Source organism: Actinoplanes sp. NPDC048988, from assembly GCF_043197815.1.
Taxonomy (GTDB): domain Bacteria; phylum Actinomycetota; class Actinomycetes; order Mycobacteriales; family Micromonosporaceae; genus Actinoplanes.
The window spans coordinates 801,779-857,833 of the sequence record NZ_JBICTW010000001.1 but is presented as its reverse complement, the minus strand read 5'-3'; the positions used below and the strand labels follow the sequence as shown (position 1 = coordinate 857,833).

The 56,055-nt window shown below is 71.1% G+C and carries 53 protein-coding genes and 1 tRNA gene (2 of these 54 only partly in view); 31 read left to right on the top strand and 23 right to left on the bottom strand.

Features of this window, described 5'->3' with window-relative positions; genetic code table 11:
- The 3 genes in view from ACGFJ7_RS03655 to ACGFJ7_RS03645 are tightly spaced (at most 40 nt apart) and all read right to left on the bottom strand, a layout consistent with a single transcriptional unit that may run on beyond the window.
- Window positions 1–545, bottom strand: the 5' portion of a protein-coding gene (locus ACGFJ7_RS03655) for an MDR family MFS transporter (protein ID WP_392640683.1). It extends 1,015 nt beyond the left edge of the window; the window shows 545 of its 1,560 coding nt (coding positions 1–545); the start codon lies at window positions 543–545; the stop codon falls past the left edge of the window.
- On the bottom strand, window positions 542–1,147 hold the full coding sequence (locus ACGFJ7_RS03650) for a TetR family transcriptional regulator (RefSeq protein WP_360242792.1): 606 nt from the start codon (window positions 1,145–1,147) through the stop codon (window positions 542–544). The genes ACGFJ7_RS03655 and ACGFJ7_RS03650 overlap by 4 nt, the downstream gene beginning before the upstream one ends.
- Before the next feature lie 40 nt (window positions 1,148–1,187).
- Window positions 1,188–1,790, bottom strand: coding sequence for a dienelactone hydrolase family protein (locus ACGFJ7_RS03645; RefSeq protein ID WP_392641286.1), 603 nt, complete (start codon window positions 1,788–1,790; stop codon window positions 1,188–1,190).
- Between the two features lie 431 nt (window positions 1,791–2,221).
- Between ACGFJ7_RS03645 and ACGFJ7_RS03640 the strand changes: the two genes are divergently transcribed.
- The gene (locus tag ACGFJ7_RS03640; protein WP_360242789.1) at window positions 2,222–3,127 is read left to right on the top strand and encodes a helix-turn-helix transcriptional regulator; all 906 of its coding nucleotides are present in this window, start codon (window positions 2,222–2,224) and stop codon (window positions 3,125–3,127) included.
- A 136-nt stretch (window positions 3,128–3,263) separates the two neighbouring features.
- A complete protein-coding gene (locus tag ACGFJ7_RS03635; RefSeq protein WP_360242786.1) occupies window positions 3,264–3,635 on the top strand; it encodes a hypothetical protein in 372 nt (123 codons plus the stop codon).
- Here the strand turns inward: ACGFJ7_RS03635 and ACGFJ7_RS03630 are convergent.
- The gene (locus ACGFJ7_RS03630) at window positions 3,577–3,864 is read right to left on the bottom strand and encodes a hypothetical protein (protein WP_360242783.1); all 288 of its coding nucleotides are present in this window, start codon (window positions 3,862–3,864) and stop codon (window positions 3,577–3,579) included. The genes ACGFJ7_RS03635 and ACGFJ7_RS03630 overlap by 59 nt on opposite strands.
- Before the next feature lie 251 nt (window positions 3,865–4,115).
- Here ACGFJ7_RS03630 and ACGFJ7_RS03625 point away from each other — a divergent pair, with 251 nt between their 5' ends.
- Window positions 4,116–4,316 carry a DUF397 domain-containing protein gene (locus ACGFJ7_RS03625; RefSeq protein ID WP_360242780.1) on the top strand — a complete coding sequence of 67 codons (201 nt, stop codon included), beginning with the start codon at window positions 4,116–4,118 and terminating at the stop codon, window positions 4,314–4,316.
- A gap of 62 nt (window positions 4,317–4,378) precedes the next feature.
- Window positions 4,379–5,494, top strand: a complete 1,116-nt coding sequence (locus ACGFJ7_RS03620) for a PLP-dependent aminotransferase family protein (RefSeq protein ID WP_392640678.1) — start codon at window positions 4,379–4,381, stop codon at window positions 5,492–5,494.
- Here the strand turns inward: ACGFJ7_RS03620 and ACGFJ7_RS03615 are convergent.
- Window positions 5,478–6,275, bottom strand: coding sequence for an alpha/beta hydrolase (locus ACGFJ7_RS03615; protein WP_392640675.1), 798 nt, complete (start codon window positions 6,273–6,275; stop codon window positions 5,478–5,480). The genes ACGFJ7_RS03620 and ACGFJ7_RS03615 overlap by 17 nt on opposite strands.
- Before the next feature lie 22 nt (window positions 6,276–6,297).
- On the opposite strand from ACGFJ7_RS03615, the gene ACGFJ7_RS03610 reads away from it, so the two are divergent.
- Window positions 6,298–6,657, top strand: a complete 360-nt coding sequence (locus ACGFJ7_RS03610) for a winged helix-turn-helix transcriptional regulator (RefSeq protein WP_392640672.1) — start codon at window positions 6,298–6,300, stop codon at window positions 6,655–6,657.
- On the opposite strand, the gene ACGFJ7_RS03605 is transcribed toward ACGFJ7_RS03610, so the two are convergent.
- The gene (locus ACGFJ7_RS03605) at window positions 6,647–7,108 is read right to left on the bottom strand and encodes a hypothetical protein (RefSeq protein WP_360242768.1); all 462 of its coding nucleotides are present in this window, start codon (window positions 7,106–7,108) and stop codon (window positions 6,647–6,649) included. The genes ACGFJ7_RS03610 and ACGFJ7_RS03605 overlap by 11 nt on opposite strands.
- A gap of 47 nt (window positions 7,109–7,155) precedes the next feature.
- On the opposite strand from ACGFJ7_RS03605, the gene ACGFJ7_RS03600 reads away from it, so the two are divergent.
- Together ACGFJ7_RS03600 and ACGFJ7_RS03595 are read left to right on the top strand one after the other, a co-directional pair.
- Window positions 7,156–8,301, top strand: a complete 1,146-nt coding sequence (locus ACGFJ7_RS03600; protein ID WP_360242765.1) for a serine hydrolase domain-containing protein — start codon at window positions 7,156–7,158, stop codon at window positions 8,299–8,301.
- Window positions 8,302–8,309: 8 nt separating this feature from the next.
- Window positions 8,310–8,669, top strand: coding sequence for a nuclear transport factor 2 family protein (locus ACGFJ7_RS03595; RefSeq protein ID WP_360242762.1), 360 nt, complete (start codon window positions 8,310–8,312; stop codon window positions 8,667–8,669).
- Here the strand turns inward: ACGFJ7_RS03595 and ACGFJ7_RS03590 are convergent.
- Entirely contained in the window at window positions 8,635–10,350 is a 1,716-nt protein-coding gene (locus ACGFJ7_RS03590; RefSeq protein ID WP_360242759.1) for a CocE/NonD family hydrolase, read from the bottom strand. The two genes, ACGFJ7_RS03595 and ACGFJ7_RS03590, sit on opposite strands and share 35 nt — an antisense overlap.
- A 110-nt stretch (window positions 10,351–10,460) precedes the next feature.
- Here ACGFJ7_RS03590 and ACGFJ7_RS03585 point away from each other — a divergent pair, with 110 nt between their 5' ends.
- Window positions 10,461–11,933, top strand: a complete 1,473-nt coding sequence (locus tag ACGFJ7_RS03585; RefSeq protein ID WP_360242756.1) for a protein kinase — start codon at window positions 10,461–10,463, stop codon at window positions 11,931–11,933.
- Here the strand turns inward: ACGFJ7_RS03585 and ACGFJ7_RS03580 are convergent.
- On the bottom strand, window positions 11,930–12,823 hold the full coding sequence (locus tag ACGFJ7_RS03580) for a helix-turn-helix domain-containing protein (protein WP_360243609.1): 894 nt from the start codon (window positions 12,821–12,823) through the stop codon (window positions 11,930–11,932). The two genes, ACGFJ7_RS03585 and ACGFJ7_RS03580, sit on opposite strands and share 4 nt — an antisense overlap.
- Before the next feature lie 74 nt (window positions 12,824–12,897).
- Between ACGFJ7_RS03580 and ACGFJ7_RS03575 the strand changes: the two genes are divergently transcribed.
- On the top strand, window positions 12,898–13,686 hold the full coding sequence (locus ACGFJ7_RS03575) for an isocitrate lyase/phosphoenolpyruvate mutase family protein (RefSeq protein ID WP_360242753.1): 789 nt from the start codon (window positions 12,898–12,900) through the stop codon (window positions 13,684–13,686).
- On the opposite strand, the gene ACGFJ7_RS03570 is transcribed toward ACGFJ7_RS03575, so the two are convergent.
- The 5 genes from ACGFJ7_RS03570 to ACGFJ7_RS03550 form a co-directional block, all read right to left on the bottom strand.
- A complete protein-coding gene (locus tag ACGFJ7_RS03570) occupies window positions 13,674–13,985 on the bottom strand; it encodes a hypothetical protein (RefSeq protein WP_392640665.1) in 312 nt (103 codons plus the stop codon). The genes ACGFJ7_RS03575 and ACGFJ7_RS03570 overlap by 13 nt on opposite strands.
- A gap of 78 nt (window positions 13,986–14,063) precedes the next feature.
- Complete coding sequence (locus ACGFJ7_RS03565; RefSeq protein ID WP_360242747.1) at window positions 14,064–15,320, bottom strand: acyltransferase; 1,257 nt, start codon at window positions 15,318–15,320, stop codon at window positions 14,064–14,066.
- A gap of 1,424 nt (window positions 15,321–16,744) precedes the next feature.
- A tRNA-Arg gene (locus tag ACGFJ7_RS03560) sits at window positions 16,745–16,816 on the bottom strand.
- Window positions 16,817–16,891: 75 nt separating this feature from the next.
- A complete protein-coding gene (locus ACGFJ7_RS03555) occupies window positions 16,892–17,557 on the bottom strand; it encodes a DUF305 domain-containing protein (RefSeq protein WP_392640662.1) in 666 nt (221 codons plus the stop codon).
- A complete protein-coding gene (locus ACGFJ7_RS03550) occupies window positions 17,557–18,363 on the bottom strand; it encodes a DUF3105 domain-containing protein (protein WP_360242741.1) in 807 nt (268 codons plus the stop codon). The genes ACGFJ7_RS03555 and ACGFJ7_RS03550 overlap by 1 nt, the downstream gene beginning before the upstream one ends.
- Window positions 18,364–18,464: 101 nt before the next feature.
- On the opposite strand from ACGFJ7_RS03550, the gene argS reads away from it, so the two are divergent.
- The 4 genes from argS (at window position 18,465) to thrC (ending at window position 23,950) form a co-directional block, all read left to right on the top strand.
- Window positions 18,465–20,129, top strand: coding sequence for an arginine--tRNA ligase (gene argS / locus ACGFJ7_RS03545; protein WP_392640659.1), 1,665 nt, complete (start codon window positions 18,465–18,467; stop codon window positions 20,127–20,129).
- 2 nt (window positions 20,130–20,131) lie between these two features.
- On the top strand, window positions 20,132–21,517 hold the full coding sequence (lysA, locus tag ACGFJ7_RS03540; RefSeq protein WP_392640657.1) for a diaminopimelate decarboxylase: 1,386 nt from the start codon (window positions 20,132–20,134) through the stop codon (window positions 21,515–21,517).
- Window positions 21,514–22,821: a homoserine dehydrogenase gene (locus tag ACGFJ7_RS03535; RefSeq protein ID WP_360242732.1), complete on the top strand. Its 1,308-nt coding sequence runs from the start codon at window positions 21,514–21,516 to the stop codon at window positions 22,819–22,821. Before lysA ends, ACGFJ7_RS03535 begins: the two co-directional genes overlap by 4 nt.
- 79 nt (window positions 22,822–22,900) lie before the next feature.
- Window positions 22,901–23,950 carry a threonine synthase gene (gene thrC / locus ACGFJ7_RS03530; RefSeq protein WP_360242729.1) on the top strand — a complete coding sequence of 350 codons (1,050 nt, stop codon included), beginning with the start codon at window positions 22,901–22,903 and terminating at the stop codon, window positions 23,948–23,950.
- Here thrC and ACGFJ7_RS03525 read toward each other — a convergent pair.
- Complete coding sequence (locus tag ACGFJ7_RS03525; protein WP_360242726.1) at window positions 23,936–24,394, bottom strand: MarR family transcriptional regulator; 459 nt, start codon at window positions 24,392–24,394, stop codon at window positions 23,936–23,938. The two genes, thrC and ACGFJ7_RS03525, sit on opposite strands and share 15 nt — an antisense overlap.
- 143 nt (window positions 24,395–24,537) lie before the next feature.
- Here ACGFJ7_RS03525 and ACGFJ7_RS03520 point away from each other — a divergent pair, with 143 nt between their 5' ends.
- On the top strand, window positions 24,538–27,720 hold the full coding sequence (locus ACGFJ7_RS03520; RefSeq protein WP_360242723.1) for an efflux RND transporter permease subunit: 3,183 nt from the start codon (window positions 24,538–24,540) through the stop codon (window positions 27,718–27,720).
- A 27-nt stretch (window positions 27,721–27,747) separates the two neighbouring features.
- Complete coding sequence (locus ACGFJ7_RS03515; protein WP_360242720.1) at window positions 27,748–28,971, top strand: MFS transporter; 1,224 nt, start codon at window positions 27,748–27,750, stop codon at window positions 28,969–28,971.
- Here the strand turns inward: ACGFJ7_RS03515 and ACGFJ7_RS03510 are convergent.
- Entirely contained in the window at window positions 28,954–29,301 is a 348-nt protein-coding gene (locus ACGFJ7_RS03510; protein WP_360242717.1) for a hypothetical protein, read from the bottom strand. The genes ACGFJ7_RS03515 and ACGFJ7_RS03510 overlap by 18 nt on opposite strands.
- A gap of 62 nt (window positions 29,302–29,363) precedes the next feature.
- Between ACGFJ7_RS03510 and thrB the strand changes: the two genes are divergently transcribed.
- The 3 genes from thrB (at window position 29,364) to ACGFJ7_RS03495 (ending at window position 34,081) form a co-directional block, all read left to right on the top strand.
- Entirely contained in the window at window positions 29,364–30,275 is a 912-nt protein-coding gene (gene thrB / locus ACGFJ7_RS03505) for a homoserine kinase (protein ID WP_360242714.1), read from the top strand.
- A 327-nt stretch (window positions 30,276–30,602) separates the two neighbouring features.
- The gene (gene rho, locus ACGFJ7_RS03500) at window positions 30,603–32,789 is read left to right on the top strand and encodes a transcription termination factor Rho (RefSeq protein ID WP_392640651.1); all 2,187 of its coding nucleotides are present in this window, start codon (window positions 30,603–30,605) and stop codon (window positions 32,787–32,789) included.
- Between the two features lie 125 nt (window positions 32,790–32,914).
- Window positions 32,915–34,081 carry a nitric oxide synthase oxygenase gene (locus ACGFJ7_RS03495; protein ID WP_360242708.1) on the top strand — a complete coding sequence of 389 codons (1,167 nt, stop codon included), beginning with the start codon at window positions 32,915–32,917 and terminating at the stop codon, window positions 34,079–34,081.
- Here ACGFJ7_RS03495 and ACGFJ7_RS03490 read toward each other — a convergent pair.
- Window positions 34,043–34,864: a helix-turn-helix transcriptional regulator gene (locus tag ACGFJ7_RS03490; protein WP_392640648.1), complete on the bottom strand. Its 822-nt coding sequence runs from the start codon at window positions 34,862–34,864 to the stop codon at window positions 34,043–34,045. The genes ACGFJ7_RS03495 and ACGFJ7_RS03490 overlap by 39 nt on opposite strands.
- A gap of 101 nt (window positions 34,865–34,965) precedes the next feature.
- Between ACGFJ7_RS03490 and ACGFJ7_RS03485 the strand changes: the two genes are divergently transcribed.
- Complete coding sequence (locus ACGFJ7_RS03485) at window positions 34,966–36,036, top strand: NAD(P)/FAD-dependent oxidoreductase (RefSeq protein ID WP_392640646.1); 1,071 nt, start codon at window positions 34,966–34,968, stop codon at window positions 36,034–36,036.
- On the opposite strand, the gene ACGFJ7_RS03480 is transcribed toward ACGFJ7_RS03485, so the two are convergent.
- Window positions 36,033–36,650 (bottom strand): RNA ligase family protein, encoded by a 618-nt coding sequence (locus ACGFJ7_RS03480; protein ID WP_360242699.1) that lies wholly within the window; start codon window positions 36,648–36,650, stop codon window positions 36,033–36,035. The genes ACGFJ7_RS03485 and ACGFJ7_RS03480 overlap by 4 nt on opposite strands.
- Window positions 36,650–37,546, bottom strand: a complete 897-nt coding sequence (locus ACGFJ7_RS03475) for an AAA family ATPase (protein WP_360242696.1) — start codon at window positions 37,544–37,546, stop codon at window positions 36,650–36,652. Before ACGFJ7_RS03475 ends, ACGFJ7_RS03480 begins: the two co-directional genes overlap by 1 nt.
- A gap of 250 nt (window positions 37,547–37,796) precedes the next feature.
- Between ACGFJ7_RS03475 and rpmE the strand changes: the two genes are divergently transcribed.
- A complete protein-coding gene (rpmE, locus tag ACGFJ7_RS03470) occupies window positions 37,797–38,018 on the top strand; it encodes a 50S ribosomal protein L31 (protein ID WP_097318153.1) in 222 nt (73 codons plus the stop codon).
- Window positions 38,019–38,103: 85 nt separating this feature from the next.
- Window positions 38,104–39,195 (top strand): peptide chain release factor 1, encoded by a 1,092-nt coding sequence (gene prfA, locus ACGFJ7_RS03465; protein ID WP_360242693.1) that lies wholly within the window; start codon window positions 38,104–38,106, stop codon window positions 39,193–39,195.
- Here prfA and ACGFJ7_RS03460 read toward each other — a convergent pair.
- Together ACGFJ7_RS03460 and ACGFJ7_RS03455 are read right to left on the bottom strand one after the other, a co-directional pair.
- Window positions 39,179–40,453, bottom strand: coding sequence for a PQQ-binding-like beta-propeller repeat protein (locus tag ACGFJ7_RS03460; RefSeq protein WP_360242690.1), 1,275 nt, complete (start codon window positions 40,451–40,453; stop codon window positions 39,179–39,181). The genes prfA and ACGFJ7_RS03460 overlap by 17 nt on opposite strands.
- A 21-nt stretch (window positions 40,454–40,474) precedes the next feature.
- Window positions 40,475–41,980 (bottom strand): GGDEF domain-containing protein, encoded by a 1,506-nt coding sequence (locus tag ACGFJ7_RS03455; protein ID WP_360242687.1) that lies wholly within the window; start codon window positions 41,978–41,980, stop codon window positions 40,475–40,477.
- A 140-nt stretch (window positions 41,981–42,120) separates the two neighbouring features.
- On the opposite strand from ACGFJ7_RS03455, the gene prmC reads away from it, so the two are divergent.
- From prmC to ACGFJ7_RS03435, 4 genes are read left to right on the top strand one after another with little or no spacing between them, the layout of a single operon-like run.
- A complete protein-coding gene (gene prmC / locus ACGFJ7_RS03450; protein WP_392641284.1) occupies window positions 42,121–42,936 on the top strand; it encodes a peptide chain release factor N(5)-glutamine methyltransferase in 816 nt (271 codons plus the stop codon).
- A gap of 37 nt (window positions 42,937–42,973) precedes the next feature.
- The gene (locus ACGFJ7_RS03445) at window positions 42,974–43,618 is read left to right on the top strand and encodes an L-threonylcarbamoyladenylate synthase (protein WP_360243603.1); all 645 of its coding nucleotides are present in this window, start codon (window positions 42,974–42,976) and stop codon (window positions 43,616–43,618) included.
- Between the two features lies 1 nt (window position 43,619).
- The gene (locus tag ACGFJ7_RS03440) at window positions 43,620–44,213 is read left to right on the top strand and encodes a phosphotyrosine protein phosphatase (protein WP_360242684.1); all 594 of its coding nucleotides are present in this window, start codon (window positions 43,620–43,622) and stop codon (window positions 44,211–44,213) included.
- The gene (locus ACGFJ7_RS03435; RefSeq protein WP_392640640.1) at window positions 44,210–45,175 is read left to right on the top strand and encodes an L-threonylcarbamoyladenylate synthase; all 966 of its coding nucleotides are present in this window, start codon (window positions 44,210–44,212) and stop codon (window positions 45,173–45,175) included. The genes ACGFJ7_RS03440 and ACGFJ7_RS03435 overlap by 4 nt, the downstream gene beginning before the upstream one ends.
- On the opposite strand, the gene ACGFJ7_RS03430 is transcribed toward ACGFJ7_RS03435, so the two are convergent.
- Entirely contained in the window at window positions 45,153–46,634 is a 1,482-nt protein-coding gene (locus ACGFJ7_RS03430; protein WP_392640637.1) for an SDR family oxidoreductase, read from the bottom strand. The two genes, ACGFJ7_RS03435 and ACGFJ7_RS03430, sit on opposite strands and share 23 nt — an antisense overlap.
- An 80-nt stretch (window positions 46,635–46,714) precedes the next feature.
- On the opposite strand from ACGFJ7_RS03430, the gene glyA reads away from it, so the two are divergent.
- The gene (glyA, locus tag ACGFJ7_RS03425; RefSeq protein ID WP_392640634.1) at window positions 46,715–48,043 is read left to right on the top strand and encodes a serine hydroxymethyltransferase; all 1,329 of its coding nucleotides are present in this window, start codon (window positions 46,715–46,717) and stop codon (window positions 48,041–48,043) included.
- Here glyA and ACGFJ7_RS03420 read toward each other — a convergent pair.
- Complete coding sequence (locus tag ACGFJ7_RS03420; RefSeq protein WP_360242672.1) at window positions 48,015–50,747, bottom strand: LuxR C-terminal-related transcriptional regulator; 2,733 nt, start codon at window positions 50,745–50,747, stop codon at window positions 48,015–48,017. The two genes, glyA and ACGFJ7_RS03420, sit on opposite strands and share 29 nt — an antisense overlap.
- Before the next feature lie 498 nt (window positions 50,748–51,245).
- Here ACGFJ7_RS03420 and ACGFJ7_RS03415 point away from each other — a divergent pair, with 498 nt between their 5' ends.
- From ACGFJ7_RS03415 to ACGFJ7_RS03405, 3 genes are read left to right on the top strand one after another with little or no spacing between them, the layout of a single operon-like run.
- A complete protein-coding gene (locus ACGFJ7_RS03415) occupies window positions 51,246–51,545 on the top strand; it encodes a hypothetical protein (RefSeq protein WP_360242669.1) in 300 nt (99 codons plus the stop codon).
- Between the two features lie 20 nt (window positions 51,546–51,565).
- Complete coding sequence (locus tag ACGFJ7_RS03410) at window positions 51,566–52,351, top strand: alpha/beta fold hydrolase (protein ID WP_360242666.1); 786 nt, start codon at window positions 51,566–51,568, stop codon at window positions 52,349–52,351.
- Window positions 52,348–53,787, top strand: coding sequence for an FAD-dependent monooxygenase (locus ACGFJ7_RS03405; RefSeq protein WP_392640630.1), 1,440 nt, complete (start codon window positions 52,348–52,350; stop codon window positions 53,785–53,787). Before ACGFJ7_RS03410 ends, ACGFJ7_RS03405 begins: the two co-directional genes overlap by 4 nt.
- Before the next feature lie 110 nt (window positions 53,788–53,897).
- Here ACGFJ7_RS03405 and ACGFJ7_RS03400 read toward each other — a convergent pair whose 3' ends face one another.
- A complete protein-coding gene (locus ACGFJ7_RS03400; protein ID WP_392640627.1) occupies window positions 53,898–54,713 on the bottom strand; it encodes an SAM-dependent methyltransferase in 816 nt (271 codons plus the stop codon).
- 212 nt (window positions 54,714–54,925) lie between these two features.
- Here ACGFJ7_RS03400 and ACGFJ7_RS03395 point away from each other — a divergent pair, with 212 nt between their 5' ends.
- Together ACGFJ7_RS03395 and ACGFJ7_RS03390 are read left to right on the top strand one after the other, a co-directional pair.
- Window positions 54,926–55,351 (top strand): VOC family protein, encoded by a 426-nt coding sequence (locus ACGFJ7_RS03395; RefSeq protein WP_392640625.1) that lies wholly within the window; start codon window positions 54,926–54,928, stop codon window positions 55,349–55,351.
- Window positions 55,352–55,409: 58 nt separating this feature from the next.
- Window positions 55,410–56,055 carry the beginning of an SDR family NAD(P)-dependent oxidoreductase gene (locus ACGFJ7_RS03390; protein WP_392640622.1) on the top strand. 8,408 nt of this gene lie beyond the right edge of the window, so the window shows 646 of its 9,054 coding nt (coding positions 1–646); its start codon is at window positions 55,410–55,412; its stop codon lies beyond the right edge, outside the window.

Genomic DNA, 56,055 nt, shown 5'->3' with positions numbered 1-56,055 from the left:
ACGCCGATGAAGAAGCACCAGCGCCAGCCCAGCCACGACGTGTCCACCATGACGCCGCCGATCAGCGGGCCGGCGATGGTGGCGACGCCGAAGACCGCGCCGAAGATGCCCGAGTACCGGCCCAGCTCCCGCGGCGGGATGATCGAGGCCATCACGATGGTGGCGAGCGCGGTCATGCCGCCCGCGCCGATGCCCTGCACGGCCCGGCTGACGATCAGGACACCGACGTCCGGGGTGAAGCCGGCAATCAGTGAGCCGGCTACGAAAAGCAGCAACGAGAGCTGGACCAGCAGTTTCTTGCTGTAGAGGTCGGCGAGCTTGCCCCAGAGCGGGACGGTGGCGGTCATCGCCAGCAGCTCGGTGGTGACGATCCAGGTGTACACGGACTGGCTGCCGCCGAGGTCGGCGATGATCCGGGGGAGCGCGTTGGAGACGACGGTCGAGGCGAGGATCGCCACGAACATGCCCAGCATCAGCCCGGAGAGCGCCTGCACGACCTCGCCGCGCGACATCCGCCCACCGGTCACCTCCTGGGTGGCTGTCATCGGTTGCCTTTCTTCTTCTCAAAGTTGAGGCCCTCGGCCAGGACGCCGAAGGCCTCGCGGACGATTTCGAGGAGGTCGCCGGCGCCGTCGGTGTCGGCCCAGCGCATCATCGCGGCGCGGACGGCGGTGCCGGTCAGCGTGGCCGCGAGCAGGGGGAAGAAGTCGTCGGCGGGCAGGTCCAGCCGGGTGGCGATCGCCTCGGCCGACTCCTGCTCGGCGACGGCACCACGGGCGACGAGGATCGGCAGCAGAGCCGGGTTGTTCTTGATGACGCGCATCCGCAGCAGCCACAACTCCCGGTCGGCCTGAAACTGCTCGATCTCGGGGGTGAGCGCGGTCAGCACGGCCGGGATCAGCGGCACCTCGGCCGGCAGGGCGAGCAGCCGGTCGCAGACCGAGGGCCCATCGGCGATCTGCTCCCCGATGATGGCGTCGTCCTTGGTCGCGAAGTAGTTGAAGAACGTCCGTGGCGACACGTCGGCCGCCTCGCTGATCTCCTCCACTGTCACGTGGTCGAGCCCGCGTTCGTCGGCCAGCCGCAGGGCCGCGCTCATCAGCGCCGACCGCGTCTGCTGCTTCTTGCGATCCCGTCGACTGAGCACGGTCGAAGGCTAAGCGCTAACTTGCAGTGCCTGCAAACTTTTATTGACTGCAAGTGACCTGAGTCTCTCCGGAGAGCCGCAGGAACTCCTCGCACCGCTCCCAGAAGCGCCCCGCCGCCGGACAGTCGTAGTCCGGTAGGTCCTCGTCGACCCAGAGATGCCCGACCCCCGGATAGCGGTACACCTCGAAGGCCGCGCCACCCCGCGTCATGCTCTCGGTCCACTTGGCCACGGCGGCCGGCGGCACGAACTCGGCATCCGGATCAGCCGCGTGCAGTTGGGCCCGCAATCCCGGCCGTACGGGATCAATCGCTCTCGCACCCGCCACCATGACCACCCCGGCCGTCCGCGGCCGCTCGGGCAGCAGCGCCTCGATCACACCGACGCCCATCGAGAAACCCACCAAAACCGCCTCCGGCGGCAGTTTCCGTACGGCGTCCCGACCGCGCTCGACGATCCCGGCCCACCCCACCTTGTCCGCCAGCGCGAACCCCTCCGCCAGGTCCCCGGTCGCGGGAAACCCGTAAAGATCGGGTGCCACGACGTCATGCCCGGCGTCCCGAAGGCGTTCCGCCGCCCGCAGAACCGACGCCCGAAGCCCGTAAACCGAATGAAAAAGCGCAACCGATCCCACCCGGCCCATGCTGCCCGATCTCACCGGTTGCGGGGCCGGCTCACCGGTCAGGCGCCATTGTGCGCCCGTCCCGAGCCCCATCGCATCATTCGAAAGAACGCCCTTTTCGGGGTAGACACCCGGCCTGAGCTGATCATTTCCGAATACCACAACTCCGGCGTTCGGCTTTTTGTCGTCCTGCCATTCCCGCAGCCTGGGAGGGTGTACGTTGCAGTCTGCCCAGTGACTGCCTGCTGCTTCCAGACTGCTAGCCAGCAGATCAGAGCACAGCAGTCTGACGTCACCGACGCCTAGAGATGAGCCTGACATGCCTCAACGGCGATGCTTGCCAGCTTGTAGAGCGGTAGCAGACAGATACACTTCAGATTGCACCTCACAATCTGCTAGCCAGCAGATGGAAGTTTGCGAGGGCGGGGAGATGATCGGTAATGGCTGAGTCAGTGGACCCCTCGGTCCAGCGACTGGCCTTGCGCTTGCAGCTTCGCCAGCTCCGGCTGGACGCGGGGCTGAAGCAGAAGGACGTTGCCGGCACCCTGGAATGGTCGCCATCGAAGATTTTGAGGATCGAGAGCGGTGAGAACGGCGTCAGCAACACCGATCTCCAAGCTCTTCTCCAGATCTACAAGGTCACCGATCCGCGCAAGAAGGAAGAGCTGTCCACCCTGGCCCGGGAGGGCCGGCGACAGGTCTCGAGTGCGTACGACGACGTGCTGAGCAAGGAAATTCAGCTCCTGCGTCGGTACGAGAAGTCGGCGTCGATCATTCGCCAGTTCGAGCCGGTCGTGATCGCAGGTCTGCTCCAGACCAGGGAATATGCGGAGACCATGCTTCGGCTTTACGCCTCGCCGGACGACTCCGAAAGGGTCATCCAGCGTCGTGTCGAAGCCCGGCTCGAACGGCAGGAGCTCCTCGAAAGCGAGGACCCGCCGGAAATGTTCTTCATCCTGGACGAGGCGGCGGTCCGCCGGCGCATCGGTTACGAGGCCGGCCCCACGGGACATTCGGTCATGCGCCAGCAGATCGAGCATCTCAAGAAGATCAACGAGCACCCGCGGGTCAGCATTCAGATCATGCCGTTCGCCATCGGGGGCTATCAGGGCATGCGCGGACCGTTCACCTTGCTCGAGTTCGCCGAGGCCGCGCTGAGTGACCTGCTCTACCTGGAGAGCGTCAATGGCGAGTACATCAAGCGGGAGGAGCCGTCCGAGACGCGGCCCTACCTGGAGCAGTTCTGGGACATGGAAAACCGCGCAACGCCCAAGGATCAGCTGAACGACTTCCTTGACGGGGTGCTGAGCAGCATGGAAAGCGACCGGGCCGCGATGGGTGACTCCGCCACGACCTAGCAAACCGCAGTGAACGGCCCTGATCGACCCTTCGGGGGGTGCCAAGTGGACGTGCTCATTCTCATCGCCGAGATCGCCATGGTCCATGCGCCGACGAATCGATCGGGGCTGTTCGCCTTCGCGCCGGTGATCGGTCATGCCTAGATCCCGGCGGCCCGGAGGGCCGCCGCCGAGGCCGCGCGAGGAGCTGCCGCAAAATGTGCCGCAGCTCGCCGCCTACGTCATGCGCCTGGTCGTCCAGAATGTGCTGGGCGACTGGGACAAGACGTTGCAGCTCTTGATGCTCGGATTGCTGCCGATCCTCTCGGTCTGTGTCGGCGTGGTGCTGGTCCTCGGGCTCGTGCCGCTGAACTGGGGACTCATCTTCTGCAGCTTCCTGGCCACCGGTCTCGGTGTCTCACCCACGCGGCGGGTGGTCAGGCACATGCGGACGCGCCGTCAGCGGCGTCTCACCGGTGGCGCCACGCGCTCGACAGGCGACGAAACGCCGAGGAGAGAAGAAGGATGATCGCCGGCCCGGCCACGAAGGCGATCAGTAGGGTCAACACCGCGCGTGCCGGGCCGAGGCCGCTCTCGTCGCCGTGCCAGACGACCGGGCCCAGCGCGTAGCCGGCGCCGAAAGCCAAGATGCCGGCGGCGGCCAACGACACGAGGGCGAACAGGGCCGCGGCCGGGGAGCCGTCCCACAGCTCGGCGTTGGCTTCCTCGGCCGGCCTCGGAACACTTGGTGGTGGCATGGCACCTCCTCTGCTCGCGCCGGTCCGAGACACACCATCAGACCGGCCGGACGCGTCGGGCGTGGGCCAATTCTGCCCTATTACCCGGCGGTAGGGCTTCCTCTGATGAGCCGGTACTAGGGCGGACGCGATCGTCCCCAATGGTCTTGATCTATGTCTGTCCCTACACTGGCGGTGCCTGCCCAAGCACTGTGTGAAGTGTCCGCGTGGGCGCGTATCGCCGATCGGCCGGGTCGCAGCGAGGAGGGCGTGTGGCTGAACTCGAGAAAGGCCCTAGCGGCTGGAAGAAGAGCTCAAGGAGCGCACAGGGGAATTGTGTCGAGGTCAACCTGGGTGACGAAATCAAGATCAGGGACACCAAGGATCGTGCGGGTGCCGTGCTGTCGGTGTCGCCGGAGGCTTGGACCGAATTCCTCGATGGCGTACGGCGCGGTGAGTTCGACGTGCGCTGACCGGGTCGGCTATCCGACAGGCCTTCGGGCCGGTGATCTCGATGGGCGGTACGGTCCGGGGTGTGGACCGGCTGCTGCAGTTCGTGCATCGGGACGGCATTCTCGATCTTGGATGGGGTCATCCGCGGCCTGAGCTGTTGCCTGTGGAGGCGTGGGCGGAGGCTGGGGCTGCGGCGGCGCGGGAGTTCGGGTGGCGGGGGCTTGCCTACGGGCGAGATGTGGGGCCGGGGCCGCTGATCGACTGGCTGGCGGGGCGGGAGGATGCGGGGGCGGCTGCGGAGACCTTTGTGACGGCGGGGGCCTCTCAAGGGCTGGCGCTCGTCGCTGAGGTGCTGACCGAGCCGGGGGATGTGGCGCTCGTCGAAGCGCCCACCTATCACCTGGCCCTGCGCGTGCTGGCCGACCGGGGGCTTGAGCTGGTGCCGGCGCCCGGTGACGACGACGGGGTTCTCCCGGACGCGGTGGCCGGGCAGCTTCGCGAGCTGCGGGCGAGTGGGCGGCGGGTGCCTGTTCTCTACCTGGTTCCCACCTTCGCCAATCCGACCGGGCGCAGTCTGCCTGAACAGCGACGGCGGGCCCTGGTCGAGCTCGCGCGGCGCGAAAGTCTCACGGTTGTCGAGGATGACACCTATCGGGAGCTTTCGTACGCGGGCGCGGCGCCGCCCTCGCTGTGGCGGCTCGCCGAGGGGGCCGGTGTGGTGCGGCTCGGATCGTTCGCCAAGGCGGTGGCGCCGGGGCTGCGGCTCGGGTGGATCAATGCGGCGCCGGCGATCGTCGGGCGGCTGGCCGATCTGGGGTTTGTGGACAGTGGTGGCGGCGTGAACCACTCGGTGGCGCTGACCATGGCCGTGTTCGGTGCCAGTGGGGCGTACGACAGGCACCTCGCCATGATCCGGGAACGGTATGCGGCTCAGCGGGACGCCCTGGTCGAGGGCCTGAGCCGGGTGGCGGCACCGGACGGTGGCTGGTTCCTGTGGGTGCCGACGCCGGACGGTGTGCACGCCGACGATCTGCTCGCGGCGGCCGAGCGGCACGGGACGTCGTTCGTGCCGGGGAGCCGGTTCCATGTCGGTGGGCAGGGCGGCGCGGGATACGTACGGCTGAGCTTCTCGCATCTTCCGCCGCCGGATCTGGCCGAGGCGGCCCGGCGGCTGACGCGGGCTATGACAGGAAGCTGACGGTCTCCTCGATCGCGCGGGTGACGTGGGGTTCGCCGTCGTAGAGGTCGACGTGCCGGTCCGTGTCCAGCCAGACGGTCTGGTCGGCGGCCATGGCGGTGGCCAGGTCGGGCGAGCAGTAGTCGTCCTTGCGGCCGTGGATGATGAGGCTGGGTGGGAGCAGGGGGCGTACGCCCAGAACGTCCAAAGTCATCAGGCTGTGCAGCGAGCCTCGGGTCACGCGGTTCGTCCAGTTGGCGGTGTGGGTGGAGTAGTAGGACCAGGGTTCCTCGCCGGGCATCGCGGCCTCGCCGGTGGCGAAGACCGCGGGCAGGAACTCGTCGTAGCGGGCGATCATGTCGTCGAGGGCCGCGCGGTAGGAGGGCAGGCCCATGCGGGAGGCGAACCAGGCGGGGCTGTTGTACGCGCCGGCGATGCCGACCACGGCGGTGACCCGAGGGTCCGTCGCGGCCGCCCTCATGGCGTATCCGCCGCCCAGGCAGATGCCGACCAGGGCGACTCGATAGTCGGAGGCCAGCAGGGAGACGGCCGCGCGCAGGTCGGCCAGTTTGCCCTGGCTGTCCTCGTGCTGGGGGCGGCCCTCGCTCTGGCCGAAGCCGCGGTGGTCGAAGGCCAGGGTGGTGAAGCCGGCGGCGGCCAGCCGCTCGGCGTACAGGCCGGTCACCTGCTCCTTCACGCCGGTGAAGGGTCCGGTCAGGACGATCGCGCGGTCGGAGTCGGCGCGGCGCAGGACGCCGGCCAGGGCCAGGCCCTCGCTACTGATGGTCACTCGTTCGGTCACGTCGTGACACTAGGCTGCGGGCGTGGCAGATCGACAGAAGGCACTTCCGGGTGCCCATCAGGCTGTGGTGCCGGACGTGCTCGAGGAGAGCTGCGTGACCCGGCAGGCACTGGAACGGCTGGCCGCGAAGTGGCGGGTCCTGCTGATCTACTCGCTGCTGGCCGGGCCGCGGCGGCCGGCCGAGTTACGCCGGCGGGTGCCGGGGATCACCCAGAAGATGCTGACCGAGACGCTGCGCGGGATGGAGGCGGACGGGCTGGTCGAGCGCCGGGTGCTCAAGGAGGCCGCGCCCCAGCATGTCGAGTACGAGCTCACGGCGCTCGGGCTCACCCTGCAGGAGCCGCTGGCCGCGATCTGCGAGTGGGCCTCGGTCAATCATTGAGCTGGGCCCGCTCGATCTCGGCCAGGGCCGCGGTGAACACGGCCCGGACCTCCCGGCCGTGCAGCAACTCGGCCAGCAGCAGAGCCGCGTGGCGGGCCAGGACGTCCGGTTTCGGGGGCGGGGTGTCGTCTTCCTCCAGTACGCCGAGAGCGCCCGCCAGCAGGAGCAGGATGACGTGGGGGTCGACGTCGGGCTGCCAGGCGGCGGCCGACCGGACGGAACGCTCCAGCACGTCGCGCACGGCGTCGCCGTCCAGGCCGTCGGGGTGGGCCTCCTCGAGCAGCAGGCGGGTCGCCGTGCCGAGGACCAGGCCGTGGTCGAGGGCGGCCAGGTCGCCGACGGCCGCGTCGAACGCGCCGGCGTCGTGGGCCCGGGCCGCGGTGACCGCCTCGGTGGCCGCGGCGGCGATGGGCCGGGCGGGAGCCGGCAGATGCCGCCAGTTCTGTTCCATGACGAGGACCATAACGACTACCTCCGACAAAAAAGGAAGATGACGGCATGGCATCTCAGCTTCAGCAAGCGATGGCCGCGCGGGTCGCGCGCGGCGAGTTCCCGGGCCTGGTCGCGCTGGTCGCGCGGGGCGACGACGTATTGGTCGAGGCGGTCGGAGTGACCGCGTTCGGCGGGGACGTGCCGATGCGGCGGGACACGCCGTTCCGGATCGCCTCGATGACCAAACCGGTGATGGCCGTGGCCACCCTGATGCTCGCCGAGGACGACGTCCTGGACCTCGAGGAGCCGGTCGCGAAATTCCTGCCCGAGCTCGCCGGACAGCGGGTGCTGGCCCGGCCCGACGGCCCGCTCGGCGAGACCGTCGCGGCCGAGCGGCCGGTCACCGTCGAGGACCTGCTGACCTTCACGTTGGGCTTCGGCGCGATCATCGACGGTGATCAGGTCGACCCGCCATGGCCGATCGTCCGGGCCTGGCAGGAGCTCGACCTGCACATGCTCGGAATGTTCCCGCGCATCCCGCACGACCCGGACGAGTGGATCAAGCGGTTCGGGTCGCTGCCGCTGATCACCCAGCCGGGCCGGCGATGGAACTACAACGCGGGCACGCTCGTGCTGAGCGTGCTGCTGGCCCGGGCCGCCGGCCGGCCGCTCGGCGACCTGCTGCGCGAGCGGATCTTCGAGCCGCTCGGCATGCGGCACACCGGCTTCTCGCTGCCGCTGCCGCTCGCCGCCGAGATCCCCACGCAGTACGAGCACGGTGAGGTCCAGGAGATGGGCGACTGGAGCCGGCCGCCGGCGTTCCCGTCCGGGTCGGGCGGTCTGATCTCCACCGCCGACGACTATCTGGCCTTCGCCCGGCTGCTGCTCGGCAAGGGGGTACACGGGGGGACGCGCCTGCTCTCGGAGAAGTCCGTCGAGGCGATGACCACCAACCATCTGACTCCGGAGCAGATCGAGTCGGGTTCCTTCTTCCTCGATGGCAGCGGATGGGGCTACGGTCTGGCCGTCACCGTCAAGGCGGACGAGGTGTCCGGGCCGGGGCGGTACGGCTGGTCCGGCGGGTGCGGCACGACGTGGTTCAACGACCCTCGTGAGGGCGTCACGTTGATCGTGCTGAGCCAGGTCTCGGACCTGCTGTGGAACGGGACGCTCGGCGAGTTCGGCAAACTGGCGTACACCATCCGTCCTTAGGAGGCGCGATGACCAGTCTCGACGCGGTGACGGCGTGGGTCGGCAACTATCGGAAGGCCTGGGAAACGAACGATCCGAGGCACATCGGCGATCTGTTCGCCGAGGACGCGGCGTACTTCACCGAGCCGTACGCCAAGCCCTGGCTGGGCCGCGACACGATCGTCGAGAAGTGGCTCGAGATCAAGGACGAGCCCGGCTCCACCACCTTCGAGTGGCATCCGGTCCTGGTCACCGAGGAGCTGGCGATCATCGAGGCCACGACCGTCTATCCCAACGACGTCTACAGCAATCTGTGGGTGCTGCGCCTGGACCACCTGGGCCAGGCGCGCCAGTTCACCGAGTGGTGGATGAAGCACCCCCGGACGTAGCCACCGGGAGCAGCAGGCGCGACCCGGCACAGTGGATGGTGTGCACCGACGGAACCAGGGTGCGCGACGCGGCGGGGGTGCCGGGCAGGCCGGGGTTGCGGGCGAACCGCGGGAACGAGCCACCGGAGATCTGGAGCCGGAGGCGGTGACCGGCGCGCAGGCGGTGGAAGCACGAGTCCATGGTCAGCGAGAGATGGTGCACGTCGCCGGCGGGTACGGACGGGTCGAGCCGATGCAGCTGGTCGGAGAAGTTGCGAGAGCGGCCGTGCCCGTCGACGTCGCAGAGGCGCACGAAGACGTCGGCGTGCGCCGGGTCGACCGCGAGGGCCAGCTCCAGCGTCGGTGAGCCGATCACGTCGACGGCGGTCGGCAGCGGGTCGGTGGTGAAGGTGACCACGTCGGGCCGCGACTCGAGCGCGCGGTTGTCCTTGACGCCCATCGAGCCGGTCAGGGTGCGGCCGCCGACGGTCGGCGTGGGCCGCCGCGGGTCGTACCGGAAACTCACGGTCCCCTCCTCGGGCCCGACCCGGACGACGCCCGGAACCGCGGGTGTCGAATCCGGGGCGGCCGGTGGGGTGGCCGCGGGGGAGGCGGAGAGCGTGAGCCGGCGCGAGGCGTGCAGCTGAAAGACCGCGGGGGTGGCCGCCGGTGGCCAGGCGGGCAGCTCGTGCCAGCGGCGTTCACCGGTCCGGTAGACGCGGACCGGTGAACGGCGGGCCGGTGGACCGTCCGCCAGATGCTCCTCGAGCCAGGCCAGGCCCTCGCGGGCCACGACGCCGGCTCCCCGCAGGCCGAGTTGCAGGTGGGTCCACGGCCCGACGGTCAAGGCGACATCGACGCCACGGGCGCGCAGGGACTCGTACTGGAAAAGGGTCTGAGTCAAGAAAAGATCTTGCCAGCCACCGATCAAAAGGGTCGGTGTGGAAACGGCGGAGAGGGCGTCGCCGGCGCGATACGGCTGCCACCACGGATCGTCGCCGTCGGGGTGTGAAAGCCATTCGCGATACCAGGGCGCGCGGCCGCGCAGAACCGGATCGGCCGCGTCCGGCATCGGCAGGCCCGTCAATGCGGGACGGAGCCGGCGCGGCGCGGAGGCGCCGTTGCGTACCCGGGAAAGCAGTCCGCCGTCCTCCTGATGGGCGATCATGTCGCTCCAGCCGAGGAAATCTCCGAGGGTGAAAGCGCCGGTGCCGAAGACCGCCTCGCGGAAATCATGCGGGCCGACCAGGACGATGGCGGCGCGCAGTTCGGGCGGTGGATCTCGCATCAGTGCCCATTGCGCCCAGCCCAGATAGGACGCGCCCATGGTGGCCAGCCGGCCGTCGAACCAGGGCTGTTCGCGCAGCCAGGCGACCGTGTCCTGACCGTCCTCGGCCTCCTGCGCCATCGGGCGGAACGAGCCGCCCGAGCCGAAAGTGCCGCGCACGCTCTGGATGACGACGTGGTAGCCGCGCGCGGCGTAAAGCCGTCCTTCCAGGGCCGAACTCGGGAAGCCGCGGCCGTACGGGGTGCGGATCAGCACCGTGCCTTTCGGCCGGGAAACGCGCGGCGCGAAGTGGTCGGCGGCCAGGGTGACGCCGTCGCGCAGCGGAACGCGCACGGCGGCGACGGAGTAGCCGTTGGTCGCCGAGGCGACCCGTAACAATCGGCCGAGAGCCGCGTCCGCGAAACGAAAAGCCATGATCAATTCCTTCCCGGGGCCATCGAAACAATAAGCCAAATGCGAATGTGAAGGCCATTCGAGTGGGTCTCGGATGTGCGATTTCCCGGCGGGACGGGCACACTGCCACGGTGGAGGTTCGGGAAACACTCGGCGGCCGATACAAATTGCTCGGTGAACTCGGCAGCGGCGGCATGGCGGTGGTGTGGCGCGCCCGCGACGAGGTGCTCGGGCGCCGGGTCGCGGTGAAGGTTCTGGCCGCCCGTTTCGCGGGCGACCCGCAGTCGCGCGCCCGCATCCGCGACGAGGCCCGCGCCGCCGCGACCCTCTCGCACCCCAACATCGCCCAGGTCTACGACTTCGGCGAGGCCTCGGAGACCGGCACACCATTGCCGTACGTCGTGATGGAGCTCATCAACGGCCCCACACTTCAACAGCGGGTGGCGTCCGGCCCGCTGCCGCCGCGCAAGGTCTTCCGCATCTGCGGCGAGGTGGCGGCGGCCCTGGCCGCGGCGCACGCGGACGGCCTGGTCCACCGCGACATCAAGATGGCGAACATCATGGTCACCCCGGCCGGCGCCAAGGTCGTCGACTTCGGCATCGCGGCCGCGGTCGGCCTCGAGCCCGAGGAGATGCTGGTCGGCACCCCGGCCTACCTCGCCCCCGAACGGCTGGCGGGCGCGGCGGTCGAGCCCGCCTCCGATGTGTACGCCCTCGGTGTGCTCCTCTACCGCCTGCTCGCGCACGAGTCGCCGTGGAGCGTCGAGAGCACCACGCAGATGTTGCAGGCCCACGTCTACGTCGAGCCGGCGCCCCTGCCCGACCTGCCCGGGGTGCCCCCGGCGGTCGCCGACCTCATCGCCCGCTGTCTTCGCAAGGACCCCGCGGAGCGTCCCACCGCGAGCGAGGTCTCGGTGACCCTGGCCGACGCGGCCGAGGCCGCGGCCATGCCAAGTCCCACCGTGCTGGTGGAGGAGGTTCCGCAGCCCCCGGTCCGCCGCCGCAAGTGGCTCGTCGCGGGCGGTGCGGCGGCGGTGGCCCTGACCGTCGGCGGGCTGGCGCTCTGGGGCCTGACCGGCGACGAGCAGGCCGAGCGGCGGCCGCAGGCGGTCGCCGCGCCCACCTCGCCCGGGCCCGCGGCGAGCCGTGGACTGGGCGCACCGACGGTCCGCGCCACTCGCGGCGCCCCCGCGCCGGTCGTCACCGCCTCATCGGGGCCGCCGGCCACCGTCGCCAGTGGACCTCCGCCGTCGGTGGACGCGCCGCTGCTGCCGCTCGTGCCGACCGGCAGCGTGACCCCCACCCCCAGCGACTCGGCCGAGGCGCCCCCGCCCGCGTCGGCCGCGCCACCCGAGGGCCGGCGGATCGGCTCGGCCGGCGGATCGGTCTACGCCGTCTGCGAGCGGGGGAAGGCCCGGCTGACCGGCTGGGAGCCCGCGGCCGGCTACACCGCCAAGGAGATCGAGGCCGGTCCGGCGTTCACCGCGCGGATCCTCTTCGCCACGGCCGACACCGAGGTCGAGGCCGGCCAGCCGGCCAAGAAGTACCGCATCACCGTGACCTGCGTCGCCGGCCGCCCGACGCCGGTGGTCCTGCCCCTCTAACCGGCGGCGGACAGCAGGGCGTCGGCCACCGGGGTCCGGCTGTTGAGCAGGGCCCGGCCCTGCCGATGGGTGGTGACCAGCCCGGCGGCCCGCAGCGTGCCCAGATGCTGTGACACGCCACCCGCGGTGAGGCCCGTCCGGCGGGCCAGCTCGGTCGTCGACAGCGGCGTGGACAACTCCGTCAGGACCCGGGCGCGTCCCCGGCCCAGCACCGCCGTCAACGCGTCCGACGGCCGGGTGGACCGCTCCCACAACCGGGCCACGCCGCGGGCCGGGTACGCGATCTGGGGGACCTCACCGGCCGACACGGTCAAAACCGTGGGCCAGACGAACACGGACGGAATCAGCACCAGGCCGCTGCCGGCGGGCACGTCCGGCGCCAGGCAGTGCGGCTGATCGACCCGAAGGATCCCGTCCGCCCAGCTGACACTGGGGTGCAGATCGTTCAGGACCACGTCGGCGCCCCGCGACGCGAGCCGCCGGGCCTGACGCTGCACCTCGGCGTCGAGCACGCCCCGCATCCGCGGCCAGTCCGGCCGGACGGCAACGGCCCAGTACTCCGCGACCTCCTCGGCCAGCCGGGTCAGGCCGGTGACCGGATCGTCGTGGAGCGCGCGTACGGGCGACGCCATCAGCGCCACCTGGGCCCGTACGACCTCGGGGGAAGTCGCCAGCAGACCGGCCAGCTCGAGGTCGAGGTCGGGCGCGAGCCCGGCCGGGGCCGGCGTCAGGAAGTCCGGCGTGTAACCACCGGTCGGCGCCACCAGCTGGGCCAGCAGACCGCCGGGGGCGGCGTTCCTCTTCCCGCGTACGGCGGCGAGCACCTCCCAGAGGCACGACACGGCGAAGCGGACGCGCGTGGCGGAGGTCGCGGACAGGGCGATGGCCACCAATTCCGACTCCGTGGTTTTAGCTGGAGCTCAAACCTTACGGTCCCGGCAGCCCATCGCGAAGACTCGGTCCCGTGAACGAAAAAGCTGCTCTCTTCCGGTCCCTGCACACCCCCGGCAACCCGCTCGTCCTGGTCAACGCCTGGGACGCCGCCACCGCCCGGATCGCCGCGGCCGCGGGCTCGCCGGCCGTCGCCACGACCAGCGCCGGCGTCGCCTGGAGCCTCGGCGCCCCGGACGGGGACGCCCTCGACCGTGGCCAGGCGATCGCCGTGATCCGCCGGGTCGTGGCCGCCGTCCCGGTGCCCGTGACGGCCGACATCGAGTCGGGCTTCGGGGTGACACCGGCGGACGTCGCCGAGACGGTACGGCTGGTGGTCGCGGCCGGCGCGGTCGGAGTGAACATCGAGGACGGCGACCGGACCGTCGAAGAGCAGGCGGCCCGGATCGCGGCCGCCCGGGCCGCCGCCGGCGACGGCCTGTTCATCAACGCGCGGCTCGACGCCTACCTGCGCGGCCGGGGTGACCTGGCGGAGACCGTGGCCCGGGCGGCCACACTGGTCGAGGCCGGCGCCGACGGCGTCTTCGTGCCGGGCGTGACCGAACCGTCCACGGTGGCCCAGCTGGCCGAGCGCGTCGCCGCGCCGCTCAACGTCCTGACCGGCCCGGGCGCGCCCACGGTCGGCGAACTGGCCAAGCTCGGCGTGGCCCGGGTCAGCCTCGGCTCATCGGTGGCCCAGACCGCGTACGACCTGTTCCGCCGCGTCACCACGGAGGCCCTCAGCCAGGGCACCTATGCGAAAGAGCTCGCCGAAGCCTACGACTTCGGCGAGCTCAACGACCTGATGCGCTATTCCGCGTAACGGGTCGGCGGGAACGGGTTGTCCTTGCTGAGGGGAACGTTCTCGCCCTCCGCCTCCTGCCGGGCCGTCACACTCTCGATGTCCTGCTCGATGCTGTCGGCCTGCGGGTCGTACGGCACCGGGTCGTCGGTGGCCGGCGGCACGGCACCCCGGTCGTACGCGGTGACGCCGGCCTCGGCCCGCTCCTCCTCGGTGCGGCGAGCCAGCTCGTCGTCGTCGAGGTGCGCGGGGCGGCCGCCGTGGAACCGGCGGTCGCGCTCACCCTCGGCCGCCTCGGTGTTGAAGTTCTCCCTGCTCATTGCTATCCCCTTCCCTCTCGGGGCTGGGCTTACCCGGCGCCGTCAGCTGATAACCGAAGCTGTCTCGCGCGTCACCAATCAGCGGGCGACCGGTTGCTGAAGCTCGAGAACCTCGGTCGGCGCGTCCCGGCCGTCGTGGGCCTCACGCACCTGGTGAGCCTCGTGCTGCGGCTGGCGGCGGGCCGGGAAACGACGGCCCACCTTCTTGCTCAGGTTCATGATCCAGCGGCGGGCGGGCTCCTCCACGTACCGGTGCGCGCCCTCGCCGACGAGCAGCAGAACGGCGATGGTCAGGATGAAGCCGAAGTACGGGTCGGTGCCGTGCCCCTTGACGATCGGGTCGTACGAGCTGAGCTGCCACACCAGCCACCGGTGGGTCAGGTAGAGCGCGAAGCTGGCCACACCCAGCGTGACCATCGGCTTGGTCGACAGGATCCGGGCCAGCCAGCCCCGCCCGGACCCGAGCGACAGCATGGCCAGCGTGAACGGGATCACGAAGAACGCCCCGAAGCTGGCGGCGCCCCAGAAGCCGCCTTCCCCACGGAACGCCGCGAGCAGCAGCACGTAGAGCGGAACGGCAGTCTGGATGACGTTGTGGGTGACGCTGCCCCAATGGCGTACATGCGGAAGCAGGAAAGCGATGGCCATGCCGGCGATGAAGATCGGCAGCTGGCACAGCGGGTTGCGGTACAGCCAGCGGTGAGCCGACGCCGGGTCGGCGGCCGGCAGGGTGGCCCACCCGCGAACGGTGAACAGCACGACCAGCGCCACGGTCAGCGCGGCGACCGCCGCGATGACGATGACGAGCCCCCGCGGCCCCCATCGCTTCGCGATCCGCGCCACGACCGGCACCAGGAACGGGAACGTGGCGTAGAAGAAGAGCTCGGCACCGATCGACCAGCCCGGCCCGTTGTAGTACGACTGCGCGACCAGAAGGTCGGGCCCCCAGGTCTGCACGGCGAAGATGTTCTGCACCAGCGCCGACGGGAACTGCTTGTGGTTGACCGCCGCGTAGAAGAAGAAGCAGTACGCGATCATCACCCAGTACAGCGGCATGACCCGCGCGATGCGCGCCACGTAGAACTTGATCGTCCGTCGCCCTTGCCGCACGTTCAGCTCGGGGTAGTTGTACGCCAGCACGACGCCGGAGAGCATGAAGAACAGCGGCACTCCGATGTATCCGTAGTGGGCGATGTCCGCGAAGTCCTTCGGGAGGCTTTTGGGCACTCCCACATGTGACACGACAACCGCGATCGCAGCGACGGCCCGCAGCCCGGTCAGGGCTTTGAGTTCCGGCTTGCGCGCGTGAGGTCCTAACTGAGTCGTCCCAGCCATCGAGCGGGGCACCTTTCTAAGTGGCAGTCCGCAGCCACGGGAATCTACCCGCCCACCCCGCACCGCCCCAACCCCAACCCGAAACTCCTTCCCCCAAACCCACCCCAACCCGACACCCCCGGCACCGCCCAGCCCCACCCCGGCAGCCGCACCCAACCCAAAGCAGCACCACCAGAACAGCGACGTCACCAGACCTCACAACCGCCACCGCCGAAACCAGCGACGCCGGCAGCCCCGCAGCGACAGCACCGCCGGCAACAGCGACGACGCCAGCCCCCGGCAGCGACGGCACCGCCGGGAGCAGCGACGACGGCAGCTCCCGGAACGACGGCGGCGCCGGGAACAGCGGCGGTTGCAGCGCTGAGGCGGCGCAACGGGGACGAGGCTGCAGCGTCGCAAGTGGCGGCAGTCGCGGCCGAGGTGGCAGCAGGAGCACAGTGAGCGGTGGGTAGCACCGGGCCAAGGGAGAGTGAAGGTAGCGCCCGCAGCGTCAGCGTCAGCGTCAGCGGAATGGCGGCGGGGTTGATGGACAGCCGGTGCCGGTAGGTGCTTGGCGGTAGCCCTCGGCGTGGCGTAGCGCCAAGAGCAGCGGCGCCAGCACTGGCGGCCGACGGACCAGCGGGCAGCGGGGTGGCGCCGGCGGCCAGCAGCGCTAGCGGTAGCTGCAACAAGACCGTGGCCGCAACGATCGCGGATATCGCCCGGCAGCCGCCGACGTCGAGCCACTACCGAGGCTAAACAGCCAGCCCATCTCGGCCCCGGCGACGGCCGGAGGAGCGCCAACAGCCGGCGCCGGCGTACTGGCCGCGCCGAGCCGAATGGAGTCGACGGAACCGCCGTCGACGCCCGTCCAGCAACCGCCGAGCACCAACCTAAAGGAGAACCCCACCGCCGGTAGCGATCGCCGAAGCGGCCCCCGAGACAGCAGCGCCAACGGCATACAGCGACGCGGCACACCCGAGGCCGAAGAAGCGCAGAAGAGAAGGCCCAGCCCAATGCCGAAGAGGGCAGCCACCACCGGAGAAGGGCAAATCAGTGATGCTGGCAGCAAACCCGTCCCCAGAGCGCAACCACCGAGGTAACGAATCCGTCCCGAGCGCACCCATCGGGTTAGGAGATCAGTCCCGAGCGCCCCCACCACTCCCAGCGCGCCCAGCGGGTTAGGAGATCAGTCCCGAGCGCACCCACCACTCCCAGCGCGCCCAGCGGGTCGGGGGACCCGTCCCCAGCGCACCCACCACTCCCAGCGCGCCCAGCGGGTCGGGGGACCCGTCCCCAGCGCAACGACCACACCCAGCGCAACCACCGAGATGGGGGATCCGGGGGACCTCCCCACGGCGTGGGGTCTGGGGCTCGGGCCCCAGAAATAGAAACGGGCATCCCAGGTCCGCGCACTCCGCGGACAGGGGACACCCAGATGCTCGTGCCCCCGGCAGGATTCGAACCTGCGCTTTCGCCTCCGGAGGGCGACGCTCTATCCCCTGAGCTACGGGGGCTCAGTGGTTCAGAACTCTAGCAGGCCCTGTGGAAGCGCCGCCAACCGGATACGGGTTGGCGGCGCTTCACGGCTGTCAGCTGGCCTGGAGGCCTTTCAGGAGCTGGTCGATCAGGTTGATCTCGCTCTGCTGGCCGGTGACCATGGTTTGGGCCAGCCAGGTGACGTCTTTGTTGTCGGAGAGCTTGAGGATTTCCTGGGCCATGTGGATGCCGCCGAGGTGGTGCTGGCGCATCAGGGTCAGGAACTGGATGTCGAGGTCTTTGCCGTTGGCCTCGCGCAGCTGGGCCAGCTGTTCGGGGGTGGCCATGCCGGGCATGAGGCCGTTGACCACCGAGCCGGCGGCGTCGGGCATCCAGGCCATCGGCTCGGCCGAGCTGGTGGGGCTGAGGCCCCAGCCGCGTAGCCAGGCCTGCATGTAGCCGATCTGGCCGTGCTGGGTCAGGGCTATGTCACCGGAGAGGGTGACGATGCGGGCGTTTGTCGAGTCGGCGTGGGCGATCATCGACATTTCCACGGCCTGGGCGTGGTGGGTCGACATGTCGCGCAGGAAGCCGGCTTCGACGGAGTCGTCGCCGGGGTGGGTGAGGCGGGGGATGAGGACGCCGCCGCCCAGGCCCAGGGCCAGCCCCAGCACGAGGGTGGCGACGAGCCACCACGGGCCGAAGCGGCGGGCGCCTCCGGGGCCTCCGTCCGGGGCGGCGACGGTGGCCGCCGCTCCCGGGTCGGTGGTGACGGGCATTACTTGCCCGTCATGCCGGTGCCGGGGGCGGAGGCGGTCACCGGGCCGGTGGTCGTGTTGCCGCTGGAGCAGGCCGCGCCGGGCTCCATGGAGGCGTTGAGCCGCGCGTTCTTGATGAACTCGCCGATCCGGCTGTCGTCGGCGTCGTCGACCTTGAGCTGGTAGCCCCAGACCTGCACGGAGATGTTCTTGTCGAGGCCGGCGTAGGGCGACATGAGCATGTAGTCCTGGCCCTGGACCTTCTTCTTCAGCTCGTCGATCTGGTCGGCGGCCAGGCCGGGCTTGTACGTCACCCAGACCGCGCCGTGCTCGAGGCTGTGCACCGCGTGCTCGTCGGCGATGGGCTGGTCGTAGATGTCGCCCATGCAGTTCTGCCAGACGCCGTTGTGCGCGCCGCCGACCGGCGGGCTCGTCACGTACTTCAGGGCGCCTTCCTTGTGGTCCCGCGCGTCGATCGCCGCGTTTTTCTGCGCGCGGTAGTCGACGACGCCGTCGATGGCGTTGACGCGGTCTTCCCAGCTGCCGCCGCCCTTGACCGCGGCGAACACGCCGTAGCCGATGATGCCGACCGCGATCAGCACGACGACTCCGGCCACCGCGAGGGGGCCCCAGTTGCGGCCTCCGGCGACCTTGACCGGGGTGACGGGCTTGCGGCCCTTGCCTCCCTTGCCGGGCGCCGATTTCTTGGCGCCGGGACGAGACGCGCCGGGGCGTGAACCTCCCGCGGGCGGCTTGCCCTGACCGGAGGTCTTGCCGACCTTGACGGTGGACGGGACCCGCTCGGGACCCGGCGTGCTCATGCTCATCGTTCCTCGTCGTTCGTCAGGAGAGGGGATTCGTCAGGAGGGGGAAACCGGTGCGCGGGTGGCCACCGAGCGTCGAAGTCTACCCCCGATAGCATGGTTGAGTGACTCCCGCCAACCTTGCTTCCACCGTTCTCTCAGCTGCTCGTGCCGTGTTCGAGACCCGCGGCCTCGACCTCTCCGCGCTGCCGGAGACGACGACGGTGGAGCGGCCCCGCAACCCCGAGCACGGCGACTACGCCTCGACGCTCGCCCTGCAACTGGGCAAGAAGGCCGGGGTGGCGCCGCGCGAGCTGGCCGCCGCGCTGGCCGAGGAGCTGAGCAGTCAGCCGGGCGTCAAGTCGGTGGAGATCGCCGGCCCGGGCTTCCTGAACATCCGGCTCGACGCCGCCGCGGCGGGGGTGCTGGCCCGGGACATCGTTCTGGCCGGTTCGGAGTACGGGCATTCGGGCGCGCTGACCGGCGAGAAGATCAACCTCGAGTTCGTCTCGGCCAACCCGACCGGCCCGGTGCACATCGGCGGCGTCCGCTGGGCCGCGGTCGGCGACGCGCTCTCCCGGCTGTTGCGCGCGGCCGGCGCCACGGTCGGCACGGAGTACTACTTCAACGACGCCGGCTCGCAGATCGACCGGTTCGCCAAGTCGCTGCTGGCCAGCGCCAAGGGCGAGCCCGCCCCCGAGGACGGCTACGGCGGCGCGTACATCGCGGAGATCGCGACCGCGGTCGTGGCCGAGGCTCCCGACGTACTCAAGCTCGATGATGTCGAAGCTCTCGAGACCTTCCGGCGCGTCGGCGTGGAGCTGATGTTCGCCGAGATCAAGCAGTCGCTGACCGAGTTCGGGGTGCACTTCGACACGTACTTCAACGAGAAGGACCTGCACGACCGGGGCGAGTTGCAGGAGGCCCTCGACCGGCTGCGCGAGCAGGGGCACATCTTCGAGTCCGACGGCGCCACCTGGCTGCGTACCACCGAGTTCGGTGACGACAAGGACCGCGTGCTGCGCAAATCGGACGGCGACTGGACCTACTTCGCGGCCGACTGCGCCTACTACCTCGACAAGCGCAAGCGGGGCTTCGACCGCGTCGTGATCATGCTGGGCGCCGACCACCACGGCTACATCGGCCGCATGAAGGCCATGTCGGCCTGCTTCGGCGACGATCCCGCCAAGAACCTCGAGATCCTCATCGGCCAGCTGGTCAATCTCGTGCGTGACGGCGAGCCGGTACGGATGAGCAAGCGCGCCGGCACGGTCGTGACCCTGGAGGACTTCGTCGACGCGCTGGGTGTCGACGCCACGCGGTACGCGCTGGCCCGCTACTCGTCCGACTCGCCGATCAACCTGGACATCGAGATCTGGACCCGGGCCAGCAACGAGAACCCGGTCTACTACGTGCAGTACGTGGCGGCCCGGACGTTCAACGTCGCCATCAACGCGCGGGACAAGGGCGTGACCCGCGGCGAGGCCGGCGACTTCAAGCCCGAGCTGCTCGTCCACGAGAAGGAGAACGAGCTTCTCAAGACTCTCGGCGAGTACCCGGAGGTGGTGGCCCGGAGCGCGCAGCTGCGCGAGCCGCACCACGTCGCCCGGTACCTCGAGGAGCTGGCCGGGGCGTACCACCGCTTCTACAGCGAGTGCCGGGTCACGCCGCAGGGCGACGAGCCGGTCACCGACACCCACCGCGCGCGGCTCTGGCTGAACGACGCCACCCGTACGGTGATTGCCAACGGTTTGGGCCTGCTCGGCGTCTCGGCGCCCGAAAGGATGTAGGGATGCGCGCGCATGAGGCCGGGGCGCTGCACGGCGACCTCGGGCACCGGGGACCGGCGTGGCTGCGTACCCCCGAGAATGTCAACGCCCTCGTGCCGGAGCTGTGGCCGCGGACGGTCAGCCGCGCGGAGGCGGGAAACCTGGAGATCGGCGGCGTGAGCGTGGCCGATCTGGCCGCCGAGCACGGCACGCCGGCCTACCTGCTCGACGAGGACGACCTGCGGTCGCGGTGCCGGGAGTTCGCGAGCGCGTTCGGTGACGCCGACGTGTTCTACGCCGGCAAGTCGTTCCTCTGCAAGGCGGTCGTACGGATCATCGAGGAGGAGGGTCTCTTCCTCGACGTCTGCTCGGGCGGCGAGCTGGCGGTGGCGCTCAAAGCCGGCTTTCCGCCGGAGCGGATGGGCTTCCACGGCAACAACAAGTCGATCTCCGAACTGCAGCGAGCCCTCGACGCGGGTGTCGGCCGCATCATCGTGGACTCTTTTCAGGAGATCGACCGCTTGAGCGACATGTCGGAAAGGGCGGGGAAGCGGCCGAACGTCCTCGTGCGCGTCACGGTGGGTGTCGAGGCTCACACCCACGAGTTCATCGCCACGGCGCACGAGGACCAGAAGTTCGGCTTCTCGCTGGCCGGCGGCGCCGCGCTGACGGCGGCCCTCAAGATCCTCGACGAGAACAAACTCGAGCTCAAGGGCCTGCACTCGCACATCGGCTCGCAGATCTTCGACACCAGCGGCTTCGAGGTGTCGGCCCGCCGCATCATCGACCTCCAGGCGCAGATCCGCGACGCCCGCGGCGTCGTGCTGCCCGACCTCGACCTCGGTGGCGGCTTCGGCATCGCGTACACCACCCAGGACACCCCCTCCACGCCGGGTGACCTGGCCAAGCGGCTCAACAAGATCATCGAGAGCGAGTGCGACCTGGTCTCGCTGCCGAAGCCGAAGATCTCCATCGAGCCGGGCCGGGCCATCGTCGGTCCCGCCGTCTTCACCCTGTACGAGGTGGGCACGGTCAAGGACGTCGACGGCATCCGCACCTACGTGAGCGTCGACGGCGGGATGAGCGACAACATCCGTACGGCCCTGTACGACGCCTCGTACTCGGCCACCGTGGCGAGCCGGGAGAGCTCCGCCGAGCCGATGCTGGCCCGCGTGGTGGGAAAGCATTGTGAATCCGGGGACATCGTCGTGAAGGATGAATTCCTGCCCGCGGACGTGCAGCCCGGAGATCTTCTCGCGGTGCCCGGCACCGGCGCGTACTGCCGGAGCATGGCCAGCAACTACAACCACGTCCCGCGGCCGCCGGTGGTGGCGGTGCGCGACGGCGCCTCGCGCGTGATCGTGCGCCGGGAGACCGAGGACGACCTGCTCGCATTGGATGTCGGATGAGTGTGAAACCGGTTCGCCTGGCCCTGCTGGGCTGCGGCACCGTCGGTTCGGAAGTGGTTCGCCTGCTGCACGACCAGGCCGCGGACCTGACGGCCCGGATCGGCGCGCCCCTGGAGATCGTCGGGATCGCGGTGCGCCGTCTCGGCCGCGAGCGCGGTGACCTCCCGGTCGACCCGGCGCTGTTCACCACCGACGCGCTCGGCCTGGTCAAGCGCGACGACGTCGACGTGGTGATCGAGGTGGTCGGCGGCATCGAGCCGGCCCGCTCGTGGCTGGTCGAGGCGCTGCGCGCCGGCAAGAGCGTCGTCACCGCCAACAAGGCGCTGCTGGCCGAGGACGGCGGCTCGCTGCACGACGCGGCCGCCGAGGGCAACGCCGACCTCTACTACGAGGCCTCCGTGGCCGGCGCGATCCCGCTGCTGCGCCCGCTGCGCGAGTCGCTGCACGGCGACCGGGTCACCCGGGTCACCGGCATCGTGAACGGCACCACCAACTTCATCCTGTCGTCGATGGACGCCACCGGCGCCGGCTTCAGCGAGGCCCTGGACGAGGCGACCGAGCTCGGGTACGCCGAGGCCGACCCGACCGCCGACGTCGAGGGCTTCGACGCCGCGGCCAAGGCGGCCATCCTGGCCTCGCTCGCGTTCCACACCCGGGTCACCGCCGAGGACGTCTTCCGCGAGGGCATGACCGGCGTGACCGCCGGCGACATGGCCAGCGCGCAGGAGATGGGCTGCACGATCAAGCTGCTCTGCATCGCCGAGCGGGGCCCGGACGAGACCGGCCAGGAATCGGTGAGCGTCCGCGTGCACCCGGCGATGATCCCGCGCAGCCACCCGCTGGCCAGCGTCGGCGACGCCTTCAACGCCGTCTTCGTCGAGGCCGACGCGGCCGGCCAGCTGATGTTCTACGGCCGCGGCGCGGGCGGGCGGCCGACCGCGAGCGCGGTGCTGGGCGACATCGTGGCGGCGGCCCGCAACCGGCTCGCCGGCACCCGGGCGCCGAGCGAGAGCAACTATGCCCACCTGCCGGTACGCCCGATCGGCGCCGCCGTCACGCGCTACCACATCAACCTCGACGTCGACGACCGTCCGGGTGTGCTGGCCGCCGTGGCCGGCGTCTTCGCCCAGCACGAGGTGTCGATCGCGACCGTGCGCCAGTCGGGCCGCGAGGAGGACGCCAAGCTGGTCATCGTCACCCACGGCGCCCCGGACGCGAACCTGGCCGCCACGGTCGAGTCGCTGACCCGGCTCGAGATCGTCCGGTCCATCGCGAGCGTCCTGCGCGTCGAGGGCGGCGTCTGAATCCCGCATGCTGGACCGATAGTCTCAAAATTCGGCGAGTTGCGGCACCCTGTAGACCGGCCTAGGTGAGGAGACGATCATGTACCGGGGACTGATCGAGGCGTACCGGGACCGGCTGCCGGTCACCGACGCCACCCCCGTGGTCACGTTGCACGAGGGCAACACGCCGCTCGTGCCCGCCCCGGTGCTGTCGCAGCGCACCGGCGCCGACGTCTACCTCAAGGTCGAGGGGGCCAACCCGACCGGCTCGTTCAAGGACCGTGGCATGACCATGGCCGTGTCCAAGGCGGTCGAGGACGGTGCCAAGGCGATCATCTGCGCCTCCACCGGCAACACCAGCGCGTCGGCCGCCGCCTACGCGGCCCGGGCCGGCCTCACCTGTGCGGTGCTCGTGCCGCAGGGCAAGATCGCGCTCGGCAAGCTGGCCCAGGCCCTGGTCCACGGGGCCAAGCTGCTTCAGGTCAACGGTAACTTCGACGACTGCCTGGCGCTCGCCTCCAAGCTGTCGCAGGACTTCCCGGTCGCCCTGGTCAACTCGGTGAACATCTTCCGGCTGCACGGGCAGAAGACGGCCTCGTTCGAGATCGTCGAGGCGCTCGGCGACGCCCCCGACATCCACTGCCTGCCGGTCGGCAACGCGGGCAACATCTCCGCGTACTGGATGGGTTACCGCGAGGACAAGGACGCCGGTAACAGCACCAAGCTTCCCAAGATGTACGGGTTCCAGGCGTCCGGCGCGGCGCCGATCGTCACCGGCAAGGTCGTCGAGGAACCGTCCACGATCGCCACCGCGATCCGCATCGGCAACCCGGCCAGCTGGACCAAGGCGCTCGACGCCCGCGACGCCTCGGGCGGCCTGATCGAGGCGGTCACCGACCGGGAGATCCTTTCGGCCTACCGGGTGCTGGCCCGCGAGGTCGGCGTCTTCGTCGAGCTGGCCAGCGCGGCCAGCGTGGCCGGGCTGCTCCAGCAGGCGCAGGCGGGCAAGGTGCCCGCCGGCTCGCGGGTGGTCTGCACGGTCACCGGTCACGGCCTCAAGGACCCGGAGTGGGCCATCTCGACGGCCCCGTCGCCGACCACGATCCAGAACGACGTGCTGATCGCGGCCCGCGAGCTAGGCCTGGCCTGAGCCGCCCCACTGCTCGTCGGCGACCTTGACGAGCAGCAGCATCGCCTGAGCGACCCGATCGAGCTCCTCGGCTGAGAGACGGCTGAGGAGCGCGCGCATCTTCGCCTCGCCGGCGTTGAAGATGCTTCCGATGAGCTCGCTGCCCGACCGTGACAGCCCGATCCGGCGTACCCGCCGATCGTGCAGATCCTCCGTGCGGGTCACCAGGTCCTGCACGACGAGGCGGTCGATCATGCCGCTGAGCGCGGCGGCACCGACCCCGAGCAGGCCGGCGAGCTCGCCGAACGGCACATTGCCGTGCCGTGCGAGCAGCATGAGTATCTTGAGCTGCGACAACGTCAGGTGCGACGAGAACAGCGGATCGGCCTGGTCCTCGGCGATCAGGTCCTGGAGCCGATGCTGCGCGCCCATAATGTCCGCGATGAGCTGTTCTTTCTCGGCCACCGACGGCCCTTTCCCTGTGACGCTCTGATGGCCGTCCTGTTGCCATCTGGTGGCCGACGCTACCAGTGCCCCCCGGGGAAAAACCATTTGTTCGCGTCAGGCAAACTATTCATGCTGGACGAACTATTACCGGGGGAGCGCACATGTCATTTCTGACCCGGCTCAGCCTCGCCAACAGAGGCCTGGTCGCTCTAGTCGCCCTAGTCATCACCGGCTTCGGGATCTTCGCGATCCCGTCGCTCAAGCAGCAGTTGTTCCCGTCGATCGAGTTCCCCGCGGCCTTCGTGACCGCGACGCTGCCGGGCGCCGGTCCGGAGATCATCCAGGACCAGATCACGGAGCCGCTCGAGGACGCCGCCAAGGGCCTCGACGGCATCGACAGCGTCACCTCGAGCACCCGTGAGGGCGTCGCCACGGTCACCGTGGCCTTCGTCTACGGCACCGACATCGACTCGGCGGTCAACCAGCTCACCACCGCGGTCAACCGGGTGCAGCCGCAACTGCCCGACGACGTCGAGCCGACGATCTTCGCGGGCAGCACCGACGACATCCCGGCGATCGTGCTGGCCGCGTCCGGTGGCGGCGACGAGAGCGCGCTCCTCGACAAGCTGAACGAGACGGTCGTCCCCGAGCTGAACGCCATCGAAGGCGTCCGGGACACCACGATCACCGGGGCCCGCTCCCAGCAGGTAGTCATCACGCCCGATGTGGCCAAGCTGACCGCGGCCGGCGTGAACCCGCAGGCGATCACGACGGTTCTCCAGCAGAACGGCATCTCGGTGCCGGCCGGCGCCGTCAACGAGGGCGACAAGTCGCTGACCGTGCAGGTGGGCACCCCGATCACCTCGATCGACCAGCTCAAGCAGATCTACCTCACCGGCGCCCGGGGCCCGGTCCAGCTCGGCTCGGTGGCCACTGTCGAGAGCAAGCTGCCGGCCGCCACCTCGTACACCCGCACCGACGGCGCGGCCAGCCTCGGCATCGCGGTCACGGCGCGGCCCGACGGCAACCCGGTCGACATCTCGCACGAGGTGCGCGACAAGCTGGCCGACCTCGAGAAGGACTCCGGCGCCAAGCTGACGGTGGTCACCGACCAGGCGCCGTTCGTCGAGCGCTCGATCGAGAGCCTCACCACCGAGGGCCTGCTGGGCCTCGTGTTCGCCGTGATCGTCATCCTGATCTTCCTCATGTCGCTGCGGTCGACGCTGGTCACGGCGGTCTCCATCCCGCTGTCGGTGCTGATCGCGCTGATCGCGCTCTGGGTCGGCGACTACACGCTCAACCTGCTCACCCTCGGCGCGCTGACGATCGCCGTCGGCCGCGTGGTCGACGACTCGATCGTCGTCCTGGAGAACATCAAGCGACATCTGGAGTACGGCGAGGAGAAGCGCCACGCGATCATCACCGCCGTCCGTGAGGTGTCGGGCGCCGTGACCGCGTCCACTTTGACCACGGTGGCGGTGTTCGCCCCGATCGCCCTGGTCGGCGGCTTCGTGGGCCAGATCTTCTCGTCCTTCGCGATCACCGTGACCGTGGCCCTGATCGCCTCGCTCTTCGTGGCCCTCACGGTCGTACCCGTGCTGGCCTACTGGTTCCTCAAGCCGGCGCCGGCGGGCACCGACACCGAGGCGGTCCGCCAGAAGGCCGACGAGAAGGAGCGGCGCAACCCGCTTCAGCGCGGCTACCTGCCGGTGATCCGCTTCGCCACCCGGCGCCGCTGGGCCACGCTCTCGATCGGGCTGGTCGTGCTGATCGTCACGCTCGGCCTGGCCACCCAGCTCAAGACCAACTTCCTCGATCAGTCCGGTCAGGACTCGCTGACCATCAGCCAGGAGCTGCCGGTCGGCACCAACCTGGCCACCACCGACGCCGCGGCCAAGCAGATCGAGGGCGTGCTGGCCAAGACCGACGGGGTCAAGACCTACCAGGTCTCGATCGGCGGCGGCGAGTTCAACCCGTTCCTGGGCGGGGGCGGCGCCAGCACGGCCAACTTCAACGTGGGCCTCGAGGAGGACGCCGACGCCGTCGAGCTCACCGACCAGCTGCGCGCCGAGATCGGCAAGCTCACCAACGTCGGCGAGGTGACCGTCGGCGCCGACGACTCCGGTCTGGGCGGCGGCAACGAGCTCTCGGTCCAGGTCAAGTCGGCCGACGCGCAGGCGCTGACCACCGCCACCGACCAGGTGCAGAAGGCGATGGCCGAGACGCCGGGCGTCATCGATGCCACCAGCACGCTGGCGGCCAGCGTCCCGCGCCTCGACGTGGCGGTGAAGCGTGACGTCGCGGCCCGGTACGGGCTGACCGAGGCCGGCATCGCGCAGACCGTCTCGGGCGCCTTCCGCTCGGTACCGGCCGGCCAGATCTCGGTCGACGGCTCCAGCCAGGACGTCGTGATCTCGTTCGGTGCCGCGCCGGCCGACCCGGCCGCCCTGGCCAAGCTGCCGCTGACCACCGCCCGGGGCGTCGTGCCGCTGAGCCAGGTGGCCGACATCAAGCAGGTGAACGGTCCCGAGGAGGTCACCCGGATCGACGGCGAGCGCACGGTCTCGGTGACCGGCACCGCCACCGGCTCCGACCTCGGCGCCTCCACCCGCGATCTGCAGAAGAAGCTGGACGCGCTGACCCTGCCGGCCGGCGCCACGGCCACCATCGGCGGCGTCAGCGCCGACCAGGCCGAGGCCTTCCAGCAGCTGGGCCTGGCCGTGCTCGCGGCCATCGCGATCGTCTTCATCATCATGGTGGCGACGTTCCGCAGCCTGATCCAGCCGGTCATCCTGCTCGTCTCGATCCCGTTCGCGGCGACCGGCGCGATCATCCTGTTGCTGGTCACCGGCACCGCGCTGGGCGTGCCGGCCCTGATCGGTGTGTTGATGCTGGTCGGCATCGTGGTGACGAACGCCATCGTGCTGATGGACCTGATCAACCATTACCGGGCGCAGGGCATGGGCGTGCAGGAGGCGGTGATCGAGGGCGGCCGGCACCGGCTGCGGCCGATCCTGATGACCGCCATCGCGACCATCTTCGCGCTGTTCCCGATGGCGCTCGGCCTGACCGGCGAGGGGGGCTTCATCTCGCAGCCACTGGCCATTGTGGTCATCGGCGGCCTGGTCAGCTCGACGCTGCTCACCCTGGTGCTGGTGCCGACGCTCTACACCATGGTGGAGAACCGTAAGGAGAAGCGGCGGGCGAGGCGCCTGGCCCGCAAGGGCGGCGAATGGGCGGCGACCGAACAGGCGCCGGAGCCGCCGAAGGAGCCCGCCTCCGCGCTGCGCGGCTACACCGACCAGTTCGAGGTCCTGAAGATGCCCAAGCGCCAGGAGGGCTGACCGACCCTGACCGGTAGGTTCGGGTACGTGCCACAAGCGTTCTCGGTCCTTACCCGCAACAGGGACTTCCGCCGGCTCTTCGGAGCCGAGCTGGTGGTCTTCGGTTCCGACTGGTTCGTCATGGTTCCGCTGCTGGTGCTGCTCCCCGAGCTCACCGGCAGCGGAATCTGGGGCGGTCTGGTGCTCGCCGTCGACACCGGCATCAACGCCCTGCTTCTGCAGTTCACCGGCACCCTGGCCGATCGGTTCGATCGACGGAAGATCCTGATTCTGTCGAATCTGGCCGTGTTCGCCGGGGTGCTTCTGCTTTTCACGGTCCGCTCGGCCGCGACCGCGCCGCTGGCGCTGGTGGCGATCGGCCTGATGGCGATCGCGAAGGCGTTCTACTCGCCGGCCGCGTCGGCCGCCCTGCCGAACATCGTCGAGCCCGAGGACCTGTCCGCCGCCAACGCGGTCTCCGGCTCGACCTGGGGCACGATGACGATCGTCGGCGCGTCACTCGGCGGCGTGGTCGGTGCGGCGTTCGGGCCGTACGTCAGTTTCGGTGTCGCCGCGGCCTTCCTGCTCACCGGCGCGCTGCTCACCGCCGCGATCCGCCGGCCGATGCAGGCGCCCCGCGACGACGGCGCCGAGCCGCAACGGACGTCGCACGCGATCCGCGAGTCCTTCGGCTACCTGCGCGCCAACCCGCGGATCCGGGCCCTGGTCACCGTCAAGAGCGCGGCCGGCCTCGGCAACGGCGTGCTCATCGTCTTCCCGCTCATCGCCGGGATGCACGGCGCCGGCGTGCTCGGCGCGGGCCTGCTGTTCGCCGTCCGCGGCGCCGGCGCGCTGGTCGGGCCGTTCCTGCTGCGGCCGGTGCTGCGCCGCCGGTCCTGGCTCTTCCCGGGCCTCGCCCTGTCGATGGGTCTCTACGGCGTCAGCTACATCGGTGTCGCGATGACGCCGTGGTTTCCGGCCGTGCTCGCCCTCGTCTTCGCCGCGCACCTCGCGGGTGGCGCGAACTGGACCCTCTCGAATTACGCCTTGCAGGGCGAGGTGCCCGACCGATTGCGCGGCCGCGTCTTCGCCACCGACCTGATGCTGGCGACGACGGCCATCGCGATCAGCCAGCTCGGCGCCGCCGCGGTCGTCGACGTGGTCGACGAGCGATGGATCCTGGCCGGTTGCGGCCTGATCACCCTGCTCTACGCGATCGGCTGGCGGATCGCCACGCAGCGGGTCGGAAGGCCGTCAGCCGTCGGCTCGTGACCGGGCACTGACCAGGGCCGCGATCAGCAGGCCGAGACCGGCCGCGAAGAAGACCGCGAGCAGGAAGCTGATGATCGCGTTGACCACGCTGAACTGGGTCACCGACATGTCGAACGGACCCTGCGCGACGATCTGGGTGAAGACGGCGCTCCAGATCATCGAGGCGACGACCTCGGCCAGCAGCACACCGAGCCCGGCCCGGGCCAGCACGCCGGCGCGGCCGGACAGCCGCCGGCCCGGCATCGAGACGATGACCAGTCCCGCGATCAGGACGGCCAGAACCGGGAACTGAACCATGAGGATGCCGATGAACGGCCCGATCGCATACACGAGGCAGAACTTAGTGGGTGGGTGCGACAGGAAGGTTGATGATCAACCCCTAGCATGTGGCGATGGGCCTGACCTTCAGTAGCGAGCCGGTCTCCGTCAGCACGCCGGCGACCAGTGCCAACCTCGGGCCGGGCTTCGACACGCTGGGGCTCGCGCTCACCCTGTACGACGATCTGACCGCCCGCGTCACCGACGGCGGCTACACGGTCGCGGTCGAGGGTGAGGGCGCCGGCGAGCTGCCCGGCGACGAGACACATCTGGTGCTGCGCGCGATGCTCGCGACCTTCGACGAGATGGGCGAGCGGCCGGCCGGACTCGCCGTCGAGTGCGTCAACCGCATCCCGCAGGCGCGCGGCCTGGGCTCGTCGTCAGCCGCGATCGTCGGTGGCGTCCAGCTGGCCCGGGGGCTGGTCGCGGGCGGGCTGAGCCTGGTCGGCGACGAGGCCGCGCTGCGTGTCGCGGCCCGGCTCGAGGGCCATCCCGACAACGTCGCGCCGTGTCTGCTCGGCGGTTTCACCATCGCCTGGACCGAGGGAGCGGGGGCGCGCGCCGTGCGGCTGGCGGTGTCGGATCGCGTACACCCGACGGTCTTCGTTCCGAAGGAACGGGGATACACCGCGTCGGCTCGGGCCGCGCTGCCCTCGGCCGTGCCGCACGCTGACGCCGCGTTCAACGCCGGTCGTGCGGCGCTTCTCACGCACGCGCTGACCGCCGACCCCGGCCTGTTGCACGCGGCCACCGAGGACCGGCTGCACCAGGGCTACCGGGCCGACGCCATGCCCGGCACGGCGTCGCTCGTGGCGGCGCTGCGGTCGGTCGGCGTGGCGGCCGTGGTGAGTGGCGCCGGACCGTCGGTGCTGGCGTTGACCGAGGTCCCGGCCGATTTTCATCCGGGAACAGAGTGGCGCGCCGAGACGTTGGGCGTGGATGTCGCCGGTGCTCTTGTCAAAGGGAGTATGGTGGAACTCGCCTAGCGGGGCCCTGTTGCCGCAGGTCGTACGAGTTGACTACGCTCAAGACCAAGCACAGCCGCGAAGCGAGCGATTCTGCGGTTCGGCGCGCACCCCCGAGACTCTATGGCCTTCTGGCCGTCTCACCTCCTCAAAGGCACACGCCGAGCAGCATCGAAAGGTCGCTGCACTCGCCGAGACCTACTCGCCAAACTCTGACGAGCAGGGACACCGTCGAGCTGCCGTGCTGCACAAACTCCCGCGTCGCTCGTGCGAGGCGGGTACCGCGACACCCGGCCACCAGGCTGCAGAAACCGGGAGTCTCGGGCTTTTTCCGACGGAAGGAATCCATTGAGCGACACCACCGACGTGACGTCGGGTGTTTCTGACGTCGCTGACGCCGGCGCCGGCACCACCGCGACCGCCACGAAGCGCCGCCGAGGTGGCACCGGGCTGTCCGCGATGCTGCTGCCCGAGTTGCAGAGCCTCGCCGCTTCCCTGGGCATTTCGGGCACCGCCCGCATGCGCAAGGGCGAGCTGATCACCGCCATCACCGAGAAGCAGAGCGGTGGCGCCGCGGCCGAGAGCGCGCCGCGTCCCCGGAGCGAGGCCAAGGCCGCCGCCAAGGCCGAGGCCCCCGTGGCTCCCGCCGCCGAGGCGGCGCCGGTGGCCGAGGCGCCGCAGACCGCTGCCGCGCAGCCGGAGGCGGCGCCGGCCGCCGAGGGTGGCAGCCGTCGCGAGCGGGCCCGCCGTGAGCGTGCCCCGCGTGAGACGGCCCAGCGTGACACGGCCCCGCGCGAGACCGCGCCGGCCGTCGCCGCCGAGTCGGCCCCGGCCACCGTCGTGGCCACGGCTCCCGTTCCCGCGGTGACCGCCGCCGAGACGGAGACCGCGGAGCGCACCGAGCGGCCCGAGCGCGGCGAGCGCAACCGCGACCGCCAGCGCAACAACCGCGACGACCGGGGCACCCGCGAAGACCGGACTACCCGCGACGACCGGACCAGCCGCGACGACCGGACCAGCCGCGACGACCGGACCAGCCGCGACGACCGGGGTGTTCGCGACGACCGGGGTGACCGGGGCGAGCGCAACCGTGACGACCGTGACCGCGGTGACCGTGGCCAGCGGGAGGACCGGGGGCAGCGCGACGACCGCGGCCCGCGGGATGACCGGGGCGCCCGCGACGACCGCGGCCCGCGGGAAGACCGGGGCGACCGGGGTCCGCGTGACGACCGGAACCAGCGCGACGACCAGGGTCACGACGACGACGACAGCGACGGCGGGCGCCGTAGCCGTCGCAGCCGGTTCCGTGACCGCCGCCGTGGCCGTGGCGAGCGGGACGGCAGCGAGGGCGGCCAGCGCGACGGCGGCCGTGAGCCGCACGTGGGCGAGGACGACGTTCTCGTGCCCGTCGCCGGCATCCTCGACGTGCTCGACAACTACGCGTTCGTGCGCACGACCGGCTACCTGTCCGGCCCGAACGACGTGTACGTGTCGATGTCGCAGGTCAAGAAGCACGGGCTGCGCCGCGGCGACGCGGTCACCGGCGCCGTGCGGGCCACCCCCCGCGACAGCGGCCAGGGCGACCAGCGCCGCGACAAGTACAACCCGCTGGTCCGGCTCGACACCATCAACGGGATGGAGCCCGACGAGGCCCGGCGCCGTCCGGAGTTCTACAAGCTCACCCCGCTCTACCCCCAGGAGCGGCTGCGTCTCGAGACCGAGCCGCACATCCTGACCACGCGGGTCATCGACCTCGTCATGCCGATCGGCAAGGGCCAGCGGGCGCTCATCGTCTCGCCGCCCAAGGCCGGTAAGACGATGGTGCTGCAGGCGATCGCCAACGCGATCACCGAGAACAACCCCGAGTGCCACCTGATGGTCGTGCTGGTCGACGAGCGGCCCGAAGAGGTCACCGACATGCAGCGATCGGTCAAGGGCGAGGTCGTCGCGGCCACGTTCGACCGGCCGCCGCAGGACCACACCACGGTCGCCGAGCTCGCCATCGAGCGGGCCAAGCGGCTGGTCGAGCTGGGCCACGACGTGGTCGTGCTGCTCGACTCGGTGACGCGTCTGGGCCGGTCGTACAACCTGGCCGCGCCGGCCTCCGGCCGCATCATGTCGGGTGGTATCGATTCGACGGCGCTCTACCCGCCGAAGCGGTTTCTGGGCGCGGCGCGCAACATCGAGAACGGCGGCTCGCTGACGATTCTCGCCACCGCGCTGGTCGAGACCGGCTCGATGATGGACACGGTGATCTTCGAGGAGTTCAAGGGCACGGGTAACGCCGAGCTCAAGCTCGACCGCAAGATCGCCGACAAGCGGGTCTTCCCGGCCATCGACATCGACCCGTCCGGTACGCGTAAGGAAGAGATCCTGCTCGGCAAGGAAGAGCTGGCGATCATCCACAAGCTCCGGAAGGTGCTGCACTCGCTCGACTCGGGTGCCGCGCTCGACCTGCTCCTCGACCGCCTCAAGCAGACGAGGACAAACATCGAGTTCCTGATGCAGATCGCCAAGTCCACGCCTGGCGAGTAATAGCGCAAAACAGGACGCAGCTCCTCTTAACGGAGGGGCTGCGTCCTTTTTGTCGGACACCTTGTGTGCTTCCACCCGACCGGGGTCGTGCGAATCTCCCTGCAGCTCTAGTGGGAGGCGCTCGTATGAACGTGCCCGGCTACCGGGATACACCGTCCGAGACATGGGACCCGGCGGCGCCCGCCGATCCCGGTGAGGCCGAGGACTTCCTCCGGCAGTGCTACACGGAGAACCCCCGGCTCGGCCCGGTCGAGCCCCGGCTGGCCGTCGTCCGCGCGCAGATCGCGGCGACCGGCACGTACGTGCACACCACCGACGAGCTCGCGTACGGCGCGAAGATGGCCTGGCGCAACGCGAGCCGTTGCATCGGCCGCCTGTACTGGCGGAGCCTGATGGTGCTCGACCGCCGCCGGGCCCGTACCGCCGACGAGATCTTCTCCCTGCTCGTGCATCACCTGCGCACGGCCGGCGAGGGCACGATCCGGCCGGTGATCAGCATTTTCGCGCCGGCGGTGCCGGGACGGCCGTACGCCCGGGTGTGGAACGAGCAGTTGATCCGGTACGCGGGATATCGCGACGCCGGCGGATGCCCGGTGGGCGACTCGCGGCTGGCCGGGTTCACCGACGCCATGCGCGGCTTCGGCTGGCGGGGCAAGGGCGAACAGTTCGACGTCCTGCCGCTGGCGATCGAAACCCCGCACGAGGGGGTACGCCTCTACGAGCTCCCCGAGCGGGCCATCCGCGAGGTGCCGCTCACCCATCCCGAATTCGCCTGGTTCGCCGAGCTCGGCCTGCGCTGGCACGCGGTGCCGGCCATCTCCAACATGCGGCTGGCCATCGGCGGCGTGCACTATCCGCTGGCCCCGTTCAACGGCTGGTACATGGGCACCGAGATCGGCGCCCGCAACCTGGCCGACACCGACCGGTACGACATGCTGCCGGTGGTCGCGGCCCGGATGGGCCTGGACACCAGCCGGTCCTCGACGCTCTGGAAGGACCGGGCGCTGGTCGAGCTCAACCGGGCCGTGCTGCACTCGTTCGAGCGGGCCGGGGTGCGGATGAGCGACCACCACACCGAGTCCGAGCGGTTTCTCAAACACATCGAGAACGAGGAGCGGGCGGGCCGCCGGGTGCCGGCCGACTGGACCTGGATCGTCCCGCCGATGTCGAGCGGCGTGACCCCGGTCTTCCACCGCTACTACGACGAGGCCGACCTCAAGCCGAACTTCTACCTGGACGACGAGGCGGCGCGGTTAGCCCGCAACGAGCCGGAGCGGGGTGATGGCGCGTAGTGCCTCGGCGGTGGCGTCGTCGGCCGGGAGCTGGATCACCAGCCGCAGGCCGTGGTCGCCGGGCAGGGTCATGGTCTCGTACGACAGCCGCAGCGGGCCGGCCTCAGGATGGGCCAGGCGCAGCAGGCCGTGTGGGCGGGGCAGGCCCGGCACCCGTTCGGCCCGCTCGGTGAACTCGGCGCCGGCCAGCACGGTCAGCTCGTCCGCGAAATCCGGGCGGGTTGGGCCCGCCTTGAGTACCGCCACCTGCTCGTCGGCCATGTGGGCCCAGTCCGGATAAGCGTCCCGGGCGCGCGGATCGGCGAACAGATAGCGGGTCAGGTTGGGCGGATCGCCGTCGAGCAGGCCGATGGGGCCGGCCAGAAGACGGAAGCCCGAGGTGTACGCGATCAGGTCGCCGACCTGGTTGGTCAGCATCGCCGCGGCCGGTTCGAGCCGGTCGAGCACCGCCCGCAGGCCGGGCCGGACGGTCCGCATCGGGTCCTGGGCCAGCGCGCCGCAGATCAGCCTGGACGACTTGGTCAGCTTGTAGAGGTGGTCGCGCTCGGCCGCGGTCAGCCGCAGCGGGCCGGCCAGCGCGGCCAGCACCTGCGGCGACGGGTGTTTGTCGCGGCCCTGCTCGAGGCGGATCAGGTATTCCACGCTGACCCCGGCCAGCATGGCCACCTCGGCCCGGCGCAGCCCGGGCGTGCGCCGCCGGGTGCCCGGCGGCAGCCCGACCTCGGCCGGCGTCACCTCGGCCCGCCGCGCCCGCAGGAATGTGCCCAGCTCGTTGTCGCCCACGAGTCGACGGTAACAACGGCCCGGCCCGCCAGGGTGGCCCCGCCGCTACCACTCTGAGCGCGGTCTCCCTGCTCGCCGCCGGGCGCAGAACAGTTCCCGGCATGACGAAAGTGATTGTGGTGGGCGGCGGCTACGGCGGCATCGTGGTGGCCCGGGCCCTGGACGACGTGGCGGACGTGACGGTGATCGAGCCGAAGGAGATGTTCTTCCATCACGTCGCCCAGTTGCGGGCGGTGGCCGATCCGGCCTGGCAGGAGAAGATCTTCTTTTCGTACGACGGTCTGCTGTCCCGGGGCCGGGTGATCCGTGACACCGCGGCCGAGGTGCGCCCCGGCGTGGTCGAGCTGGCCTCCGGGACCCGCCTGGACGCCGACTACGTGGTGCTGGCCACCGGCTCGACCGGCCCGTTCCCGACCCGGCTCGACCACCCCGAACGGGACGCGGTGGCCGGGCGGCTGCGCGAGCTGCACGATTCGCTGGACCGGGCGTCCGGGGTGCTGCTGCTCGGCGCCGGTGCGATCGGCGTGGAGTTCGCCGGCGAGATCGCCGCGGCCTGGCCGGGTAAGCCGGTGACCGTGGTCGACCCGTCGGCCGAGATGTTCGGTGGCCGGTTCCCGGACGAGATGCGCGCGGATGTGGCCCGGCAGCTGGACGAATTAGGGGTACGAGTGCTGCTCGACACCAAATTGGACACCGTGCCGGACACTCCGGCCGGCGCCGTCCGGCCGTTCACGGTGACCACCGGCGCCGGCGAGGTGATCGCGGCCGATCTGTGGTTCGCCTGCTACGGCGGCACGGTGTCGAGCGGCTATCTGGGCGCCGAGCTGGCCACCGCCCGTCGGCCCGACGGCCGGCTGACGGTCACCGGGCACCTGCGCGTGACCGGGCAGGAGCGGGTGTTCGCCGTGGGCGACCTCAACGACACCCCGGAGATCAAGACTGGCCGCGCCGCCTCGCGCCAGGCCGAGGTGGCCGCCGCTAACATCCGCGCCCTGATCGAGGGCGGGCCGCTGACCCCGTACGAGCCGTTCCCGGACGGGATCATCGTCACGGTCGGGCCGGCCGGCGGCGCCGGCTACGCCCCCGAGTTCGGCTTCTTCGACGCCGAGGCCGCCGCCGGTTTCAAGGGCACCTTCCTGCTCGACCACTACCGGGGTCTGCTCGGCGCTTAGGCGAACTCGTTCACGGCGAAATCGTCGCGGTGGCGCCACGAGTCGGGCGTGCGGACGTGACCGGCGCGTACCCACTTGAGCACTTTGTGGTCGAACTCGGCGGCCGGGATGCGCCCGGCCGCCCGGACCACGTACCCCTCCGAGGTGTTCTCGTCGCGGCGCGCGGCCCACGCCTGGCACGCCTCGGTGAAGCTGCCGCCGCGGTAGAGCACCGGCACTACCGGCAGCTCGAGCCGATGGGCCCAGTCGACCGTGTCGTCCCAGCCGAGCAGGGTGTCCGTCTCGTCCCAGATGCCGAAGACGATGAAGACGCCGGGCAGGTCGCGGTACGCGATGCTGCGCCGGGCCCACATCGATTCGCCGCACACGCGCCAGTCGTCCGGGATCCGGTACGCCGTCATCGCCCACAGCGCCTTCGCCGGGCGGTCCCACGGCTGGGTGCCCGAGTCGGGGGAGCGCCCGTACATCGCGTCGCGGGTGAAGGTGAGGTTGCCGCCGTCCAGCTTCTCGGTCACCACGAGCTCACCGTCCAGCCAGGACAGATCGTGCTGCACCTTGTCGTCGTGGGTGGCGCCGGGTGAGGTGGGCAGGTGGAAGGTGCGGGGATACTTCACTAGAAGTCTCCTTCCGCCACCTGGAACACGGTCAGGCCGAGTTCGCGCCACATCCGTACCACCTGTCGCCGGTCGTCGAAGACGCCGACGATCCGCCAGCGGTCGCGGATCTCCTCTTCGAAGATCTCCTGCTTGACCACCCAGTCCTTGCGGGCGTCGCCCCAGGGCCGCATGAATAGTGCTTCGTACGGCACGTCGACGTAAAGCCCCAGCCAGGCCTCAGTTTCGGCCCGGCAGACCTCGTCGCGTCCCGAGCAGAAGACGATCGCGTTGCCGGCCGCGTGCATCGCCCGCACCGCCGTGATCACCGACTGGTGCGGGAGGTCGGAGCCGACCTCGTCCCAGTCGTACGGGCCGCGGCCGTTCATCAGCGCGACGGTGCCGTCGATGTCGACCAGCAACGCCGGCGGGAGCTCCGGATCGGGGTCGTAGACGGCGGCGAGCGCTCCGGGCGGCACGTAGGGCACGGGAAGCGGCAGGGACCGGTGGGCCAGGTAGCGGTCGAACATGCGGCGGATGGCGTCCTCGCCGACCCGCTCGTTCTCCGGCCGCGCGGCGTCACGCCGGAGGCATTCCTTCAGCGGTACGTCGGTGAAATCGTGCACCTCGAAGCTCGCGCCGTGGCGGGCGGCCAACTCGGCCCACTCGCGGACCTTGCTGGGCCGCAGGTTGGTGTCGTCGACGACCACGCTGGTGCGCCGGCGCAGCAGCGCCTCGACGGTGGCCCGCTGAACGTCGGTGACCTGGGCCTCGGCCCACTGGGTGTAGAGCCGGGTGCCGTGCAGCATCCAGCGCAGGTCGTCACGGTTGACCCGGACCACGCCGGGCTGCAGTTTGCGCGCGAACGTGGTCTTGCCGGACGCCGGCAGACCCCGGGTGATCAGCAGTCTGGTCATGCGCCTGCGACTTTACCGGACGAGAAACGGACATTATTCGCGTTAGGCGCGGGGAATAGTGGTGAGTAGGTGCGCGTTGGAGCCGATCGGACCGGTGATTTCTCGGTACGACTCGAGACATGGCAGACTGGTCCATCGGCCAAGGTTCCGGTTCACGCCGAGCCACGTTGCCCCCAGGGTTTTGGTCCTTGCGGGGCGGCGCGGTGCTGACAGCGACCCGGCGACCACCAACTGAGAGGGACCGAGAAAAATGAAGAGCGGCATCCACCCGGAGTACACGACCACCGAGGTCATCTGCTCCTGCGGCAGCACCTTCTCCACCCGCAGCACCGCCAAGGGCGACATCCGTGTCGAGACCTGCAGCGCCTGCCACCCGTTCTACACCGGCAAGCAGCGCGTGCTCGACACCGCGGGCCGCGTGGCGAAGTTCCAGGCCAAGTACGCCAAGGTCAACGCCGCGAAGAAGAAGTAACCGCGTCGACGGCGCCCGCACCCGGATTCCGGGGGCGGGCGCCGTTCGCATGTGTGATCCGACCTTCGTCCGTGGGGAGAGACCCGTGAGCACCGACCGGCTGAGCAGCCTTCTCGACGAGTACACCCAGCTCGAGAAGCAGATGGAGGATCCCTCCATCCACGCTGACCAGGCTCTCGTACGCCGGGTCGGCCGCCGCTTCGCCGAGCTGGCGCCGATCTACGCGGCAAACGCGGAGCTCGAGGCGGCCCGGGCCGACCTGGCCGCGGCCAAGGAACTCGCGGCCGAGGACCCGTCCTTCGCCTCCGAGGTCGAGGCCGTGGCGGCCACACTGCCGCCGCTGGAGGAGAAGCTCGGCGAGATGCTGATCCCGCGCGACCCCAACGACGCCAAGGACGTGATCGTCGAGATCAAGGCGGGCGAGGGCGGCCAGGAGTCGGCCCTGTTCGCCGGCGATCTGCTGCGCATGTACACCCGCTACGCCGAGCGGCACGGCTGGGTGGTCGAGGTGATCGACTCGCAGGAGTCGGACCTCGGCGGCGTGAAGGACATCTCGGTCGCGGTCAAGACCAAGGGCGTGCCCGCGGGCGGCCACGGCGTCTGGTCCCGGCTCAAGTGGGAGGGCGGCGTGCACCGGGTGCAGCGTGTTCCGGTCACCGAGTCGCAGGGCCGCATCCACACCTCGGCGGCCGGCGTGCTGGTGCTGCCCGAGGCCGAGGACGTCGAGATCCACATCGAGCCGAACGACCTGCGCATCGACGTCTTCCGCTCGTCCGGACCGGGCGGCCAGTCGGTGAACACCACCGACTCCGCCGTACGCATCACCCACCTGCCCACGGGCACGGTGGTGAGCTGCCAGAACGAGAAGAGCCAGCTCCAGAACAAGGAGTCGGCGATGCGCATCCTGCGCTCCCGGCTGCTGGCCATCGCGCAGGAGGAGGCCGACGCGGCCGCGTCCGACTCCCGCAAGGCGCAGGTGCGCACGGTCGACCGCTCCGAGCGCGTCCGGACGTACAACTTCCCGCAGAACCGCATCACCGACCACCGGATCGGCTACACCGCGTACAACCTCGACCTGGCCCTCAACGGCGAGCTCGACGGGGTTCTGGACGCCCTGGCCGCGGCCGACCGCGAGGCCCGGCTGGCCGGCGAGACGAGCTTCACGGCACCTCGCTGACCTCGACGCGGTCGTCGCGGCCACAGGCCAGGAAGCGTGCGGCCGACTCGCAGTGATAGCCGGACATGTGGCCGATCGTGCCGAGCGGCGTCTGGCGGCCGGTGTCCAGATCCCAGCGGGTCACCGCGGTGCGCCCGGGCGGGGTGACCGTGGAACGCAGCAGCAGGATCCGGCCGGCCGGATCCGGGCTCCAGACCGCGCTGCCCCGCCCCGGCGCGCCGACCGGCTCGCCGGTGGTCGCGTCGACCAGCACCGGCTCGCTCTCCTCGCGGCCGTCGTCGAGCACCAGCCGGTCGTCGCCGACGGCCAGGGCGTTGGTCAGGCCGGGCAGGCGCCAGCGGACCCGACCGGTCGCCGGGTCGTGGGCGACCAGACCGGCGGCGCCGCTGAGGCACACCGACGGGCCGCACGAGAAGGCGTACCCGTCGGTGCCCTTCGACCCCCAGAGTTCCCGCAGCGTGTCCAGCCGGTAGACGCTCAACTCGAAGACACCGCCCCGGGATCGGTTGACCACCAGGCGCCCGCCGAAGGCGGCGAGGTCGTTGAAGTAGCCCTCCTCGGGCCGCGGCTCGACCATCGGAATCCGGCCGGACGCGGTGAGCACCCCCGTGGCGTACGCGTAGACCCGCACCTCACCGGCGGCGGTCGCCGTGACCACGCTCTCCGGCCGGCCGCCGGACATCGCCACGACCTGGTTGCGTACGCCCGGGGTGTCGCGCTGCCAGAGGGTGCCGTTGTCCGCGAGCCGGATCAGCCGCATCTGCCGCAGGCCACCGTCGGCCGTGTAGCCGGCCATCAGCGCGGTGCCGCCGTCGACCGTGCGTGGCTCGCCGTCCGCCCGCCACACCTCCTCGCCGGTCGCCGCGGAGAGCGCGGTCGTGCGATATCCCGACCGGCCCGCCTCGGCCGGGACCAGGAGGAGGCCGGCCTCCTCGGTGGCCTGCACATATCCGACCGGGCCGGGTAGCGGCCGCTGCCACCGGAGGCGGCCCGTGTCGAGGTCGTACGCGCTGATCAACGAGCCGCCGCGACCGTCGGTGCGGTGCAGATAGACCGCCTCCGCCGTCAGCGCCATGCCGGCCGCCGCCGCACTCCACAGCGGACGGACACCCCGCGGCTCGGGCACCGCGGAGCCGGCGACCAGGCCGAGGCCGAGGATCGCGATCGCGGCGCCGGCGATCCGCCGGTCGCGACCGAGCGGGCGGCGGCGATCCTCCGGGCGGCGGCCGGAGATCTCGCCGAGCTCGATCGTGGCCATCGCGGGGCCGCTACGTCGTCGTCATCGGGTGGGTGTCCGGTTCGCCGCGGCGGCGGCCAGGGCCGCGCTGAGCGTACGGCCGTTGGTGCCCACCTCGGACCATCCGGCGGCCAGGCCGACCGGCGTGCCGGGCACCAGGACCTGCCAGTTCTCCGCGTTGGTGGCGGCGGCCAGCCGGCGCGACACCTCGGCCGCCTGCGTCGTGCCGGCGCCGGGCAGCACCACCACGAACTCGTCGCCGGCGAACCGGGCCACGAAATCGCCGCGGCGCATCACCCGGTTCAGGACCCCGGCGATGCGCTGGAGCACGAGATCGCCGCAGTGGCGGCCGTGCCGCGCGTTCACCGCGGTGAAGCCGATCAGGTCGCAGACCCCCACCGCGGCCCGCTCGCCCCGGGCCAGCAGAGCGGCCACGTAGCGTTCGAGCTGGCGGCGGTTGGGCAGGCCGGTCAGCGGATCGGTCAGCGTCTCGTCGCCGAAGCGGCCCGGGTCGCGCTGCGTCTCCTGGGTGTCGAGCCGGGCCGCGACGCCGTCGAGATAGCCGTCGCGGAGCCGGTCGATGCGCTGGGCGGCCAGGCGGAACGCGTAGCGGTCGGCGGTGTGGGCGGCGGCGTGGTCACCCGCGGCGGCGTGACAGATGCTGCGCAGCCGGGCCGGCTCGGCCGCGCCCAGCACCTCGGGCGCGACCGGCACCGCGTCCAGCATGGACAGCGCGTGCCCGGGCCGGCCGCCGGCGATGGACAGGCAGACGTTGCCCAGGTGGCGCAGGTCGCGGGTGCGCACGCTGTCGCCGCCGCCGGTCAGCCACTCGCTCGCGTCGGCCTCGGTCTCCTCGCCCAGAGCGGCCCGGCGGGCCAGTGCGTAGCCGTACGCCGCCCGGCTGCCGGGGCGCAGCCGGCCGGCGCCGGCCGCGCCGAAACGGATCAGCTCGGCGTCGATGTCGCGCAGCACCCGCAGGCAGCCGTCGGTGTCGCCCTGATGGTCGAGGGAGACCGCGTTGCGCAGCCGGATGCCGGGCGCCGCGAAGATCTCGGGCGCCATGCCGACCGCGGCGCCGACCTGCCGGGCCTGCTCGATGGCGGTCAGCGCGTGCCCGTGGAAGCCCAGGTACGAGTACGCCATGGCCAGATCGTGCCAGCCCCAGGCGGTCTCGGAGTCGTTCTCGCGGACCGCGGCCAGCGCCCGGGAGGACTGCACGAGGTGGGTCACGCCGCGGTCGAGGTTGCGCTCGAGGTGGGCGCCGAGGGCGGCGAAGGCGTGCATCTGGCCGCGCAGGTAGGGGTCGGGGATCTCGCGGACCGCGTTGTCGGCGGCGGACATCGCTGTCGCCAGCTCGGCCACGCGGCCCAGGTTGATCAGCGCGCCGAATCGCTGGACCAGCGCGTACGCCCGGGTCGTGGGATCGGTGGCCGTGGCGAGGACACCGTCGAGGATCGGGAGCGCCTCCGCCGACCGGCCGTCCTGTTGCAGGGCGCCCGCGCGGTGCAGCTCGTCGACGTTCTCCGCGAGCTGGTCCAACCAACTCACCAGGCGCCTCCCACCCGTGCCACGCGGACAGATCGCCGACCCGGCCGGTCGGCGCCGCACGTGACGTACATGATTATGCCGTGGACCCGGACTCTGAAGACAGCTCCCGATCCGTGACGCGGACGCGGCTGAGCGAGGCGATGACAGCGGCGGTCGCCGATCTCTCCACGGCCGGCGTCGAGTCGCCGCGGGTCGACGCCGAGCTGCTGGCCGCGCACGTGCTGGAGATCCCGCGCGGCCGTCTGCTGCTGGTGGACGGGATCCGGGACGACGAGCGGCGCCGGTTCCGGGCGCTGGTGGCCGAGCGGGCCCGCCGCGTCCCGCTGCAGCACCTGCTCGGCACGGCCGCGTTCCGGCACGTGGAACTTTCCGTCGGCGACGGCGTTTTCGTCCCACGACCCGAGACGGAGCTTCTCGCGGGCTGGGGCATCGAGCACACCGCCCCCGGGGCGACAGTGGTCGACCTGTGCAGCGGAACCGGCGCGATCGCGATCTCGGTGGCCGACGAGAGCCGGGCCGCGCGGGTGGTCGCCGTCGAACGCTCGCCGGTCGCGCTGGGCTACCTGCGGCGCAACGCCGCCGCGTTCCCGGCCGTCGAGGTCGTCGCGGGGGACGTCACCGATCCCTCGCTGCTGCACGAACTGCGCGGGGCCGTCGACGTGCTGCTCTGCAACCCGCCGTACGTGCCGGAGGGCACCCCGGTGCCGCCCGAGGTGGCCGACCACGACCCGGCCGAGGCGGTCTTCGGCGGGGCCGACGGGCTCACCGTCATCCGCCCCGTCATCGAGCGGGCCGCCGAGCTGCTGAAACCCGGAGGTGTGGTGGGAATCGAGCACGACGACGTGCACGGCTCGGCGGTGCCGGGCCTGCTGCGCGCCGACGGCCGGTTCACCGAGGTGACCGCGCACGCCGATCTCACGGGCCGGCCCAGGTACGCGACGGCACGGCGCACCTGATCGATGCGCCGCGGCGCATGGCAGACTGCACGGTGTGATGCTCTACGACTGCCGTACCACCGCGGACCGGGATCGCGGCATCGCCGCCGCCGTCGAGGCGGTCAAGAGCGGTGAGCTGGTGGTGATGCCGACCGACACGGTCTACGGCATCGGCGCCGACGCCTTCACCCCGCACGCGATCACCGCCCTGCACCAGGCGCGCAGCGTCACCAGCCAGGTTCCGCCGCCGGTGCTGGTCGGGTCGCGGCACACCCTCGACGGCCTGGTCTACTCGCTGCCCAAGGCGGCCCGCGAGCTGGCCGACGCGTTCTGGCCGGGCGCCCTCACCCTCTACGTCGAGCATTCGCCCAGCCTCCAGTGGGACCTGGGCGACACCGGCGGGCAGGTGGCGGTGCGCATGCCGCTGCACCCGGTCGCGCTCGAGGTGCTGCGCGAGGTCGGCCCGATGGCCGTCACCACTGCCAACAAGATGGGCCGGCTCGCCCCGAACACCGCCGACGAGGCCCGCGACCAGCTGGAGTACGCGGTGCGGGTCTACCTCGAGGCGGGGCCCGCGCTCGACCCGGCGCCCAGCACGATCGTCGACGTGACCGGCGACGTGCCGCGTGTGCTGCGCAACGGCGCCGTGCCGTTCGAGAAGCTGCGCGACGTGGTTCCGGATATCGTGGCGGCGGAGGGCTGACGTGGAGCCGTTCACCGTCCTGCACATCTGCATGGGAAACATCTGCCGCTCGCCGATGGCCGAGCGGTTACTTGCCCGCGCCGTCAAGGACCGCGCCGGCGAGGACGGCGAGAAGCTGGTCCGCAGCCTGAGCGCCGGCACCGGCGGCTGGCACGAGGGCGAGGAGATGAACCCGCCCGCGGCCCGTCAGGTGCGGGCCCGCGGCGGCGCGGCCGAGGGCTTCGCGGCCCGCAAGCTGCGCGGCGACTTCATCGACGAGGCCGACGTGATCCTGACCGCCACCGCCGACCAGCTCGACTACGTGGTCGCGCTGCGGCCCGAGGCGGCCTCGCGCACCTTCGTGACCGGCGAGTTCGGCCGGCTGCTGGCGCGCGTCGACGAGAGCCGGCTGCCCGCGGCCGAGCCCCGGCCCGAGGCGGTGCACGCCCGCGGCGTGGCGATCGTCGAGGAGGTGGCCCGGCTGCGCGGCGACGACCCGCCGCGCGAGGACGACGACCTCGACGACCCGTGGGGGCGCGGCGACCAGACCTTCCAGCGCATCGGCAACGAGATCGAGGACACCACGGTCCCGTTCGCCACCCTGCTCCTGCCGTGACTCCCGCCTCCGACAAGATCGTCCGCCCGGACGCGGAAGGGCTGCGCCGGGCCGTCGAGGTGCTGCGGGCCGAGTCCGTCGTGGCCTTCCCCACCGAGACCGTGTACGGGCTGGGCGCGAACGCGTTCTCGGCCAAGGCCGTCGGCGAGATCTACCGGCTGAAGAACCGCCCGTCGTGGAACCCGCTGATCGTGCACGTCGCGAACGTCGAGGCGGCGCGGGGGCTGACCGACTCGTGGCCGTCGCTCGCGAACGAGCTGGCCGCCCGGTTCTGGCCGGGCCCGCTGACCCTCGTGCTGCCGCGGGCCCGTCACCTCGCCGGCGTGGGCGCCGGCGACGACACCATCGCGCTCCGGATCCCGGCCCACGAGGTGGCGCTCCGCCTGCTCGAGGCGAGCGGGCTGCCGCTCGCCGCGCCCAGCGCCAACCGTTCCGAGTCGATCTCGCCGACCACCGCCGAGCACGTGGTGCGCAGCCTGCCCGGCGTGCCGCTCGTGCTCGACGGCGGCGCGAGCTCGTGGGGCATCGAGTCGACGGTGCTGAGCCTGGTGGGCGGGACGCCCACGCTGCTGCGCCCGGGTGCGCTGCCCCTTCGTACGATCCGCGAGGTCACCGGGTCGATCGGCCTGCCCGACGCGGTCGCCGACGGCACCGCCCGCCCGTCGCCGGGCATGAGCCGGCGCCACTACGCGCCCCGGGCGACGCTGATCCTCGCCAAGGACGTGCGTGACGTCGACCGTTCCGAGCTGGCCGGGCCGATCGGCGTGCTGACGTACGAGACCGCGGACGTGCCGGGCGCCGAGATCCTCTCCGCCGACCCGGCCGAGTACGCGGCCGACCTCTACGCCGCCCTGCACCGCCTGGACGACGCCGGCGTGGCCACGATCCTGGTGCAGGAGCCGCCACAGACCGAGGACTGGCTCGCGGTCCGCGACCGCCTCACCCGCGCCGCGGCGAAGTAGCAGGTGAGCCGGTTCGGCGGGCGGCGCCGCGCGCGATGTTGCGGGCCATGCCGCTGAAGATGACGCCGTGGAAGGGCAGGACCGAGGCCCAGTACGCGTGGCCGGCCAGGCCGCGGGGCAGGAAGACGGCGCGCTGGCGGTAGACGCTGCGGCCGTCGCCGTCCTCGATGGCGCACATCTCGAGCCAGGCCCGGCCGGGCACCCGCATCTCGGCCCGCAGGCGCAGCAGCCGGCCGGGCACGATCTCCTCGACCCGCCACCAGTCCAGGGCCTCGCCGACCCGCAGGTGCTGGCGGTCGCGGCGGCCCCGGCGCAGCCCCACCCCGCCGGCCAGCCGGTCGAGCCAGCCGCGCACCGACCAGGCCAGGGGGAACGAGTACCAGCCGTTCTCGCCGCCCACACCCTCGATGACCCGCCACAGCGCGTCGACCGGGGCGTCGACCGGCCGCGAGCGTTCGTCGACGTAGACGCTGCCGCCGGACCACTCCGGGTCGGAGGGCAGGGGTTCCGCCGCCGCGTCCCGTCCGGCCGCGTCGGCCCACCGGGTCTCCACGTTCGCGTCCCGGATCTTGCCGAGGGCGCGGCGGACGGCCTCGTCGAAGCCGAGCGGCTTCTCGGCGGAGAACTCGGCGATGTCGTTCTCGTGGGCCACGGCCTCGTGCACCAGGCTCGCCACCAGGGGCCGGGCGATCGCGTTGGGCACGGGCGTGACCAGGCCGACCCAGTGGGCCGACAGCCACGGGCTCAGCGGCTTCAGCGGCACGACGACGCGGCGGCGCAGGCCGGCGACCCGCGCGTAGCGCTGCATCATCTCGGCGTACGTGAGGACGTCCGGGCCACCGATGTCGAACGCGCGGTTGACCGACGACGGCATGCTCGCCGACACGATGAGATACCGCAGCACGTCACGGACCGCGATCGGCTGGATGCGGTTGCGTACCCAGCGTGGCGTCACCATGACCGGCAGGCGCTCGGTCAGGTAGCGCAGCATCTCGAACGACGCCGAGCCCGACCCGATGATCACCGGCGCCCGCAGGACGGTCGTCGGCACCCCGCTCGCCAGCAGAATCCGCGCCACCTCGGTGCGCGAGCGCAGGTGGGCGCTGGCCTTCTCGCCTTCGGGCGGTTCGGGGCCGCCGAGATAGACGATGCGGGACACGTGCGCGGCCCGGGCCGCCGCCGCGAAGTTCTCCGCCGCCCGCCGGTCACGCTTTTCGAAGTCGCGCCGGCCCAGCGAATGCATCAGGAAGTAGGCGACCTGCACGCCCTCGAACGCGGCCCGCAGCGACGCCGCGTCCTCCAGGTCGCCTTGCACGATCTCGGCCCGGCCGGCCCACGGCACGTCTCGCAGCCGTTGCGGCCCGCGGGTCAGACAACGCACCTCGTGGCCGGCGTCGAGCAGCCGCGGGGTCAGCCGCCCGCCGATGTATCCGGTCGCACCCGTCACCAAGCAGCGCATAACTGCAGAGTGTGCCCGCAGAACACCCTCGTTAAGCCATATGCTGGATTTCGGCGGCGTTGCCTAGCCGGGGAGGGCGTGTGGACACGTTCTGGGGGCCGGATTTCCACGCGCTCGCATGTGCCGATCCGGAGATCGCCGACGTCGTGCTGGCCGAGTTGGAGCGCCAGCGGGGACATCTGCAGCTGATCGCCAGCGAGAACTTCACCTCGACGGCGGTGCTGGCGGCGCTCGGCTCGACCCTGGCCAACAAGTACGCCGAGGGTTACCCGGGCCGGCGGTACTACGGGGGGTGCGCCGAGGTGGACCGGGCCGAGCTGCTCGCCGTCGAGCGCGCCCGTGACCTGTTCGGCGCCGACCATGCCAACGTGCAGCCCCACTCGGGCACCGCCGCGAACCTCGCCGCCTACGCCGCGCTGGCCGAGCCGGGCGACGTCGTGCTGGCCATGGAGCTGCCGCACGGCGGTCACCTGACCCACGGCAGCCGGGGCAACTTCTCCGGCAAGTGGTTCCATCCCGTCGGCTACCGCGTCACCCCCAACACCGAGGAGATCGACTACGACGAGGTGCGCGACCTCGCGCGGGCGCACCGGCCCAAGATGATCATCTGCGGCTCGACGTCCTACCCGCGGACGATCGACTTCGCCACGTTCCGCGACATCGCCGACGAGGTCGGCGCCTACCTCCTGGTCGACGCGGCTCACTTCATCGGCCTGGTGGCCGGGCGGGCCGTGCCGTCGCCCGTGCCGTACGCCGACGTCGTCACCTGCACCACGCACAAGGTGCTCCGCGGGCCGCGCGGCGGCATGATCCTCTGCCGGGCCGAGCTCGCCGAGCGGATCGACCGTGCGGTCTTCCCGTTCAGCCAGGGCAGCCCGATGATGCACACCGTCGCGGCCAAGGCGGTCGCGCTGAACGAGGCGGCCACGCCCGCCTTCCGGGCGTACGCGCGGCAGATCGTCGGCAACGCCCGGGCCCTGACCGCCGGGCTGGCGGCCGAGGGCCTGCGCCCGGTCACCGGGGGCACCGACACCCACCTGGCCGTGCTCGACCTGCGGGCGCTGGAGCTGTGCGGGCGGGAGGCCGAGGCCCGGTGCGCCCAGGCCCGGATCGCCCTCAACAAACACGCCATCCCGTACGACACCGAGAAACCCGCCGTCGCTTCCGGTGTGCGCGTCGGCACGTCCAGCGTCACCGCGCAGGGCATGCGGGAGCCCGAGATGCGGCAGATCGCCCGCATGATCGGGACAGCCGTGCGCGGCGACCCGGGCTCGGCGGCCGGCGCCCGGGCGCTGCGCGACGTCGGGGAGGAGGTGGCCGCCCTGACGGGCGGCTTCCCTCCGTACCCCCTGCGACTTCACCCGGACGACCCGGCCGGGGTCACGCGGTCTGCGCGAAGCCCCCGCTGAGCCCGCGCGGCAGGTCGTTGCGGCTCTTGATCGACAACTTCCGGTACACGCGGGTCAGGTGCTGCTCGACGGTGCTCATGGTGATGTAGAGGCGGGCCGAGATCTCGCGGTTGGTCAGTCCGTGCGCGGCCAGCTGCGCCACCCTCCGCTCGGCGTCGCTCAGGTCCTCCAGCTTGACCGTCTCGTCCGGAACGGCGCCCGGCCGGACCGCGACATGCTGCCGGTAGGGCGAGATGCGCCGCTGCATCACCTCGGCGCCGCATCCGACGGCCACCTGGTTGGCGTGGTGCAACACCATGCGAGCATGGGCGAGGTCGCCGCGCGCCCGGTGCGCCTCGCCGAGGCTCTTGAGGGTGTGCGCCAGCTCGAGCTGGTCGCCGCACTCCTCGAAGATCTCGGCGGCCTCGGTGAGCAGCCCCACGCACCGCTGGGGGCTGCCCGTCATGCCCAGCGCGCGCAGGGTCAGCGCCCGGCTCCGGGTCCGCTGCTCCGAGGAGCGGCGCAGCTCCTCCTCGGCCAGCTCCCGGGCCCGCCCCGGCTGGCCCAGGTGTATCAGGGCGGTCGCGGCCTCGGCCCGCCACGGTGCCAGTGCGGGCTGGTCCATGTCCCACTGCCTCATCAGCCGCCCGCAGGTCTGGAAGTCGGACAGCGCCTCGCGGAGCCGGTTGGTCGCCAGGTGGTGCCGGCCCCGGGCGTAGAGGTAGCGGACGCCCAGGGGGGTGCGCATCATCTCGGAGGGAACCGGCTTCTCCAAGGCCATGGCGGCTTCCTCCCGGTCGCCGCGCGCGGTGGACGTGAGGATCAGGGTGGAGAGCGGGCCGCCGACGGCGATGCCCCAGCCGCTGAAGGACATCCGGGCGAACGCCTCCTGGCCGAACTCGGCCGCGGCGGCCAGGTCACCCCGCCGGAACGCCACCTCGGCCCGGGCCCCGGCGAAGATCGCCTGCCAGACCGGTGCCGCCCGCCGGACGGCCTCCTCGTGCACGATGCAGGACCATCGCTCGGCGTCCTCGATGGCGTCGGTGTAGAGCAACGTCTCGAGGGCGGCCATCGCGGCCTCACCGGGAATGTGGTTGGCCGGTTTGAGGAAGGCGTGCATGAGCTCGTCGACGGCCGAGACCGTGCCCTCCATCGGGGCGTTGCCGAGAGCCCGTCGCGCCATCGCCAGCGCCGAGCGGACCCGGTCGATGCCGGAGGCGCCCAGGATGTACCTCGGCGGGGTCTCCGGAAGCGCGACATCGGGGTAGAGATAGGACAGGAAGCGGCCGCTGGCGTCGAGGGCCGCGACCGTCTCCAGGTCCTGCCCGTCCATTCCGCTGCTGGCGGCTTGCAGGGTGGTGACCGCCTCGCGGACGCGACCCTGCCAGGCCAGCTGTTTCACCACGGTGGGAACCGCGCGGGGGTGCAGGCGGTGCTCGCTCACCGCGACGACCAGAGCCGGTAGGTGCCGCCCGGCGGCGGCCGGGTCGAGCCGCCACTCGGCCGCGGCCAGCTGCGTCTGCACGGCCACCTGTTCGTCGCGACCGGTTTCCGACTGCAGGGCCAGGCGCAGCTGGCGCACGGCCAGATCGGGATCGCCGGCGGCGATGGCCAGATCGGCCGCCTTGCGGAGCACCGGCACCGTCCACGGTGGCGGCGGGGCGGTCGCGGTGAGCAGGCACTGTGCCACCTCGCCGGGATCGGCGCCCTCCTCGTGCAGGATCAGCGCGGCCTGGTGGTAGACGTCGGCCCGGCCGTGCTGGCCACCGCTGCGCAGCACGGCGGTGCGCGCCTCGGTGTGCCGGAATCCGCCGTCCGGCGTGAGCAGCCCGGATTGGCCCAGGGCCTCGAGCACCTGGTCGACGGTGTCGCTGTCGACACCGGCGAGCCGCGCGACGGCCGCGCGCCCGGCCCGGTCGCCCAGTACGGCCAGAGCGTGGACCACCTGGAAGAACTCGATCTCGTAGCGGCGCAGGCAGGCGATGTACGCCTCGCGGAAGGCGGCGCCCACCACGAGCTCCGTCGCGGCGGGCTCCTGGTCGTCGGCCAGGGCCCGCAGGAGGGCGGGATTGCCGCCGGTCACCGCGTGGGCGGCCGGCGCCAGGCGTCCGGCCCGGGCCGGGGGCAGGTGCTCGGCCAGGACCTCGTGGGCGCCGGCGGGTGAGAGTGGGAGGAGCCGGAGCCGTGTGTGGTACGGCTGCCGGGACAACTCTGCCTGAAAGGGCACCTGCGTCGCTTCCCGGCCGGCCGGCTGGTTGAGGATCATCAGAACCGGCATCGACCGCAGCCGGCGGGACAGATAGAGCAGGCATTCGAGCGAGGCCGGATCCGCGTGATCCGCGTCGTCCACGGCGATGACGAGCGGCCGTCCCGACCCCAGGTCGAGGATGATCTCGGACAGCTCGTAGATCACCGAGGGCGGCACGGGTTCCGTACCGGACTTGTCGAACAGCCGCTGGGACCGTTCGCGGGCCTGCTGATCGAGCGGTGCCGTCTGCAGCAACTGCCGGATCACCCCCAAGGGGTAGGTCCGCTCGCTGGGACTCGCCACCGCGCTCAGTTGAATGATCGCCGGTTTGTCCTGCTCCAGGAAGTCGCGCATCAGCGCCGATTTTCCGACCGCGACGCCGCTTGTGACGACTATCACCTGGCCGCTTCCGCCAACCGTCAGATCGAGGTTGTGTCGTAGGAGAGCTGCGTGTTTCTGCCGCTCCGCCAGAGCCATCCTGTGTACTCCTTCGAGTCCCCCGTGGACCCTGGATGTCGAACCATGCCGCGAGAGGCGAGTGCTGTTCGGGTGCCCCAGAGTTGAGCGAAGCACTCCCCGTACGTCTCGCGTGCTGCTGGAAGAAAGCACCTCCCACTTCTGTATGGCCGATCGGCCACCGAGCTTCATCCGTTCGGCGGTGAACATCACTCGCTCGGTGGACCGCGAGCAAGTTTGCCATCGCCGTCACGGAATGCATAGGAGTCGTGACATCCATAGGGGAGTGATCAATGTGGTAGGGGTGTCCGCCCCGTCGCTGACGTCCACTGTCCTTGGGTCGCCCGCTGGTCAGGGGGTCGTGATTAGGGGTTGGCCGTGCTCGGCCGCCCGCTATAGCTTGATCGGGCCGAGGCCGTCTGAGCTGCGCGTTCAGGCCTTCCCCGCCTCGGGATCGGGCCGGCCCACGCCCCCGGCGGCAGTGACTCCGGTCGATACAAGCGAAGAGAGGGACGGCACGTGAGTCTGGATGGAACCTGGCAGCTGACGCTGTCGAGCCCGATGGGCGACAACTACGCCACCGCCGATTTCGTCACCGACGCCGGCGAGGTCGGCGGCAAGTACACCGGCCTCGGCACCACGGAGGACATCGTGGAGGGCTCCCTCGTCGGTGATCGCGTCCGCTGGACCGTCTACCGCAAGCAGCCGATCGAGTGGGCCACTCGCTTCGACATGACCCTGCAGGGTGCCGACGCGATGACCGGCGAGGTCGAGGTCGGCACGTTCGGCTCCTACAAGGTGACCGGCGAACGGCGGTAGCCGGAGAGAGAAACGGGACAATGACGGCAGATGCCAACGTCGAACTGTGGGTTCGGCGCTTTCACCGCTCTGGCGACGCCGCGGTTCGCCTGATCGCATTTCCCCACGCGGGCGCCTCGGCGAGCTACTTCTTCCCGATGTCGGAGTCCCTGGCGCCGACCATCGAATGCGGGGTCGTGCAGTACCCGGCCCGGCAGGACCGGCGCCTCGACCCGCCGATCGACGACCTGATGGTGCTGGCCGAGCGGGTCACCGAGGCGGTGCGCCCTCTCGCCGACCGCCCGCTCGCGCTCTTCGGGCACAGCATGGGCGCCGCTCTGGCCTTCGAGGTGGCGCTGCGGCTCGAGGCGGACGGGGTGCGCCCCAGCATGCTCTTCGCCTCCGGCCGGCGATCACCGACCCGGTCCCGCGAGGACGAGAATGTGCACCGGCTCGACGACGCCGGGGTGGTCCGGGAACTGCGCAAGCTGAGCGGCACCGACACCCGCTTCCTGGACGACCGGGAGTTGCTCGCGATGATCCTGCCGGCCGTCCGCAGTGACTACACCGCGATCGAGCGGTACCGGATGGTGCCGGGATCCCGGGTCGCCGCCCCGATCACCGTGCTCACCGGCGACAGCGATCCCAAGACCAGCATCGCCGACGCCGAGGCGTGGGAGGACGTCACCACCGGCCCCTTCGCCATGCACGTGTTCCGCGGCGGGCACTTCTTCCTGGCCGACCGCCGGTCCGAAGTGATCAACACGATCACCGACGCGCTGTTGCCCCTGATCACGGGCGTCCGGAGCTCTTGGAGACAGCAATGACGGGATCTCGAACCGGCGGGCATGCCGTCGTCCTGGGAGCCAGCCTGGCCGGCGTCCTCGCGGCGGCCGTGCTGGCCCGCCACTACGGGGCCGTCACGGTCGTCGACCGCGACGACCTGCCCCTGGAGCCGCGGCCGCGCACCGGTCTACCGCAGGCCCGCCATGTGCACCAGCTGTGGTCGAGCGGCGGCCGGGCCATCGACCGGATCCTGCCCGGCATGACCGCCGAGCTGTTCGCGGCCGGGGCGAGGCGTATCGGCATCCCGCGACAGCACGTGTCGCTGACCGCCTTCGGCTGGCAGCACCGCTTCCCGGAATCGCAATACATGATCTCCTGTGGCCGGCCGTTGCTCGACCATCTGGTGCGGCGCCGCGCCCTGGCCGGCGAGCGCGTCACCCTGCGCGGCGGCACGCAGGCGGTCGGCGTGACCGGCGACGCCCGGCGGGTGACCGGGGTGCGGCTCCGGTCGGTCGCCGACGGAAGCACGAGCGAGCTGCCGGCCGACCTCGTGGTGGACACCACGGGCCGGGCGTCGGTCATGCGCCGCTGGCTGGCCGGACTCGGTGCCGGCGAAACCCCCGAGGACGTCGTGGACAGCGGGATCACCTACGCCACCCGCACCTTCCGGATGCCGGACTGGGCGGGCGACGACTTCCCCGGGGTCAGCATCCACGCCGATCACCGTGATGGGCAGCCGGGCCGCAACGGGCAGCTGCTGCCGATCGACGGCGGCCGCTGGATCGTCACGCTCTCCGGTACGCGCGGCGGCGAGCCGCCCGCCGGCGACGACGACTTCCTCCGATTCGCCGGCACCCTCCGGGATCCGATCATCGCCGAGCTCGTGGCGGCGGCCGAACCGCTGACCTCGGTCCAGCGGTCGCGCAGCACGGCGAACCGGCGGCTCTACTACGAGGCGCTCCCGCAGTGGCCGGACGGTCTGGTGGTGCTCGGCGACGCGGTGGCCGCGTTCAACCCGGTCTACGGCCATGGCATGGTCGCGGCCGCCCGTGGCGCCGGCGTGCTCGAGGCCGAGCTGCGCCGTGGCGGCGAACCGGGCGAGTTCGCCCGGCGTGTCATGCGAGGCGTGGCCGCCGTCGTCGACGAGCCGTGGACCCTGGCGACCTCACAGGACATCTGCTTCCCGGACTGCCGCACGGTCAGCCGGGACCCGCGCCTGAACCGGCACGCGGGGACACGGCAGAGGTTCGCCGACCTGGTCGGCGCGACGGCCACCCGCCAGCCGGTGGTGAGCGCCGCGGTGGTCGAGGTGACCACCCTGTCGTCCTCGTCGGAGTGCCTGGGCGCGCCCGAGGTGGTGGCCGCGCTGCGCTCCGGGCCCACGCACCCGGAGCTCCGCGAACCGCCCTTCACCCCGGAGGAGCGGGCACGCCTGCGCCGCTCGGGCCGCGGCCGGCCGCTCGCGGCGACCACGTGAGGCGTAGCGATCGCCAACGGCGAGGGCGACGGCGGATGCCGTCGCCCTCTGTCGCGTTCCTGGCCTTGTTCCGCCCGGGCCCGGCGGGTGCCGGGCCCGGGCGGGCCGTGTCAGCCGGCTTTGTGGCCGGCCATGATGAGGCAGCCGACGCTGGCGGAGGGGCCCAGCGGGGCGGCGACCGCCTGCAGAACGTTCACCACTCCCGGGCCGAACTGCTCGACGATCTCGTCGGTGCCGCGGGTGATGCCCTCGGCCATGGCCGCGTACGTGCGGTTGGTGTGGGCACTGACGTCGGTCAGCTCGTCGATCTCGACGCGGGCGGCGGCCGTCAGCGCCGGATAGTCGGAGTAGCGCGGTAGCGCCTGGGTCTCGAAGCCGGCGTCGGCGGCGCTGCCGTCCGAGTCATCGAGCTTGATGAGGTCGGTCAGGGCGATGCGTCCGCCCGGCTTGAGGACGCGGGACATCTCCCGCAGGGCGGGGAGCCGGGGCATGTGGCAGATGGATTCGAACGCGAGCACGGCGTCGAAGGAGCCGTCCTCGAACGGCAACTCCAGCGCGTTGGCCGGGCGGAACGAGACCCGGCCGGCGAGACCCTCGGCGGCGGCGCGGGCGTTGCCCTCGTCCACCTGCTGCTGGTTGATCGAGATGCCGACCACCGAGGCGCCGGTCTTCTGGGCGAGGCGGACGGCCGGCTTGCCGATGCCGCAGCCCACGTCGAGCACGCGCGCGCCGGGTCCCACCGGCAGTTTGCCGATCATGATGTCGGTGAACCGATCGGTCGCCACGGCCACGGAACTGTCGTCGGTGTCGTCGAGCCAGTAGCCGAAGTGGAAGTTGTCGTCCCAGTACTTGCGCAGCAGCGAGTTGTAGACGTCATAGAAATCGGAAACCTGGTCGGGGGTGGTGCCCGGCGTTTGTGTCGTCACGTTCTCTCCTAGCCGACAATGGTGAAACGTCAGTTCTCCAGGTCAGCACGATATTGGCCGTCCGGTCGCCCGGGCAATGGTGTGCCATCGGGCTGCAAGGCGATTGCAAGAAAGGCTTCGCTCCTCTCACAAGGCGTTTGCAAGGGGTGGCTGCATAAGCTTTTCGCGCATCTTGATCGCGGTGCGGAATCAATAAGCGACGAGGGAGTCTCATGGCCGACAAAGTCCAGCCCGTGGATGACCCGCGGCGGCCGCTGCTGAACGGCGTGGCCGCCTTCGAAATCTCCACCGATGCGCCGGAGGCCGTCGAGCATTTCTATGGAGAACTGTTCGGCTGGGTCTTCTCGCCCGGGCACGGAAATCCGTACAGCATCATTCGTACGCCGTCCGAGAAGTCCGCGTACGGCGGCCTGTGGGACAACCGGGTGAACGAGAAGGCGTTCAACTGGGCGATCATCTGCATCCAGGTCGAGGACGTCGAACAGGCCTGCGCCAAGGCGGTCGAGGCCGGCGGCAAAGTCGTTTCCCCGCCGGAGAAGTCGACCGGCCCGGACGGCACGATCTTCGCCCATCTGCACGACCCCTCCGGCAATCAGATCGGCATTTTCTCGCGGCCGGTGCAGACGCCGCCGAGCTGATCCGCGTCGCGCCGTCACCGTGACGGCGGGCAGTGGTCGACCTAGCGCAGGAGGAAGCGTGTCGGCACCAGGAACCCGGCCGGCGGCGGAGCGCACCGGTGATGACATCGATCGAGCCATCGCGGTCGTCGGCATGTCGTGCCGGCTGCCGGGCGCCGACAACCCGGACGCGTTCTGGCAGTTGCTGCGCGCGGGGCGAGACGCGCTCGGCACGCCGTGGCCGGACCGCGGTGAGGCCGCCGCGGGTGTCGGGGAGGCGGCCCGCCGGGGCGGGTTCCTCGAGGACGTCGCCGGGTTCGACGCGGCGTTCTTCGGCATCGCGCCCCGCGAGGCCGCGGTCATGGATCCGCAGCAGCGCCTCGCCCTGGAACTCGCGTGGGAGGCGATGGAGTCGGCCGGTGCCGTGCCCGCTCGGCTACATGGCACCCGCACCGGCGTCTTCGCCGGCGCCATGTGGGACGACTACGCCGCGCTGGCGTACCGGGACGGCGTCGAGCCCACGCCGAACTCCCTGACCGGCGGCCACCGCGGGATGATCGCGAACCGGCTGTCCTTCTCGTTCGGTCTGACCGGGCCCAGCCTGGTGGCCGACACCGGGCAGTCGTCGTCGCTGGTCGCGGTGCACCTCGCGATGCGCAGCCTGCGGGCCGGCGAGTGCGAGGCCGCGCTCGTCGTCGCGGTCAATCTCAACCTGCTGCCGGAGC

Bases quoted from the DNA above. Each gene is read 5' to 3' on its own strand.
- ACGFJ7_RS03645 (WP_392641286.1), bottom strand. From the start codon at position 1,790: ATGGGCCGGGTGGGATCGGTTGCGCTTTTTCATTCGGTTTACGGGCTT.
- ACGFJ7_RS03635 (WP_360242786.1), top strand. From the start codon at position 3,264: ATGCCTAGATCCCGGCGGCCCGGAGGGCCGCCGCCGAGGCCGCGCGAG.
- ACGFJ7_RS03630 (WP_360242783.1), bottom strand. From the start codon at position 3,864: ATGCCACCACCAAGTGTTCCGAGGCCGGCCGAGGAAGCCAACGCCGAG.
- ACGFJ7_RS03605 (WP_360242768.1), bottom strand. From the start codon at position 7,108: ATGGAACAGAACTGGCGGCATCTGCCGGCTCCCGCCCGGCCCATCGCC.
- ACGFJ7_RS03600 (WP_360242765.1), top strand. From the start codon at position 7,156: ATGGCATCTCAGCTTCAGCAAGCGATGGCCGCGCGGGTCGCGCGCGGC.
- ACGFJ7_RS03595 (WP_360242762.1), top strand. From the start codon at position 8,310: ATGACCAGTCTCGACGCGGTGACGGCGTGGGTCGGCAACTATCGGAAG.
- ACGFJ7_RS03590 (WP_360242759.1), bottom strand. From the start codon at position 10,350: ATGGCTTTTCGTTTCGCGGACGCGGCTCTCGGCCGATTGTTACGGGTC.
- ACGFJ7_RS03570 (WP_392640665.1), bottom strand. From the start codon at position 13,985: ATGAGCAGGGAGAACTTCAACACCGAGGCGGCCGAGGGTGAGCGCGAC.
- ACGFJ7_RS03565 (WP_360242747.1), bottom strand. From the start codon at position 15,320: ATGGCTGGGACGACTCAGTTAGGACCTCACGCGCGCAAGCCGGAACTC.
- ACGFJ7_RS03555 (WP_392640662.1), bottom strand. From the start codon at position 17,557: ATGCCCGTCACCACCGACCCGGGAGCGGCGGCCACCGTCGCCGCCCCG.
- ACGFJ7_RS03550 (WP_360242741.1), bottom strand. From the start codon at position 18,363: ATGAGCATGAGCACGCCGGGTCCCGAGCGGGTCCCGTCCACCGTCAAG.
- lysA (WP_392640657.1), top strand. From the start codon at position 20,132: ATGCGCGCGCATGAGGCCGGGGCGCTGCACGGCGACCTCGGGCACCGG.
- ACGFJ7_RS03535 (WP_360242732.1), top strand. From the start codon at position 21,514: ATGAGTGTGAAACCGGTTCGCCTGGCCCTGCTGGGCTGCGGCACCGTC.
- thrC (WP_360242729.1), top strand. From the start codon at position 22,901: ATGTACCGGGGACTGATCGAGGCGTACCGGGACCGGCTGCCGGTCACC.
- ACGFJ7_RS03520 (WP_360242723.1), top strand. From the start codon at position 24,538: ATGTCATTTCTGACCCGGCTCAGCCTCGCCAACAGAGGCCTGGTCGCT.
- thrB (WP_360242714.1), top strand. From the start codon at position 29,364: ATGGGCCTGACCTTCAGTAGCGAGCCGGTCTCCGTCAGCACGCCGGCG.
- ACGFJ7_RS03495 (WP_360242708.1), top strand. From the start codon at position 32,915: ATGAACGTGCCCGGCTACCGGGATACACCGTCCGAGACATGGGACCCG.
- ACGFJ7_RS03485 (WP_392640646.1), top strand. From the start codon at position 34,966: ATGACGAAAGTGATTGTGGTGGGCGGCGGCTACGGCGGCATCGTGGTG.
- ACGFJ7_RS03475 (WP_360242696.1), bottom strand. From the start codon at position 37,546: ATGACCAGACTGCTGATCACCCGGGGTCTGCCGGCGTCCGGCAAGACC.
- rpmE (WP_097318153.1), top strand. From the start codon at position 37,797: ATGAAGAGCGGCATCCACCCGGAGTACACGACCACCGAGGTCATCTGC.
- ACGFJ7_RS03460 (WP_360242690.1), bottom strand. From the start codon at position 40,453: ATGGCCACGATCGAGCTCGGCGAGATCTCCGGCCGCCGCCCGGAGGAT.
- prmC (WP_392641284.1), top strand. From the start codon at position 42,121: ATGACAGCGGCGGTCGCCGATCTCTCCACGGCCGGCGTCGAGTCGCCG.
- ACGFJ7_RS03445 (WP_360243603.1), top strand. From the start codon at position 42,974: ATGCTCTACGACTGCCGTACCACCGCGGACCGGGATCGCGGCATCGCC.
- ACGFJ7_RS03430 (WP_392640637.1), bottom strand. From the start codon at position 46,634: ATGCGCTGCTTGGTGACGGGTGCGACCGGATACATCGGCGGGCGGCTG.
- ACGFJ7_RS03420 (WP_360242672.1), bottom strand. From the start codon at position 50,747: ATGGCTCTGGCGGAGCGGCAGAAACACGCAGCTCTCCTACGACACAAC.
- ACGFJ7_RS03410 (WP_360242666.1), top strand. From the start codon at position 51,566: ATGACGGCAGATGCCAACGTCGAACTGTGGGTTCGGCGCTTTCACCGC.
- ACGFJ7_RS03405 (WP_392640630.1), top strand. From the start codon at position 52,348: ATGACGGGATCTCGAACCGGCGGGCATGCCGTCGTCCTGGGAGCCAGC.
- ACGFJ7_RS03395 (WP_392640625.1), top strand. From the start codon at position 54,926: ATGGCCGACAAAGTCCAGCCCGTGGATGACCCGCGGCGGCCGCTGCTG.